The following is a 57671-nucleotide window of genomic DNA, read 5'->3' on the forward strand; positions in this document are numbered from 1 at the left end:
ACGAACGCCCGCTCTTCGGGCGGGGTCTGGGGACCTTCGTCCCCGAGCTCTACTTCTTCACCGACAACCAGTACATGCTGACCCTGGCGGAAACGGGCCTGCTGGGGCTGATCGCGCTCCTCGCCCTCTTCCTCACCGGCATCCACCACGGCGGCGCCATCCGCAGGCTGGCCCGCGACGAGTCCGACCGGGAGCTCGGGCAGGCGTTCTTCGCCTCGGCCCTCGTCGCCCTGGTCAGCAGCGCCACCTTCGACGCCCTCAGCTTCCCGATGTTCGCCGGGATGTTCTTCCTGACGATCGCCGCCGGGGGCAGTTACCTCGGCTTCATCCGCCGCGCGGCGCCGAAGCCCCGAACCGTGGAGTCCCCATGCCCTCCCGTGTCCCCGAGCCCCCCCGTCCCGCCGCGGGTTCCGGCGGCCCGGTAGCCGTCCTCGTCGTCACCTGGAACAGCGCCGCCGTGCTGCCCGGCTTCCTCTCCTCCCTGCCCGAGGGCATGGCCGGGCTCGACTGGCGGCTCGTCGTCGCCGACAACGACTCGGCAGACGGCACCGTCGACCTGGTCCGCTCCCTGGCCCCGGACGCGACGGTCGTCCAGACCGGACGCAACGCCGGCTACGCGGCCGGCGTCAACGCCGCCCTCGGGGCCGCCGCCCGGGAGGGCGGTTTCGGCGCGGCCCTGGTGTGCAATCCGGACGTCCGGATGCGACGGGGCTGCGCCAAGGTGCTCGTCGACGCGCTCGCGGCCCCCGCGCCGGGGGGCGGCCGGGTCGGGATCAGCGTCCCGCTGCTGTACGAGGAGGACGGGCGGACGCTGCTGCTGTCGCTGCGCCGGGAGTCGCGCGTGACCCGGGCCCTCGGCGAGGCGGTACTGGGCAACCGCCGGGCCGGGCGCTTCCCCCGCTGGAGCGAGATGGTCACCGACCCGGCCGCGTACGGGCGGGCGACGGTCGCGGACTGGGCGACGGGGGCGCTGATGGCCCTCTCCCGGGACTGCCTGGACGCGTGCGGGCCCTGGGACGAGTCGTTCTTCCTGTACTCGGAGGAGACCGAGTACTGCCTGCGGGCCCGGGACCGGGGCTTCGCCACCCGGCTGGAGCCGGCCGCCTCCGCGACCCACCTCGGCGGCGACTCGCAGGTGTCCCCGCGCCTGTGGACCCTGCTGACCCTGAACCGGGTACGGCTCTACGGGCGCCGTCACGGGGCCGCGGCGACCGCCGCCTTCCGCGGGGCGGTGCTGCTGCGGGAGGCCTCGCGGGCGGCGCTGGGCCGGCCGGCGAGCCTGGCGGCCGCCCGCGCCCTGGCGAGCCCGTCGGCGCTGCGCGCCACCCCGGGGCCCTGAGCGGAGCTCAGGCCGGGGCGTCCCAGGCCGTGTAGAAGCTGTCCGGGTTGACCAGGTAGCGGACGGTGGGGCGGGGCAGGTGGCGCACCTCGTGGCGGCGGCTGTAGCGGCGGACGAGTTCCCAGTCCTCGCGGGGCAGTACCTCGGGGGCGCGCCGCAGCCGGCTGAAGTACAGGGACCGGGTGCGGCGCGCCACGAAGGCGTTGGTGTCCAGGAAGGCCTCGTGGGCGGCCCGGCGGCGGTCGAAGGGCACCGACAGGACGTCGTGCTCGGTGCCGTCGGGCAGCACCCTGCGCAGCGCGGTGTAGACGGCGTCGGGTCCGCCTTCCGGCTCCAGGACGGCGAGGGCCTGCTCCAGGTGGTCGGGCTCCCAGAGGTTGTCGTCGTCCAGGAAGGCCACGTACCGCGAGCGGGTCAGCCGGATGCCCACGTTGCGCACGACCCCGGCTGTGGCGGTGTTGCGGGCCAGGGAGACGGCGAACAGCCGTGGGTCGGACGGTAGTTCCGGCAGTCCGGCGCCGTCGTCGACGACGACGACCACCTGGTCGGCGACGGTCTGGGCCAGGGCCGAGCGGACCGCCCGGCGCAGGGCCTCGGGGCGCCGGTGGGTGGCGATCACCGTGGCGACCAGGGCGGCCGGGGGCCGCGTCAGGAGCGCCGCGAGGCGGGCGGTCTCGGCGTCCTCGAAGCGTCGCAGCCGCACGGCGGTGGGCGCGAGCAGCAGCTTGTTCCTGGCCTCGAAGAGCACCAGCCAGCCGAAGGCCCGTTTCAGCAGTTCCCAGGGGGCGCGGGCGGTACGGCGCATGGAGTCCTCGCGGTCTCAGGGGGCGGGGTCGGGGACGACGGGCCTGCCGTCGCTGGTGCGGTTGCCCCTCCACACGTTCCCCGCGCCGCCCGCGTTCCAGGCGGTGACCGGCCCGTAGGCCCCGGCGGCGGGGTGGTACTGGGTGGAGAAGACGTTGTCGGTGACCTGGATGCCGGTGGCTCCGGGGCCGCCCCCGTAGAGGGTGTAGGCGCCGCCGGCCAGCCAGTTGCCGTCGACGACGACGGAGGAGACGACTCCGGTGTCGGCGAACAGGCCCACGGCGGCGGTGGCGCCCTGGTCCACCCGTACGGAGTTCAGCAGGGTGTTGTGCCGGACGGTCAGCCGGCCCTTGTTGCCGCCCCCGCTGATCACGGCGTCGGTGTGCTGCCACTCCCCGCCCTGGTTGCGGAAGGCGACGATGTCGTGGACGTAGTTGTCGTGCAGGTCGCCCTGGCCCATGGAGAGGGCGTTGCCGAACACCGAGACGTCGCACCAGCCGACCTCGATCGAGCTGCCGCCCATGTTGGAGACGGCGTAGTTCACCCCTCCGTTGTCGGGGCCCTCGCCCGGTACGGCGGTGATGGCGGTGTGCAGGACCCTCAGGCCGCTGAAGCCGGGGCGCAGGTTGATCCCCCACCAGTTGGCGGAGGTGATCCGGCTGTCGATCACGGTGACGTCGTTGGCGTAGACGTCGAGCGAGCCGCGGATGTCCCAGCCCCTGATGACCGTGCCGTCGGTCCTGACGGACAGGTTCCCGGTGTCGTGCCGCTCCAGGGCGGTCCGCGGGCCGGTGCTGCGCTCGTCGGGGAATCCGCAGGCGCCGGGCGAGGCGCAGGCGGTGGTCGCGGGTGGTGCCTCCCCCGCTCCCTTCGAGGGCGTCGCGGAGGGGGCGCCCGGTGTGGGGGGCGACGTGCTCTCCGTGCCGGACGCGGCCGGGCTCGCGGACGGGCCGGCGGTGGGACCGGCGCTGGGACCGGCGGTGCGCCGGCCGGACGCACCCGTGGTTCCCGGGCACTCCAGGGCGCTGTCCGGGCACGGCACGGCCGCGGGCTCGCCCGACCCTGTGCGGTCGGCGCGGAACAGGGCCATGGCGGCGGCCAGCAGCACGGCGGCGAGCAGCCACGACCCCAGGACCTTGCGGCGGTGTCTCACGGCCACGGCCCGCTACCCGCGGACCGGGTCGGCGGACGGGGTGGTACCGGACCCGGCACCGTCGGGGCCGGCGGTGCCGGAGCCCGCGGTGCCGGAGCCTGCGGCGGCGGGCTCCGTCGCGGCCGGCTCCTTGGTGCCCGCCCCCGGTCCCCGGCCGCGCAGGAACGCGCGGCTGGGCAGTACGCACAGGGCGTAGCAGAGGGTGCCGGCGGCTCCGGTCGCGAGGAGCGCGAGGACTCCGTCGCCGAGGAGCCGCTCCAGGCCGAGCACCACCGCGGCCATCACCGCGCCGCCGAGGAAGGGCCAGGCGCAGGCCCGGGCCACGGTCCCCAGGCCGATGCCGCCCCGGTGCAGCGCGAGGAGGAACACGGGGACCACCACGCCGCAGGCCACCAGGACGTGGCCCCGGGCCACCCCCACGATCCCGTCGGCCGCGGCGCCGGCCACGAGGACCGGGATCAGCAGGAGGAGCCACAGCCCCTGGACCGCGATGAGGGAGCGGCGCCTGCCGATGGCCACCAGGCAGTCGTAGGCGAGTTCGCAGCCGATGCGGACGAGGCCGAGCGCCATCAGCCAGGGCAGCGCGGCGGCGGCGGGCAGCCAGCGCTCGCCGTAGACGAGTCCCACGACCGGTGCGGCGAGGGCGGCCAGCAGGACGCAGAGCGGGACGGTTGCCGTGACCACGACGCCGAGCGCGCGGCCGAATCCCCCGGCCAGCGCCCGCGGCGAGTCGGCCAGCCGGGAGAATCCGGCGAAGGAGACGCGGCGGGCCGCCTCGGAGACGATCCGTACGGGCCATCCGGAGATGTTGAAGGCGAGCACGTAGAAGCCCAGGGCGAGCTGGTCGAGCGCCGAGCCCACGACCATGGTGTCGACGTTGACGACGCCGAGGGCCAGCATGCTGGCTCCGGCGAGCGGGAGGCCGAACCGGAGCAGGGCCCGGGCCTGCTCCCGGTCCCAGCCGAAGCGCAGGGTGCCGGGCGCGGCGAGGCAGCACCCGATGAGTGCGGCCGCGTTGCCCGCCACGGAGCCCCAGGCGAAGCTCATGGCGCCCCAGCCCTGGACGGCGAGGAACAGGGTCACCGCGGTGCTGAGGACGAAGTTGACGCCGTCGACGGCCATCCGCCTGCCCTGCGCGAACTCCCGGGTGAGGAAGCCGGCGGGGACCTGGGACAGGCCGTCGAGGATCACGCACACGCACATGACGCGCAGGACGCCGGAGGCCTCGGGCGAGCCGAGCACGCGGGCCACCGCGGGGGCCGCGGCGAACAGGCCGGCGTACAGCAGGCAGCTGGAGACGGCGCTGAGGGTGAGGACGGTCGGGGCGAAGCGGCGCGGGTCGCCCTCCCAGCGCACGATGGCGAGGGAGACGCCGAGTTCGTTGGCGGAGAGCAGCACCAGCAGGACCGTCTGGGCGATCCCGTACACGCCCCAGGCCTCGGGGCCGAGGAAGAAGCGGGCCAGGATGATGCCGGTCACGAAGTTGCCGAGGCGCATGACGACGGTGTTGACGAGGCTCCAGCGCGCCGCGGAGCCGACCTTGCGCCCCAGCGACGGCGGCTCCGGGGCGGTCCCGGTACCGGTCGTGGCGCCGGTGGCGGCGCCGGTCACGGCGATCCGGCGGGGGCGGCGGCGGTGACGACCGGGCCGGCGGACGCGGAGGCGGCCGGCGCGGAGGCAGCGGGTCCGGAGGCGGCCGGCGCGGAGGCGGGAGGCTCGGGGGCGGCCGGCGCGGGGGCCGCGGGTCCGGAGGCGGCCGGCGCGGAGGCGGGAGGCTCGGGGGCGGCCGGCGCGGGGGCCGCGGGGCGGTGCTCGCCGGGCCTGCGCCGGCGGGCCTCCGTGAAGAAGGTGGCCACCAGGCTGAGGACGAAGCCGAGGGCCCCCGCCATGACGAGGTACTGGATCCTGGTCTTGGTCTGCGCCTCGGGCTTCTGGGGCGGCACGATCGTCGCCATGCGGATCATGGCCTCCGGGGTCACCGACTGCTCCTTCTGGAAGTCCTGCAGCCGCTTCTCGGCGTAGACGGTGAAGAGCTCGTCGGACCTCAGCACGGCGGCCGGGTCCGTGCCGGTGACGCTCAGCCACATGAAGGGGCCCTGGGCGTTGTCGGCGATCTTCGCCTCGTGCTGTCCGGTGACGCCGAGGGCCTTGAGGTCGGCGACGGAGTCGTCCGAGTTCAGGTTGCGGGCGAGGCCGTCGGCCATGCCGGTGAGCGAGGCCTGGGTGCTGAGGAAGGGGTTGCCGTCGAAGGCCACCGTGGCCTTCTTCGAGTTCAGCAGCGTCACGGTGGCCTGCGACCGGTACTCGACCGGGACCAGCAGGTACACGCCGGCGGTCAGCACCGCGGTGAGCAGCAGTCCGGGCAGCAGCACGTACCAGCGCCGGCGCATCACCCGCCAGATCTCCGCGAGATCCATGGTCTTCCCCCTCGCGGCCGCGTCGTGGTCCCCCACGCGCGGCCGCACTGTCCCTTGCGTCGGTCACGGGTACGTCGGTGTCACGGGTGGTGCGGTGCGGCGCCCGCCCCGGGCGGGCCGAGGTCCGTGGGCCTGAGCCGGGCGTGCGCGTCCGGGCCGTCCAGCAGGACCTCGGCGATGCGTTCGCTCGCGCGGCCGTCCCACAGCGCGGGGCAGCGCGGGGCGGGCGGATCGTCGAGGACCCGGTTCACGGTGGCCAGGACGCGCTCCGGGTCCGTGCCCGCGAGCACGTTGGTGCCCTCGGAGACGGTGATGGGCCGCTCGGTGTTCTCCCGCAGGGTCACGCAGGGCACGCCCAGCGCGGTGGTCTCCTCCTGGACGCCCCCGGAGTCGGTCAGGACCAGGCGGGCGGAGTCCTGCAGGGCGATGAAGTCGAGGTACCCGGCGGGCGGCACCAGCCGGATGCCGGCGGGCACGCCCAGCTCGGCCAAGCGCTCGGCGGCCCGCGGGTGCACGGGCAGCAGCAGGGGGCAGCGGCCGGCGATCTCGCCCAGTGCCTTCAGCAGGCCGCGCAGGGAGTCGGGGTCGTCCACGTTGGCCGGCCGGTGCAGGGTGACCAGGCCGTACCCGCCGCGGGCCAGCCCGTAGCGGTCCAGGACGTCCGACTCCCTGGCCCGCTCCAGATTGGCGAGGAGGGTGTCGATCATGACGTTGCCGACGACGTGGATCTGGTCCTCGCGGTACCCCTCGGCCCGCAGGTTCGCGGCGGCGTCGGGAGAGGGGGCCAGCAGGTAGTCGCTGACCCGGTCCGTGGCGACCCGGTTGACCTCCTCGGGCATGCTCCAGTCGCGGCTGCGCAGGCCGGCCTCCACGTGGGCCAGCAGCGGTCCGGCCTTCGCGGTCACCAGGGCGCAGGCGAGGGTGGAGTTGATGTCGCCGACCACCACCACGGCGTCCGGAGCCAGTTCGTCGACCAGCGGCTCGAAGGCGGCCATCACCCGGCCGGTCTGCCCGGCGTGCGTGCCGGAGCCGGAGCCCAGGTACCGGTCGGGGCTGCGGATGCCGAGGTCGCGGAAGAAGACGTCGTTCATGGACGCGTCGTAGTGCTGGCCGGTGTGGACGAGGAACACCTCGGCGCCGCGGCGCTCCAGTGCGTCCATCACCGGTTTGATCTTCATGTAGTTGGGCCGGGCTCCGGCGACGCAGATGATCCTGGTCATGTCAGAGCACCTCCACCGTGGGCCCGGACACCCGGTTGCGGCAGTCGAGGACGAAGGTGGCGTGCTGGGTGACCATCTCGTAGTCGAAGGAGTCGTGGTCGGTGAGCAGGACGACCACGTCGGCGGCGGCCAGCTCCTTGCGGGTCGGCTCGACCCGGACGAGCCGGGCGTCGACCGTGATGCTCTCCACCACGTGGGGGTCGGCCGCGCGCACCCTGGCCCCCATGTCGAGGAGCAGTTGGGAGATGCGCACGGCGGGCGACTCCCGCGCGTCGCCGGTGTTCTTCTTGTACGCGAGGCCCAGCAGCAGGACCCGGGAGCCGTTGACCGAGCGGCGCTTGGCGTTGAGGGCGTCGATGACGCGGCGCGTCACGTACTCGGGCATGTGGCTGTTGATGTCGTTGGCGAGCTCGACGAAGCGGAAGCTCTGGCCGAGTTCGCGCTGCACGCGCCAGGACAGGTACGACGGGTCGATCGGCAGGCAGTGGCCGCCGACCCCGGGACCGGGGGTGAACTTCATGAATCCGAAGGGCTTGCTGGAGGCGGCTTCGATGGCCTGCCAGACGTCGATGTCGAGGTGGCGGGCGAACATGGCGATCTCGTTGACCAGCGCGATGTTCACGTGCCGGAAGGTGTTCTCCAGCAGTTTCGCCAGCTCGGCCTCCTTGGGGGAGCGCACCGGCACGGTGGTGTCGACGAGCTCGCCGTAGAAGGCCTCGACGGCCTTGAGCGAGCCGGCGTCGACGCCGGAGACGACCTTGGGGGTCTGCTGGAAGCCCCAGACGGTGTTTCCGGGGTCGATGCGCTCCGGGCTGTAGCCGAGGTGGAAGTCGACTCCGGCGGTGAGCCCCGAGCCGTTCTCCAGGATCGGCGCGAACAGCTCCTCGGTGGTGCCCGGGTAGGTGGTGGACTCCAGCACGACCGTCGCGCCGGGCCGCAGGAAGCGGGCCAGGGTGCGCGCCGACTCCTCGATGTGGCGCAGGTCGGGTGCGCCCTCCTGTAACGGGGTGGGGACGGTGACAACGGCGACGTCGAAGCCGCCGCAGTCGCGGGCGAGTTCGCTGGGGCGGTAGCTGCCGCGCTCCAGTGCGCGGGCGAGCCGCTCGGAGGAGACGTCCTCCACGAACGACTCACCGGCGGCGAGGCTCTTGACCCGCCGGGCGTCCACGTCGTAACCGATCACCTGGTGTCCGACCTCGGCGGCCCTGATGGCCAGGGGGAGGCCGACGTATCCCTGTCCCACGACGACGACGCGCATCAGTGACTCCTGTTCGCGGAGGGGGCGGACGGTGTGCGGCGGATGAGCTCCCGGACCGTCATGGCGAGGAAGGCGGCGTTGGTGGTGAGGTAGCGCCTGCCGAGGCGGCGAGGCTCCTGGAGGGTGCGGTAGAACCATTCGAGTCCCATCCGCTGCCAGATGAGGGGGGCGCGTCTGGTGACGCCGGCGAGGATGTCGAAGGAGCCGCCGACGCCGTGCACCACGTGGGCGCCGGTGCGCTTGCCGTGGGCGGCGGTGAAGATCTCCTTCTTGGGCGAGGTCATGCCGAGGAAGAGCAGCCGGGCCCCGCTGTCCCTGACGGCGTCGGCGATCGCCTCCTGGTCGCAGTCGTCGAAGTAGCCGTTGCGGCTGCCGGCCACCCGCAGCCCGGGGAAGCGCACGGAGATCTGGTGGAGCATCTTCTCCAGGACCGCCTGCTGCGCCCCGAGCAGGTAGACGGGGATCTGCTCCGTCTCCGCGGCGGCGAGCAGCCGCATGAACAGGTCGATTCCCGCGACCCGTTCGGGGAGCCGGACGCCCAGGACGCGGCCGGCCCAGACCACCGCCTGGCCGTCGGCCAGGACGAGGTCGCAGCCGGAGACCGCCTCGGCGAGGCGGGGGTCGCGCCGCATGGTGACGAGCTTGGCCGCGTTGACCATGCCGATCTCGATCTGCTCTGCGCGCCGCACCGCGTCCAGACAGCGCTGCACGGTCTCGTCCATGGTGAGGGCGTCGAGCGCCACTCCGAAGAGGGACTGCCGTCCGGTCATCTCGGGGGACCCCCGAGCCAGGCGAAGAGCATCCAGCCGAACTCGTACGGACGGCACTCGCGGTCCACCGCCGCGGGTGTGAACAGCCGGTCGAGCGGCGCCAGCCGGGTGTTCGGGGCGAGCCGGGTGGTGAGACCGCGCGCGGCGCGTACGGCCTTCACCGGATCGCCGCGGTGGACCTTGCGCCAGGTGACGCCGAGCTCCTCGCGGATCATCGGCTCCCGCGGGGTGCCGTCGGGTCCCGCGATCTCGGGCACGTCGGTCATCCAGCGCAGTCCGCGGCGGATCGCGGCGCCGAAGTCGGTGCCGCCGGCGTCCGCCAGGTCGAACAGGGCCGTCGGGGCCATCGCGTGCTGGTGCACGCTGTAGACGGGATAGCCCTCCACCACTCCTGCGCCGCGGACGTCGTAGTGCCACCACCACTGCCCGCCGTCCCCTTGCAGGGCGCAGATCCGGGCGGCGCAGGCGTCGGCGGCGGCGAGGGCCTGCGCGTCCGTGCCGCTCGCGTGCAGCCGGGCCAGTGCCTGGAGCGGATAGGTCTGGTCGGCGAAGCAGGCCACGTGGGAGCGGTATCCGGGGACCAGCCCCGGGCCGGTGGCGTGCGCGAAGAGCGGGCCCTCGGCGACCCGGGCCCCCAGCAGGCGGTCGCGGGCCGCCGCGAGGCGGTCCTCCACGTCCACCGCGGCGCGGGCGGCGGTGAGGGCGGAGAGCACCCAGGCCGCCTCGACCGTGTACCGCGGCCGGCCGGGCACGTCCAGGGCGGCCACCCGGGCGAGTGCGTCGGACAGTTTGGCGTGGCCGGTCTCGGCGGCGGCCCAGGCGATGAGCGCCGCGTCGCCGAGGTTGTCCACCGCGGGGAGCCGCTCCACCAGCCGCCCCGTGAACTCCTCGGCGGTGAGCCCGCCGAAGAGGGGCCGCTGCCGGTCCTCGGGCAGGAACCGGGCCCCCAGCGCGGTGATGGCGGCGTACCGGGTGCTGGTGCCCCGGCGCTCCAGGCCGCGGGTGCCGTCCGGCGCGATCCTTCCGGCCAAGGTGAAGACGACGTTCTCGGCGCCCGGCAGGTACATGGCGGGCAGTCCCGCCTCGGCCAGGGCGAGCAGGCGCTCCGCGAGCCCGTGCAGCGGCAGGTCCTCGCGGGCCAGCGCCGCTAATCGTCCGGCGGTCACCGGGCTCCCACCCCGACTCCCCCCGCGCCGCGTGCACCCCGTATGTCCGAGCTGTTCCGCTCCAACACGCCTACCCCCTCTGATCGCTCCTCGGACAGACCTGGCGGTCGTCGTTCCGCGGAAGGGGACTGCGCATGACGGCGCGCGTGCCGGCGGTCCTGTCCCCCCGATGGCACGAGCCGCCCGGGGCCGCCCACTGGATCCCCCCAGCGATGCCCCGGACCGGAGCGCGCGTGGCCGCAGCACCGGCAGGCGCGGGTTCCGCACCGGCCGGCATGCTGCTCGCGATGCCCCCGTCGTGTACAACCCCCCACTGGGCAGCGCCTGTTGGCTGCTCAGATCCCGTGTACAGGGACAAGGTATGCCCAAGGTTGTTCGTTGATTGTGGTTTTGAGGAAATGCCGACGCGCCAAATTGCCGACGTCCCGTCAGGCCCGTTCGGCGAGGGTTCCGCCGGCCTCCTCGTGCAGCGCGCCGGTGCGCGGGCACTCCCATACGCCGGGCTCACCGGCCCGCTCCACGAGGCGGACCCCGGCCCGGCCCACCCAGCCGATCCGGCGGGCCGGCACCCCGGCGACGAGCGCGAAGTCCGGTACGTCCCGGGAGACCACGGCGCCGGCCGCGACCAGCGCCCAGCGCCCGACGCGCACTCCGGCCACGCACACCGACCGGGCACCCAGAGAGGCCCCTTCCGCCACCACCACGCCGGCGGCCTCCCAGTCTCCGCCGCGCTTCTGCCGGCCGTCCGGGTCGACCGCGCGCGGATGGACGTCGTTGGTGAGGACCGCGGCCGGGCCGATGAACACCCCGTCGCCGAGGACGGCCGGCTCGTACACGAGGGCGTAGTTCTGCAGTTTGACGTGGTCCCCGATCTGCACGCCCGGCCCCACGTACGCCCCGCGCCCCACGATGCACCCGCGCCCCAGGCGGGCCTCCTCCCGTATCTGCGCCAGGTCCCAGACGGTGGTCCCGTCTCCGAGCTCGGCCGTCTCGTCGACCTGGGAGGTGGGTTGGATGCGGACACTCACGGGGCGGTCCCCTCACGGCTCGCGGACGTTCGGACGCACGGACGCACGCCGGCATGCGTTCGCACAGGCGTGCGGATGCGCGGACGTACCGGCATACAGGCGTACGGACGGAGCATAGGGTCCGGCGCCCCGGCCCGCCCCGCACATCAACCGACTTCCTGTCCACCGGACTTGGCGGCCGGAGCGGCGGACCCGCGCGGGGCCCGCGCCGCGGAGCGCCGCGGCCGCTCGCCGGCGCCTCCCCGTACGGGGTGAAACCCGATCCGGTGTCGGGCGTTAGACGGTCGGACCGCGCGCCCGCAGGGCGCCGACCAGCGGTGACGACGAGTACGAGGAGCGAGATGACGGACCTGACGCCGGCCGGACGCGGCCGGACGAAGCTGGCGGCCCGATGCCGGGCGGCCACGGAGGCACCGGCCTTCGGGATGGTCGTCTTCTGCGTGATCCTGCTGAACGCCGGGCTGATGGGGGCGGAGACCTACAGCGGGCTGGCCGAGGAGTACCGGCAGTTCCTGCGGGCGGCGGAGGACGGCTGCCTGGCCCTGTTCACCCTGGAGATGCTGCTGCGGCTGGGCGCCCACGCGGACCGGCCGAAAGCATTCTTCCGCGATCCCTGGAACCTCTTCGACCTCGCGATCGTCGCCTCGGCCTTCGTCCCCCTCGTCCGGGAGAACACCACCGTCCTGCGGCTGCTGCGCCTGGCCCGCGTCCTGCGCACCGCCCGGTTCCTGCCCCACCTGCGCATCCTGCTGGTCGCCGTCGGCCGCAGCCTGCCGGGTACCGCGAGCTTCCTGTTCGTCGGCGCGCTCGTGCTGTACGTGTACGCCATGGTCGGCTGGGTCTGCTTCGCCGACTCCGACCCGCAGCACTTCGGCTCCGTCGGCCGGGCCGGCCTGACCCTGTTCCTGCTCACCACCCTCGACGGCCTCACCGACGCCGTTCGCGCGGGGCTGGAGATCTCCCGGCTCAGCATCCTCTACTACGCCTCCTACGCCCTGCTCGCCTCCTTCGTCCTGGTGAACGTCCTCATCGGGGTCGTCCTGAACTCCCTCGACGAGGCCCGCGAGATGGAGGCCGAGGCGAGCCGGGACGCGAAGGCCGGGAGCCCGGGCGCGGCAGGTCCGGACGTACGGGAGCGGATCGCCACGGCCCGGCGCGCCCTGGACGAGATCGAGGCCGGTCTCGCCGCCCCCGGCGGCCACCCCGCGGCCCGGCGGCTCGAGCCCTCGCACACCGGCGGCTGAGGGCAGCCCGCGGGGCGGTCACCCCGGGTCCGCGAGCCGGATGTCCCACAGGTGGTCGGGGCGGTGCTCCCCGGTCCAGCGGCCCGGGAGCGCGAGGAGGCCGCCCGCGTCGGTGCCGGGCGGGAAGCGTACGCCGTCGAGCCGGACCCGGCCCCGGAAGGAGGCGTGGTCGAAGGTCACCGGACCCTCGAAGGCCGCGCCGGCGCAGACCAGTCCGCGCTCCCAGGAGGCGTACGAGAAGTCGGCCGGGCCGGCGAAGGTGGCTCCGCTGAGTCCGGCCAGCCCGCGGAAGACCGTACGGGAGAAGTCGGCCGGCCCGTCCGCCCGCATCCGGTTCAGGTCCGCCGAGGCCTCCAGCACCGCCCGCGCGAAGGAGACCCCGTCGAGGAAGGCGGTGTCCGTGAATCCGGCCGGGCCGCCGAACACCGCACGGCGGAAGGCGGTCCCGCGGGCGAACCGGCTCCGGTCGAAGAGGGCGCCGTTGCGGAACACGGCGCCGTCGAAGACGGCCCGCCCGTCGAAGGCGGCCTCCTCGAACTGCGCCCGTCCCGCGAACACGGCGCGGGTGAAGGAGGCACGGCCCGCGAACTCGGCTCCCCCCGCGCTCCAGTCGTCCACGAAGCGCGCGTGGTCGAAGGCGACCGGGCCGAATCCGGGCCGGCGCGAGCCCCGCAGCCGCACCGCCTCCAGCACCTGCCGCAGCAGACCTCCCTCGAAGGTGGTGCCCCGCAGGTCGACGGGCGATCCGGCGCGCAGCGCCGCGAGGTGGGCCTCCCGCTCCCGGTCCGGCGCATGGGCCAGGCACCGGCGCCCGCCCGGCAGCCGGATGCCGATGCACGGCCGCAGGTCGCCCTCGGCCGGCCGGAGCCCGCACTCGGGCCACTGCCCGCCCCCGTCGCGGATCTCGTCGGCCTCGGCCATGGCCTGCCCGAGCTCGCCGGCGTCGCCCGTCCAGAACCAGCCCTCCGGACCGTCCTCCCACCCCGGCGGGCGGCGCAGCGCGGCCGGCCCGAGCAGCCGGTCCAGCTCCTCCTGGAGCGGTGGGGACAGGGCCAGGAGGGGGCCGCTCCCCGGTCTCCGGGACGACCGGTCCCGCCCCAGCCGCCGGGCGGCCGCCGCGACCGCCGTGCCGCTGAAGCCGGCCTCCTCGAAGCCGGCCTCTCCCCCGCTGACCGCCACGGCCAGCGCGGCCCCCGGGGGGTGGGCGGCGTCGAACTCCCGGATCATCGCGGGGAGTCCGGCGAGCATCCGGCCGGCCTTGCCGAGGGCCCCGGGCGCGTCCACCACGACCAGCAGGTCCGTGCCGGAGGTCTCGATGACCTGGCCCGCCACCCCGGAGTGCCGCATGAGCTCGCGCAGGGACTCCGCGACCAGCGGCCCGACGGCGCGCCCGCCCCCCCGCCCGTCCGCGGAGCCCGGGGCCTCGACGCCCACCGCGAGGTGCAGCGGGCCGCCCGGGTCGCCGGCCGGCGGCATCCGAGTGTGGGTGTCCAGGACCGCTCGGAAGCCGGGCTGCTCCAGCAGGGCGTGGCCCGACAGGAAGACCATGCGGTCGGGCCAGACCCCGTGGACCACGCCGAGCAGGGCACCGTCACGGGAGACCGGGGCGCCCCGGTAGTGCGTCCAGCTCTCGGGCTCCGCCGAGAGCCGGACCAGCTCCCCGTTGCGCGAGCCCTCGTACGGGGCCACCTCGCCCGTCAGCGCGACCGGCTCCCCCTGGTCCGTGGAGCCGTGGACGCGGACCCGCCGTACGGGGCCGTCGTGGCGCCCCGCCCAGTACGGCGGCCCCGGCCAGGTCCGCGCGTCCACCAGGTCCCGCACGGCCAGCAGCAGGAAGACCCGGGGGAAGGCGTCGTCCCACCACACGGAGTGGCAGAGGACCTCGCGGTCGCCCGCGCGGACCCAGGCGACCGTGTTCGGGCCGGGCCGGGCGTCGCCGACGGTCAGGACCAGCCGGGGCGTCAGCAGGGTGCCGACCTCCTGGGCCTCGCCGCGCAGCGGCTCGTACCGGACCCGTACGAGCCGCTCGCGCAGCCCGGCGCCCAGCGCCGGGTCCGGCCCCGGCTCCTGCGGGGGTGCGGGCGCCGGCGGCCCCTGGGCGAAGGCAGTGGCGCCCTCGGGCACCGGGCGGCGGCCGTTCCCGCCGGGGGCGACCCGGGTCGCGGAGAAGTCCGGGCCGGCGCCCCGGTTGCGGGACATGAACTCCCAGACCCGGCGGCGCACCAGCTCACGGACGGCGGCCACGTCCCCGCGCAGCTGTGAGCCGAGCAGGGCCTCCCGCACGCCCGGCAGGAACTCGAACTCCACGTCCTCGGGGTCCCGTTCCCCGTCCCAGGGCGCGAAGAGGCCGCCGAGGGCGACCTCGGCGAGGTGCCCGTGCTCCGATTCGCGCAGCAGCGAGCGCCGCACCAGGGTCATCACGGGCAGGGTCAGCGGCACGGCGGCCAGGTGCGCGGCGAGCCGCTGCGCGGTCGGGGAGGCGCCGGACCGGAAGGCCTCCACGGCCTCCAGCGCGGTGGCCGCGCCGGCGGGGAGGGGCTCGTCCGGCGCGTCGGCGGGCCCGGGGTCCGCGTCCAGGCGCAGGCAGGCGAGGCGCCGCCACCGGCCGTCCCCGGACACCACGCGCACCAGGCGGCCCAGGCTGCCCGGGGCCGCGCCGACCACCGGGACGACGGCCGGGGCCGCGCGGGCGCGGCGGCCCGCGCGGGCGCGGCGGGCCGCGGGCACCTGCTGCCAGGACCGGGTGGCCGCGGCGGGCCGGTCGGCGCGGACCGCGAAGGGGACGGGCCGGACGGCGCCCCGCGTCCAGAGCCGTTCGGGAAGGACGTTCAGGACGGCCACGGCGTTGTGCGCGCACCAGTGCCGGAGCACGCCCTGCAGCGGGGCCTGGCGCCAGCCGGCCGCGACGGTGTCGGAGAGCACGAGGATCAGCCGGCGGCCCGCCGGGTCGGCGAGTTCGAGCGGGTTGCGGGGCGGGCCGCCCCGGCCTCGGCTGACCATGGGGGCGGCGCCGGGTCCGGTGCCCGTCAGCTGCCAGGTCCGTACGTCGCGGAAGACGCCGCTGCGGGTCAGGACCCGGCGCAGCTCGTCCACGAGGTCGGCCCAGAGCAGCATCGAGGGGTGGCCGTCGACGACCAGGGCCAGGTCCAGCCAGCGGCTCTCGGCGGGCCGCAGCACGGGGGTGGGGACCATCCGCTCGATGCTGCGCTCCACGGTGAGCTGCTCGTCGAGTTCCTCGCCGGGACCGCCGATGGAGCGCCGGCCGACGGGGCGCAGGGAGCGCATGAGGGCGAGCGGGTCGTCGAGGGAGCCGGTGCGGGGCAGCCGCAGGGGCGTGCCGCGGCGGCCCCCGCCCGCGTCGGCCGGCTTTCCCCCGGGGCCGCGGGCGGCGGCCGGGAAGAGCTCCACGGCCGGCTCGCCCGCGGCCGGCGGGGGCTGCGCCGGCGTGGCCGGGACGGGCGGAAGGTCCTCGGCCTCCTGACGGGCGGCGGGCGCCCCGGCGGGGCGGGCGGGGCCCGCGTCCACCCGGGCCGCGAGCCAGAGGATGTCGGCGATCTCCTCGACCCCGGCCCCGGGGCGCGGTCCGGTGTCCGCGGCTCCGTCGGCGAAGGCGGCGAGGAGCTTCTCGATCACGCCGTGGGCCCGGTCAGGTGCTGCATGACGGTGGCGAGGAAGCGGTCGCGGTCGGCGGGGGCCGACCAGGCTCCGGCCAGGCGCAGCTGGATGGCGTTCAGGAGCTGGTCGGTGGCGAGGTCACCGTCCTCGCCGCGGTCGAGGAAGCTGCGGACCAGGTCCCGGTACTCCCCGTCGGCCTCGATGTCGACGCCGAGGCGGCGGCGCACGATCCGGGCGAGCTTGTCCGGGCCCGGCGGCTCCAGGTGGAGGCGGACGCAGCGGCGCAGGAAGGCGGGCGGGAAGTCGCGTTCGCCGTTGCTGGTGAGGACCACGACGGGGAAGTACCGGCACTGGACGCGGCCTTGGGTGATGCGTACGGCGGCGTCCGGGTCGTCGTCGGTGCCGATGGCGACGGTCGGGTCCTCCTGCGCGAGTCGGGCCAGTTCGGGGATGGTGAAACCGCCGTCCTCGAAGACGGTGAGGAGGTCGCCGGGCAGGTCGATGTCGCTCTTGTCGATCTCGTCGACGAGGAGGACGCGCGGGCGGTCCTGCGGGAGCAGGGCGGTGCCGAGCGGGCCCAGGCGCAGGTACCGCGAGATCGAGGGGGCGGCCTGCGGTCCCGCCGCGGCCGCCGGGAGGCCGGCGGGGAGGACGCCGGGGAGGCCGGCGGGAAGGACGCCGGGGAGGCCCGAGGGGAGGCCCGAGGGGAGCGGCCCGGCCGGCGCCGTCCCGGACGGGCGCAGGTGTTCCAGCCCGGCCTCCTGGAGGCGGCCGATGGCGTCGTACAGGTACAGCCCGTCGCGCAGCACGGTCCGGCTGGTGATGGGCCAGTGCAGTACGGGGCCCAGGTCCAGGTCCGCGGCGATGCTGTGGGCGAGGGTGGACTTGCCCACGCCCGGCTTCCCGGTAACCAGCAGCGGCCTGCGCAGGTGCAGCGCGGTGTTGACCACGTCCTTCTCCGGTTCGTCGGGTACGTACCCCTCCCCGCGCCGCCGGGTGCGCTCCCAGGCGGGGCCCTCGCACCCGGGGGGCGCGTACCCCCGGTCGGGCTCGCCGGTGAAGTCCCGCCAGGGCGGCGGGGATCCGGCCTCCAGACGGGCGCGCCGGTCCGCGCCCGATCCCGTCCCGTGGTACAGCCACCAGTCCTTCACCACTGCCTCTGCCTCCATCGTCGGTACCGCCGTCGGTCGGTCGTCGGGGGTTCAGGCCAGGGAACGGAGGCCCGGCGTGTCGTCGGGATCGTCCCACAGCAGGACCAACCGGTCTCCCCCCGTGTCCGGTTGGCGGGCGTGCGGGGAGCCCGCGGCCGCGCGGGCGGCCGCCCGGCGCACCTCCCGCACCCGCGCCGGGAGGCCGAGCACGTCCAGTGCGCCGGGGTCCGGGCGGCCGTCCGGGCCGGCCGGTGCGAGGACGTCCAACAGCGGCGGCGCGGGCAGGCCGCCCCCGCGCCGCCACACCGCGACCGGGACGCCGCCTTCGAGCACGGCCTCCAACAGGCCCGCGTGCGGGGCGGCGGCGGTGTGCGAGAGCACGCAGGCGGGCGCCGTCTCCGCCGCGAGCTCCATCCCGAGCACGTCCGTGACCTCGGCCTCCTCCACCACCCGTACGGCGTCGGGGTGGCGGCCCGCGCGCACGCACAGCCAGCGCCACTTGGCGTGCCATTCGGCGCGGGTGTCGGACCGCTCCTCGGGGCAGCGCACCACCACCTGGTAGAGCAGTCCCAGGGCGCGGCGGCGGCCGACCGGGCCGCGCGGGACCGGCCACCGGTCGAAGTCGGCGTCCAGCAGCTCGTACGGGACGTGGAACTCGATGCGGTCCACGGCGCCGGGCGCGGCGGCCCCGGCGCCGCCCGGCGCCGGGGCTCCCCCGATCAGCGCGAGCCGGCGGACGAGCTCCTCGCGCACGGCGTCGAGCCGGACGGGGGCGCCCTCCGACTCCCATATGTGCTCGGCCCGTTCTCCGCGCAGCCACATCCGGGCGAGGTAGCCGTCCTCGCCGCCCGGCGGGGCCTCCAGGCGCACGTGCAGGGCCGATCGGCGCGGCGGCGGCGGGGGCGGGGGGAGCGCGGGCAGGGCGAGGCGCTCCCGGGTGGCGCGCACCCACTCCCGCAGCCGGGCCGCCCACGCCGGGTCGGCCGCCGCGGCCCGGTCGGCGAGGAAGCGTACGAAGGGCACGGCCAGGGGCATCGCGGTCCGGCCGCCCTGGCGTTCGTCGAGGTCCTGGACCACCTCCAGCAGGCTCTCCCCCGGCAGCCCGGCGTGGACCGGCGGTGCGCAGCCGACAGCCTTGAACGCCCAGGCGTAGGCCTCGTGGGCGAAGCGCGGCGGGTCGTGGCCCTCGAAGAGGTCGCCGAGGCCGTCCCAGGCGTGTTGGTCGAGCCGCGGCGCCCGGGGGGCGGGGGGCCCGGGCAGGCCGTCGTCGAGGAAGGAGCAGGCTTCCCAGTCCCGGTCGACGATGAACTGCGGGAGCTGCCAGCCCTCGCCGCGCTCGCGCAGCTCCTGGAAGGTGCGGTGGATGGAACGGGCGGCGCCGGCGAGACCGGTGACGCCCTCCTGGACGGACCGCTGTCCGAGCTCGCCGAGGAGAGCGTCGGTGAAGCGTCCGGCGCCGCGCTCGGCGTCGTTCTGCGCGGCCTCGCCCTCGCGCGAGGCGTAGAGCCGGAACTGGCGCCGTCCCGGGACCGAACTCCCGCCGCCGTAGTCGGCGCTGCCGAAGTTCCACCGGGTGTCGCGGGGCGCGTCGACCCGGCAGGAGTCCACGAGGGCCGCCTGGAGCGGGAAACGGCGCTGCTTGACCATGTCGGTGTGCCACCAGCGCAGCGCCGAGTCGAGGTTCAGGTGCCGGATCTGGCTGGGGCGGGCGTCGGCGCAGGGCAGGATCAGCTCGCGGCGCGGTCCGAGGTAGCCGTGTCCCGCCCAGAAGATCCACAGCAGGTCGCCGTCGCACTGCGGGAGTTCGTCCAGCAGCGCGGACTTCGCGTTCTCCTCGGTCGCCGGGCGGTGCGAGGCCCGGAGGGCGGCCATGGCCGGGGTGCCCGACCAGTCGAGCGCGTCCGGTCCGTCGAGCGGGGAGAGCAGCAGCCGTACGTTGCCGGGCGGCACCTGGGCGGGGCCGGTCAGCCAGCGGGCGAACCGCAGGGCGTCGCGGGCCGGGCCGCGCAGGTTCCACCGGTGGCTGATCTCGTAGCGCTCGATCCCGGCGACGAGGGCGAAGGTGCGCCGGGGCCCGAGTCCGGGGGGCAGCAGGCCGGCGGGCAGCAGGCCGGGGGGCAGCAGGCCGGTAGGCAGCAGGCCGGTGGGCGGAGGGCCGTCGGCCCGGTTCCCGTGGGGGCCCGCGGCATCCGCGCCTCCCGGCCCGGCGCCCGCGGCGGCGGCGCCCGCGGTGTCGAGGCCCCCGGTGCCGGGTCGTCCCGGTCCGGCGCCCCCGGGGTCGGCGCCCGCGGCCTCGGGGCGGACGGCGTCGGGATGCTCGGTCTCCGGACGCGCGGGCTCCGGCGCGGTCACGCCGGCTCCGCCTCGGCCACCGCCTGTTCGATGCGCTCGTAGAGGGAGTCCTGCTTCCAGTAGGCGCTGTGGCAGGCGGGGAACGGCTGGCGGCTGGTGATCTCGTGGTCGGTGACCCGGGTGTCGCCCGGGAAGACCGGCCCGGCCAGGTACGAGAGGACGTCCTGGCGGTCGTAGACGTTGAGCCAGCGGGGGAATCCGTGCGGGAGCTTCGAGCCGGGCGGGAGCGCGGTGAGCGCGCCGAGTTCGTGGAGGAAGGGGGCCTGCGACCCGACGGTGACCAGCAGTTCGGCGCCGGGCACCGGCTCGCCCGCGGCGGCCGCCAGCGCGAGCAGGTCCACGAGTGCGATGCCGCCGAGGCTGTGGCCGATGAGGACGACCGGTCCGGGGCGGCCGGTGATCTCCGCGCGCAGGAACTCCCGCAGGTCGTGGCCGCGGGCCTGGTAGCGCAGGATGTCGCCGAGCGCGGGGGTGGCACCCACCGTCAGGGACCCGCGCCAGGCGTTGAGCAGCGGCTGCGTCGTCACCCGCATCGCGAGCCGGCCGAGCACGGCGGCGGCGCGGGCTCCGGGCACCCGGGCGTCACCGCCGAGGCGGGTGGTGAGCAGTTCGACCAGGCGGTCGCGTTCGGCGCCGGTGCAGTCGGCCTCGGCGCCGGCCGGCGCGAGGGCGGCCGCCGTGACGGCCCGGGCGAGGGCGGTGGCCAGCTCGCGGGCCTGGGTCTCCTCGACGGCGCGGTCCCCGGCCCGGACGGCCTCGGCGGAACGGGCGGTGGCCTCCAGGGCGTCGGGGAAGGCCGCCGCCAGGCCGGTACCGCGCAGCAGGGCCCCGAGCTCGTCGTCCTCGGGCGGGTCGGCGGGTAAGGAGGCCAGCAGGGCCAGCACGCGGGCGCCGGGCGCCCGTACGCCCGGCATCGCGAAACCGTCGTCGCCGTCGCCCGGCTCGGTGTCCCGGCCCAGACCGGTCTCCCAGCCCGTCTCGGCCAGGACGCGCAGCTCGCACAGCGGGTCGGCCAGCAGCAGCGCCCACTCGGCGGTCTCCGCGTCCACCGGGTCGGGCGGGGCGTCCGGGCCGGCGCCGGGGCGCGGACGCAGTCCGGGTACGGACCCTCCGCCGGCGCCGAGTGTGGCTCCGAAGCGGTCGCCCCAGTAGCAGGAGTCGACGGCCGCGTCGGGGAACCGGCCGGTCAGCCGCTCCCGGACCAGCGCGAACAGCCTGTCGTGCCGCTCGCGCCGCACCCCCGTGCCGTGGACGAACACAAAACGCATCCTCGGACCGCCCCCTCGTACAGTCGCCCCCGCCCGGCACCCTAGCGCCGCGGCGGGTGCGGGGGACGGGGAACGGCCGGTTCGACGCCCGCGGGCGGGGTCCGGGCGCGGAGGACCACCCTCGCGGACCCCGCGCCCCGCCCGGGCCGCCCGGCCACGGCGAGGCTGCCGGGCCCGCCCGGCCCGCGCGGCCGTACCTCGGCCCGCCCGGGTGTCTCAGCCGCGGGGTACGACCGTGCCGAGGGCCTGGAGCAGCGGGTACCAGTCGGACGAGACGATCGAGCCGTTGTGAGAACGGACACGTCCCCGGCGGGCAACCCCGGCCGCCGCCCCCGCATCGAACGGGGCGGACAAGACGTCGGGCCGGCCGGCGGGGCGGAGGGGCCACACATGTCGATCAGGATTCGGGGGCGCGCCGTACGGGCCGCCCTGGTCACCGCCGCCCTCGGCTCGGTGGTCCTCGCGGGGACCTGGTACGTGTGGGAACTGCGCGGCATCGCCGCCCACCGGGCGGACGGGAACGAGGCGCGGGGCGCCTACCGGCAGGATCCCGAACGCGCCGACCGGACGGCGTTCGCCGTGCTGGAGTCGGTGACCCAGGGGGACCCTGAGCCGGTCCCGGCCGGCGAGGGCTTCGGCGCCGCCGCGACCGCGCCGGCGCGGGCCCCCGACTGGCGGCCCTCCGACCCGCTGGAGGCCCGGCCGGCGCCGGCCGAGCCCGCGATCGGGGCGCTGTTCTCCCCGGGGAACGACGCCGACCCCGACCACCACTGCACGGCCTCCGTGGTGCACTCCCCCGCCGGCGACCTGATCGCCACCGCCGCCCACTGCGTGTACGGCGGGGGCTTCCGCACCAACCTGGCCTTCGCCCCCGGCTATCGGGACGGCGCAGCCCCGTACGGGATATGGGTCCCCACCCGGATCGACGTGGACCCGCGGTGGATCGAGGACCAGGACCCGGACCACGACATCGCCTTCGTCCGGCTGCGCAGGCCGGGCAACCCGGGTCAGCGGCTGGAGGACGTCACGGGTGCCCAGACGATCCGCTTCCGGCCCGAACTGCCCGTCCGGGCACGGCTCGTCGGCTATCCGAACGACTCCGAGGAGCCGCTGGAGTGCCGCAACACCGCCGTCGCCGACGGCCCGGCGCAACTGCGGCTGGACTGTGCGGACGTGCCGAACGGCAGCAGCGGCGGACCCGTGCTGACGGACGGACACACCCTGATCGGGATCATCGGGGGCCGCGACGGCGGCGGCGACGAGGAGACCTCGTACAGCAGCTACCTCGGCGACGCGGCACGCGCGCTGTACGAACGCGCCACGAACGCGTAGCCCGCTGACGTCGCGCCGGCGCCGCGCGGATCACGCTGGACGGCCGGACTCTCCGTCCGGTGCACGGCGCTGCCGTGCGGCGGGATCGCCGCCTCCCGGCGCCCGTGATCGAGGTCCGGCGCTCCCTGCGCCCCGACCGGGACGGGCCGGGCGGCGGGCCGCGCCGGGGGGCGCGGGCCCGTGGGTGGTTGTCCGTAGCGTCGTCGTCCATGCCGCCGAGTGTCCGGCGGGGCGGGGCGCCCCGGTCAGGGCCCGGCCGGGGCGCTCGGAGGCGCCCCGGGGGCGGACGGACTCACACGGGGCGCCGGCCCGGACCGGACGCGGGCCCGGCACGGGCGGGGCGTTGCGGATGGGGCGTTGCGGAGGGACGCCGGGGCTTCCGGCTCCGCCGCCGTCAGCGCGGCAGCGACGCGTACGAGACCCCTGTGAGCCTCTCGGAGGCCGCCCAGAGCCGTTCGCCGGACGCGTCGTCCAGGGTCCACTTCGCCCGCCGGGACGGCGCGGGCGCACCGCGCCAGCCGTAGCGGGGGCCGATGAACGCGTCGGGGAGGACCCCGGGCGCGGTGGCCGCGTAGAGGGTGGGCAGCGCACCCGAGGCGGCGGGCTGGGCGACGACGTCGTTGGCCAGGGCTGCCACGCGTGAGGTGAGGGTGCGGCGGCCCTCCCCCTCCGCCGCCCCGGCGTGCAGGTTGGTGGAGGCGTAGCCGGGGTGCGCGGCAGCCGCGACGATGCCCTCGCCGGCCGCGGCGAAGCGCCGGGACAGCTCGTGCGTGAAGAGCAGGTTGGCGGTCTTGGAGCGGCCGTACGCCACCCAGCGGCGGTACCCGCGCTCGCTGCCCAGGTCCTCGTGGTCGATGTCGCCGAGCACGTGGAGGCCGCTGGAGACGGTGATGACGCGGGCACCGGGGGCGGCCGCCCGCAGCCTCGACAGCAGCAGTCCGGTCAGCGCGAAGTGGCCCAGGTGGTTGACCCCGAACTGCGTCTCGAAGCCGTCGGCGGTGCGCCCGAACGGCAGGGCCATCACGCCGGCGTTGTTCACGAGCAGGTCCAGGGAGGAGCGGCGCTGCCGGTACCCCTCGGCGAACTGCCGTACGGAGGACAGGTCGGCGAGGTCCAGCTCGGCGAACTCCACCTCCGCGGAGGGCACTTCAGCGCGCAACCGGATCACGGCGGCCCGCCCGCGGGCGGCGCTGCGGCAGGCGAGCACCACCACCGCGCCCCGCCGGGCGAGCTCGCGCGCGGTGGTGTAGCCGATCCCGCTGTTGGCTCCGGTCACCACGGCGGTGCGGCCGCTCTGGTCCGGGATGTCCGCGGCGTTCCAGCGGGCCATGGCGACTCCCTCACGACACTGGTCCTTGCCCCTGGTCACTCCACTGGCCACCCTACGCGGGGCCGGCCGCCGCCGACACCGGCACGTCTGCCGCCGCGGCCGGCCGCAGGCCCCCGCCGCGGCCGGCCGCAGACCCCGGCCGCGACAGGCCGTAGAGCACGGTGCTCTTCGGCCGTAGCGCACCCGCCGCCACCGGCCGTAGCGCACGGCGGCGTCCGCCCGCCGGCGCGGGCGCCGCTCCGGCGCCGCGCGGCCCCGGCGTCGGCCGCGGTCCCGGTCACCCTGGCACCGGAGCCGCGCCCGCGCCCCAGTAGGCTGCGGGTCCGCCCCTCGCATTCCCCGTCTCCCGTTCCCCGAGGTACCGCGCCGTGAGCTCCGCACCGCCCCCCGCACCCGTGACGGTCGTCGGCCTCGGCGCCGACGGCTGGGCCGGGCTCGCCGCCGCCGCCCGGACCGCGCTCGGCTCCGCCGAGGTGCTGATCGGCGGCCCCCGGCAGCTGGACCTGCTGCCCGCCGCCGCGTGCACGGGCGAGCGGGTGGCGTGGCCCAACCCGCTGCGGCCTGCCGTGCCGAAGCTGATGGCCGAGCACGCGGGCCGCCGGATCGCGGTGCTCGCCAGCGGCGACCCGATGTTCTACGGCATCGGCCGCGCCCTCGCGCAGGAACTGGGCCCCGACGCCCTGCGGGTGCTGCCGCACCCCTCGTCGGTGTCGTACGCCTGCGCCCGCCTGGGCTGGCCGGTCGAGGAGACCGAGGTGGTCACGGTGGTCGGCCGCCCGGTGGCCCGGCTCGCGGCCGCGCTGTTCGAGGGCCGGCGGGTGCTGGTGTTGAGCGCCGGGGCGGGCACCCCGGGCGAGATCGCCGCCCTCCTGCGCGAGCAGGGCTTCGGTCCGAGCCGGATGCGGGTGCTGGAGCAGCTCGGCTCCGAGTCCGAGGACGCGTACGAGGGCCTCGCCGACGGCTGGGAGCACCCGCCGGGCGACCCCCTCAACGTGGTGGCCGTGGAGTGCCGCCGGGATTCCGCGCACGCGGGTCCGCGGCTCGGCGCGACCCCCGGCCTGCCGGACACCGCGTACGAGCACGACGGGCAGCTCACCAAGCGGCACGTCCGCGCGGCGACCCTGTGCGCGCTGGCCCCGGCCCCCGGCGAGCTGCTGTGGGACGTCGGCGGCGGCTCCGGCTCCATCGGCATCGAGTGGATGCGCACGCACCCCTCCTGCCGGGCGGTGACGGTGGAGCGGGTCCCGGAGCGGGCCACGCGCATCGCCCGCAACGCGGCGGCCCTCGGCGTACCGGGCCTGCGCGTGGTGGTCGGCGCCGCGCCGGACGCGCTCACGGGACTCCCGGCCCCCGACGCGGTGTTCATCGGCGGCGGCCTGACCGCACCGGGCCTGCTCGACACGGCCTGGGCCGCGCTGGCCCCCGGCGGCCGGCTCGTGGTCAACACCGTCACCCTGGAGTCGGAGGCGGTCCTCGCCGACTGCCACCGGCGCCACGGCGGCGAACTGGTGAAGCTGGCCGTCGCGCACGCCGTGCCGGTCGGCGGTTTCACGGGCTGGCGGCAGGCGATGCCGGTCACCCAGTGGTCAGTGACGAAGGAGAAGGAACCCTCATGACCGTGTACTTCATCGGAGCGGGCCCCGGCGCCGCCGACCTGATCACGGTGCGCGGTGCCCGGACGCTGGCCGCCGCCCCGGTCTGCCTGTACGCGGGCAGCCTCGTCCCGCGCGAACTGCTGGCCGAGTGCCCGGCGGACGCCCGGCTGGTCGACACCGCGCAGCTGAACCTGGACGAGATCACCGCCGAATGCGTACGGGCGCACGCGGCGGGCCTGGACGTGGCGCGGCTGCACTCCGGCGACCCGTCGATCTTCAGCGCGGTCGCGGAGCAGATGCGCCGGCTGGACGCGGCCGGCATCCCCTACGAAGTCGTCCCGGGCGTACCGGCCTTCGCCGCGGCGGCGGCCGCGCTCGGGCGGGAGCTGACCGTCCCCACCGTCGGACAGACCGTGATCCTGACCCGGATCGCCCAGCAGGCCACCCCCATGCCGCCGGGCGAGGACCTGGCCACGCTGGGCCGCAGCGGCGCCCTGCTGGTGCTGCACCTGGCCACCCGCTACGTGGACCGGGTCGTGGACGAACTGCTGCCGCACTACGGGGCCGAGTGCCCGGCGGCGGTGGTGGCGATGGCCAGCCGCCCCGACGAGCTGGTCCTGCGCGGCACCCTGGCGGACATCGCCGCCCAGGTGAAGGAGGCGGGCCTGGTGCGCACCGCGGTCATCCTGGTGGGCCGCACCCTGGGGGCCGGGCAGTTCCCCGACAGCCACCTGTACTCCCCCGAGCGCGACCGGCATGTCTGCTGACCCACGTCGCCACGTACTGGTCCTGGGCGGCACGACGGAGGCCAGAGCGCTCGCGGAGGCGCTGGCCGGCGACCCCTCGTACCGGGTGACCACCTCGCTCGCGGGCCGGGTCTCGGCGCCCGTGCTGCCGCCGGGCGGGACCCGGATCGGGGGCTTCGGCGGGGTCGCGGGGCTCGCGGCCTGGATCGTCGGCCACGACGTGACGCACGTGGTCGACGCCACCCACCCGTTCGCGGAGCGGATGAGCTTCCACGCCTCCGGGGCCGAGGCGCTCACCGGCGTCCCGCTGCTGGCGCTGCGGCGCCCCGGGTGGGCCCCCGGTCCCGGCGACGCCTGGACCTTCGCGGACTCCCTCGCCGGGGCGGCCGCGCTGCTGCCCGGGCTCGGCAGCCGGGCGTTCCTGACCACCGGGCGGATGGGGCTGTACGCCTTCGCGCACCTCACCGACACCTGGTTCCTGGTCCGTTCGGTGGACGCGCCCGCCCCGCCGATGCCGCCGCGGCTCGAAGTGCTCCTGGACCGGGGCCCGTTCGGTCTCGACGGCGAGCGGGAGCTGCTGGCCCGCCACCGGATCGACGTCCTGGTGACCAAGGACAGCGGGGGCGCGGCCACCGCGCCGAAGCTCGCCGCCGCCCGCGAGGCGGGCATCCCGGTCCTCGTCGTACGCCGTCCCCCGGCCCCCGAGGGCGTGGCGGAGGCGCATTCGGTGGCCGCGGCACTGCGCTGGCTCGCGGAGGACCAGGCCGGGGAGCCGGGGGCCCGGGCGGACGCGCCGCCCCGGGACCCCGGGCCTTCCCGCACCACCGCGTCAGGTCACGGGTAGCGGCGCGGGGTCCACGTGATCCGGGAGCCGTCGGCCCGCTCGGATACCCGGGTCTGCGAGGAGCCGATCAGCAGGATCGTCCGCATGTCGACCTCGGCGGGCTCCAGTTCGGCGAGCGTCACGATCCGCACCGACTGCTCCGGCCCGCCCACGTCCCGGGCGACGACCACCGGGGTCTGGGGCGAGCGCAGCTCCAGCAGCAGCTCGCGGGCCTGCGCCACCTGCCAGGTGCGGCTGCGCGAGCCGGGGTTGTACAGGGCGAGCACCAGATCGGCCGCGGCGGCGGCGCGCAGCCGCTCCGCGATGACCTCCCACGGCTTGAGCCGGTCCGAGAGCGAGATCGTGGCGTAGTCGTGGCCGAGGGGGGCACCGGCCGCGGCGGCGGCCGCGTTCGCGGCGGTGACCCCCGGCAGGACCCGTACGGGCACGTCCTTGTACTGCTCCTGCCCGGCGACCTCCAGGACGGCGGTGGCCATGGCGAAGACGCCCGGGTCGCCGCCGGAGACCACCGCGACGCGCTTGCCGCGCCGGGCCAGGTCGAGGGCGAACTCGGCGCGCTCGGACTCCACCTTGTTGTCGGAGCCGTGCCGGATCTGGCCCGGCCTGGCCGGCACCCGGTCCAGGTAGGTGGTGTATCCGACCAGCACCTCGGCGTCGGCCAGCGCCCTGCGGGTCTGCGGGGTCAGCCACAGGGGGCCGGCGGGTCCGGTGCCGACGACCACGACCTCGCCGGGGCCCGGCGGGACGCTGCCCGGGTTGCCGATCCGGCTGGGCAGGACGGCGACGGCGAAGTACGGGACCGATCCCGGGTCGACGTCGGCGAGCGGGCCGGTGCGCTCGCCGGCCATGGTGGCGCGCTCGACGTAGCGGGCCTCGGCGAGGCGGCCGCTGGCCTCCATCGCGCCGCGCACGGCGGGGAAGGTGCGGCCGAGCTTCATGACGACCGCCGAGTCGGTGGCGGCGAGGCGGGCGGTGAGCTCTTCCTCGGGCAGGGTGCCGGGGAGGATGGTCAGCACCTCCTCGCCCTCCACGAGCGGGGTGCCGAGCCGGGCGGCGGCCGCGCTGACCGAGGTGACACCGGGGACGACCTCGGTGTCGTACCGGTGCGCGAGGCGCTTGTGCATGTGCATGTACGAGCCGTAGAAGAACGGGTCGCCCTCCGCGAGGACGGCGACGCTCCGGCCCGCGTCCAGGTGGGCGGCGAGGCGCGCGGCGGCGGACTCGTAGAACTCCTCCATCGCACCCTGGTAGCCGCCGGGGTGGTCGGTGGCCTCGGTGGTGACCGGGTAGACCAGCGGCTCCTCGACGTGGTCGGCGCGCAGGTGCCCCGCGGCGATCGACCGGGCGATGGACCGGCCGTGGCGGGCGCTGTGGTAGGCGACGACATCAGCCCCGGCGATCACCTCGACGGCGCGCAGGGTCATCAGCGACGGGTCTCCGGGACCGAGCCCGACCCCGTACAGGCGCCCCTTGGCCTCGGCGGCGCTCATTCGGCCACACTCGCGATGGCGTTGACGGCCGCGGCGGCGATGGCGCTGCCGCCGCGACGGCCCCGCACGATGAGGTGGTCGAGCCCGGAGGGGTGCGCGGCGAGCGCGTCCTTGGACTCGGCGGCGCCGATGAAGCCGACGGGCACGCCGATGACGGCGGCCGGGCGCGGGGCGCCCTCCTCGATCATCTCCAGGAGCCGGAACAGCGCGGTCGGCGCGTTCCCGACGGCGATCACCGACCCCTCCAACAGGCCGCGGTCGCGCCAGACTTCGAGGGCGGCGGCGCTGCGCGTGGTGCCCATCCGGGCGGCGAGGTCCGGCACGGCCGGGTCGGAGAGGGTGCAGATCACCTCGTTGCCCGCGGGCAGCCGCTTGCGGGTGACCCCGCTGGCGACCATCTGCACGTCGCACAGGACCGGTGCGCCCGCCTCCAGGGCGGCGCGCGCCCGCAGCACCACCTCGGGCGTGTAGCCGAGGTCCTGCGGGAGGTCGGTCATCCCGCAGGCGTGAATCATGCGCACCGCGACCTGGGCGACCGAGGCCGGCAGCCCGGAGAGGTCCGCCTCGGCACGGATCGTGGCAAAGGACTGGCGGTAGATCGCGGCGCCGTCCTTCTCGTACTCGAACACTGTGTACTCGCTCATTTCTTCACTGCGGCTTCGGAGGTGTGGCGGGCGGCCGTGAGGGCGGCGCCCAGGTCGGTCGGGTGCGGGTGCGGCAGGGGCTCTCCGTGCACGGAGAGCCGGTACCCGTCGGCGGTCGCGAGGGCGTCGACCCAGGCGGTTCCCCGGGGGTGCCCGCAGCGGCGTTCGCAGCCCGACCAGTGGACGGGCAGGGGGGTCCCCCCGCCCGGGGGGCCCGGGGAGGGCGCGCGGGACGCGTGGACGACGGCTCGCGCGTCGGCGCGTACGTCCGCCAGGGACTTGCCGCAACCGGGCCGCCCCGTACAGGCGGTGACGGACCGCCAGGGATCGTCGGGGCCGGTGATCAGGCCGGCGTCGGCGAGCCGGGCGAGGGCCGCGGCGGCCCGGTCGGCGGGCAGGTCCGGCACGACGATCCCGCGCCAGGGGGTCAGGCGCATCCGGCCGGTGAGGCCGGCCAGGAGGAGCCACTGCGCGGCGGTCAGCCGGCCGAGGGGCGCGAGGACGCACAGCGCGGCGCCGCCGCCGGGGCCGGCCACCGGCCCCGGTTCGGGCGCGGCCGGCGGGCCCGGCGGGCGGACGGGCCCGGGAGCCGCGGCGATCCCGGCGGCGGTCAGCCGGGCGGTCAACCGGTCTGGGGACAGCGCGTGTTCGGTCGGCAGCTCGCTCACGCGCCAGGCCCGGGTGCCGGCTTCGCGGGCCGCGTCGAGGAAGTACTCGGCGGCCACCAGGGCGGCCCGGGGCGCGTCCGGCGTGCGGACGACGGCGCCGCCGCGGGCGCCGGCCGTCCACACCAGGGCGCGGGCGCCGTCCAGCGCGGTGAGGTTCACGTCGGCGTCGAGGGAGGCCGCGTCGCCGCGGCCGTCGTCGAGGGCGAAGAGGAAGCGCCCGGACAGTCCGGCCGCCGCCTCGCTCGCGCACAGCAGCCGGTCCAGCTCCGCGACCCACGGCGCCGCGTCGGGCAGGCCGCGCCGGTCGAGGCCGGTCAGCGGCGAGAGCACGATGTTGCGGACCCGCTCGTGGGCGGGGGCGGGGAGCAGGCCGGCCCGGGCCAGCAGCTCCGCGAGCTCGCCGCCGCAGCCCGCGCCGAGGCCGCGCAGTTGCACGTTGCCGCGCGAGGTGAGGTCGAGGTGGCCGTCGCCGAGCCGGGTCGCCGCGCCGGCCAGCAGCCGGGCGGCCGCCCCGTCGAGCAGGCCGCCCGGGACGCGCACCCGCGCGAGGAACCCGTCGTCGGCCGCGTGCAGCCGCAGCGCGCCGGGACAGGCGTCACCGCGGTCCCGTATGACGGGTTCGTCCCGCGACACGGAATCGTCCCGCATCGCGGCGGAAGGGGGCTGGGGCATGGCGGCGAGCATACCCACGATTCCCCGCCGCCGACCTGTGTCCGTCACCACCCCACCCCCTGCGACCAGCCCCCGCCCGAACCCGAGCCCCGTCCGGGACGCCACCCCCGGGACGGCCCCGAGCCGCGTACGGCAGGGCTCCCGCGGAACCCCCGGCTTCCCCGCCCGAGCCGCCCCGGCTTCCCCGCCCGAGCCGCCCCGGCTTCCCCGCCCGAGCCGCGCCGCCTTCCCCGCCCGAGCCGCGCCGCCTTCCCCGCCCCGGCCGCCCCGGCTTCCCCGCCCGAGCCGCCCTGCGCACCGCAGGACACCCCCGCTCCCGGTCGGGGAACCCGCCGCCTAGGATGACCACCGGCAGGCCGCACGGCCCGCCGTCGCCGAGGACGGCGACAAGGGAGGAAGCCCGGTGTGATTCCGGCGCGGTCCCGCCACTGTGAACCCGGCGCAGCCACCGGCCGGGTGAGTCAGGAACTCCCGCCGTCCTCACTGCCCGGGGCGCGGAAACCCCGAGGAAGGCCTGCCGCCGCATGATCCTGCTGCTGTCGACGTCCGACACCGATCTGCTCAGCGCCCGCGCCGCGAACACGGCGGACGGCCCCGTGCCGTACCGGTTCGCGAACCCCTCCCGCCTTCCCCTCGACGACCTGCCCGGCCTCCTCGACGGCGTCGACCTGGTCGTCGTACGCCTCCTCGGCGGCCTCCGCGCCTGGCAGGAGGGCCTGGACCTGCTGCTGGCCCCCGGCCAGACCCGCCCGGTCGTGGTCCTGACCGGCGAACAGGCCCCGGACGCCCAGCTGATGGAGGCCTCCACGGTGCCGATCGGCATCGCGGCCGAGGCCCACGGCTACCTGGCGCACGGCGGCCCCGCCAACCTCGGCCAGCTCGCCCGCTTCCTCTCCGACACGGTCCTGCTGACCGGCCACGGCTTCGAGCCGCCCGCCGCCTCCCCCACCTGGGGCCCGCTGGAGCGGACGCCCGCCCGGACCGACGGCCCCAGGGTCGCCGTGCTCTACTACCGCGCCCACCAGATGAGCGGCAACACCGCCTTCGTCCACGCCCTGTGCGAGGCCGTCGAGGCACACGACGCGCAGGTCGTCCCGCTGTACGTGTCCTCCCTGCGCACCCCCGAGCCGGAGCTGCTGGCCGCGCTCTGCGGGGTCGACGCCGTGGTCACCACCGTCCTCGCGGCCGGCGGCACCAAGCCCGCCACCGCCTCGGCGGGCGGCGACGACGAGTCCTGGGACGCGGGCGCCCTCGCCTCGCTCGGCGTGCCGATCCTGCAGGCCCTGTGCCTGACCGGTTCACGCGCCGGCTGGGAGGAGAACGACGAGGGCCTGTCCCCCCTCGACGCCGCCACCCAGGTCGCCGTGCCCGAGTTCGACGGCCGGCTGATCACCGTCCCGTTCTCCTTCAAGGAGTTCGACGAGGACGGCCTGCCCGCCTACGTGGCCGACCCCGAGCGGGCCGCCCGGGTCGCCGGGATCGCCGTGCGCCACGCCCGGCTGCGCCACATCGAGCGCCGCGACAAGAAGGTGGCGCTGGTCCTCTCCGCGTACCCCACCAAGCACTCCCGCATCGGCAACGCGGTAGGCCTCGACACCCCGGCCAGCGCCGTCGAGCTGCTGCGCACCCTGATCGCGGGCGGCTACGACTTCGGCCCCGTCGAGGACATCCCGGGCCTGGTGTCCGGCGACGGCGACGAGCTGATCCGGGCCCTGATCGAGGCCGGCGGCCACGACCAGGACTGGCTGACCGAGGAGCAGCTGGCCCGCAACCCGGTGCGCATCCCGGCCGCCGACTACAGGCGCTGGTTCGCCACGCTCCCCGCGGAGCTGCGCGAGCGCGTCAACGAGCACTGGGGCGAGGCCCCGGGCGCCATGTTCGTCGACCGCTCGTCCAATCCCGAGGGCGACATCGTGCTGGCGGCCCTGCGCCGCGGGAACCTCCTCATCCTCATCCAGCCGCCGCGCGGCTTCGGCGAGAACCCGATCGCGATCTACCACGACCCGGACCTGCCGCCCTCGCACCACTACCTGGCCGCGTACCGCTGGATCCAGGCCCGTGCGGAGGACGGCGGCTTCGGCGCCGACGCGATGATCCACCTGGGCAAGCACGGCAACCTGGAGTGGCTGCCGGGCAAGAACGCGGGCCTGTCCGCCGCCTGCGCCCCGGACGCCGCGCTCGGCGACCTCCCCCTGATCTACCCGTTCCTGGTCAACGACCCGGGCGAGGGCACCCAGGCCAAGCGCCGTGTGCACGCGACCCTGATCGACCATCTGGTGCCGCCGATGGCCCGCGCGGAGTCGTACGGCGACATCGCGCGCCTGGAGCAGCACCTGGACGAGTACGCGCAGATCTCCGCGATGGACCCGGCGAAGCTGCCGGCGATCCGCGCGCAGATCTGGACCCTGATCCAGGCGGCGAGGCTCGACCACGACCTGGGTCTGGAGGAGCGCCCCGACGACGACGGCTTCGACGACTTCCTGCTGCACGTCGACGGCTGGCTGTGCGAGGTCAAGGACGCGCAGATCCGCGACGGCCTGCACGTGCTGGGCGGCGCCCCGACCGGCCCGGCCCGGGTCAACCTGGTCCTGGCCATCCTGCGCGCCCGCCAGATCTGGGGCGGTACGACGGCTCTCCCGGGCCTGCGCGAGGCACTGGGCCTGGACGAGTCCGCGGCCACCCGCACCTCCGCGGACGCCGTCGAGGAGCAGGCGCGCGCCCTGGTCCAGGCGATGGAGGACGCGGACTGGTCCGCGGACGCCGTCGCGGCGGTCGCGGAGGGCCACTCGGCCGACGTGGCCGCGGTCCTCGCCTTCGCGGCGAACGAGGTGGTCCCCCGGCTGGCGGGCACGGTGGACGAGATCGCCCACGTGGTGGCCGCCCTGGACGGCCGCTTCATCCCGGCCGGACCCTCGGGCTCCCCGCTCCGCGGCCTGGTCAACGTCCTGCCGACCGGCCGCAACTTCTACTCCGTCGACCCCAAGGCCGTCCCCTCCCGCCTCGCGTGGGAGACGGGCCAGGCCCTGGCGGAGTCCCTGCTGACCCGCTACCGCACGGACAACGGCGACTGGCCCGCGTCCGTCGGCCTGTCCCTGTGGGGCACGAGCGCGATGCGCACCTCGGGCGACGACGTGGCGGAGGCGCTCTCCCTGCTCGGCGTCCGCCCGGTCTGGGACGAGGCCTCGCGCCGCGTCACCGGCATCGAGCCGATCCCGCTCGCGGAGCTGGGCCGTCCCCGCATCGATGTCACGCTGCGCATCTCGGGCTTCTTCCGTGACGCGTTCCCGCACGTCATCGGCCTGTTGGACGACGCGGTGCGGCTCGCCGCCTCCCTGGACGAGCCGGCCGAGCAGAACTTCGTCCGGGCCCACGCCCAGGCGGACCTGGCCGAGCACGGCGACGAACGGCGCGCGACGACCCGGATCTTCGGCTCGCGCCCGGGCACGTACGGGGCCGGCATCCTCCAGCTGATCGACTCCCGCGACTGGCGTACGGACGCCGACCTCGCGGAGGTCTACACGGTGTGGGGCGGGTACGCGTACGGCCGCGGCCTGGAGGGGCGGCCGGCGCGCGCGGAGATGGAGACCGCCTACAAGCGGATCACCGTCGCCGCGAAGAACACGGACACGCGCGAGCACGACATCGCGGACTCGGACGACTACTTCCAGTACCACGGCGGCATGGTGGCCACGGTCCGCGCCCTGCGCGGCACGGCCCCGGAGGCGTACATCGGCGACTCCACCCGCCCGGAGACGGTCAAGACCCGCACCCTGGTCGAGGAGACGTCCCGCGTCTTCCGCGCCCGCGTGGTCAACCCGAAGTGGATCGAGGCGATGCGCCGCCACGGCTACAAGGGCGCCTTCGAGCTGGCGGCGACGGTGGACTACCTCTTCGGCTACGACGCCACGACGGGCGTGGTCGCGGACTGGATGTACGACAAGCTAACCGAGGCGTACGTCCTGGACCCGGAGAACCGCGCCTTCCTGGAGGAGGCCAACCCCTGGGCGCTGCACGGCATCGCGGAGCGCCTCCTGGAGGCCGAGTCCCGCGGCATGTGGGGGAAGCCGGACCCGCAGGTCCTAGAAGCCCTGCGCCAGGTGTACCTGGACACGGAGGGCAACCTGGAGGGCGAGGCCGAGTAGCACCGCGAGAACCCGACCGAACGCGAGTGCCCTCCCCCGCAACCCCGGGGGAGGGCACTCGCGTTCGGCTCGTCCTAGCGATCAGCCGATGGTGAGGAAGGTGCTCCAGCCGTCTTCGTCGCGTCCGGAGGGGCCGCCGCCGAGGGTGGCGGTTCCGCCCGGGTAGAGCCACTGGTTCTCGTTGGTGCCCACGGCCCAGATGTCGGGGATCCCGTCGCCGGTCGCGTCGGGGGTGCCCAGCAGCTTGGGATAGGCGGCCCGGCCCCAACCGGAGGTGGCGTAGGTCAGATCCAGGCCGCCTTCAGACGCGGCCTGGGAGGCCAGCGAGTCGATGTCGGCCCCGCCGTTGGCGCCCGGCTTGCCCTTGCGCAGGGCGAGGGTGCGGTTGGCGTTGGAGTTGTCCCGGAAGAGGAGGTCGGGGACCTTGTCGCCGGAGACGTCGCGGACACCGACGAGGTCACGGGCCGCCCACCCGGTGGCCAGCTTCTTGTAGGAGGCGAAACTTGAACCGGTGTATCCGGAGAACGCCCAGAAGCCGTCCGCGTCCAGCGCGAACAGGTCGCCCAAGCCGTCACCGTTCATGTCCTCGGTGACCACGATCTGGCGGAACGTCGCCGGGTCGGGCGCGCTGAGGGGCAGTTGCATCTCCATCCGGCGCCCGACGTCGAACTGGCCGGTACCGGTGCCGGGGTAGATGTACAGCTTCCCGTCGGGCATCCGGGCTATGAGGTCGGTGATGCCGTCGCCGGGGTGCCAGTCGGTGGCGTGTGCGATGAGTGCCGATGTGCCGGTGGTCGGGTCCTTCCAGTAGCCGGGGGCGACGGGCTTGCCGTTCTCCACGGCGCCGGGGAGCCAGGCGTCGGTGTCGCCCTGGGCGTCGCCGGCGTAGGTCCTCAGGTTTCCGGCGGCGTCGACGGCCAGAATGTCGGGAGCGCCGTCACCGGTGACATCGCCGGGCTTGTCGATGCCGGGGCGGGGCCGGACGTAGAAGAGGTATTCGGTGGGGGTGGAGATGTTGCCGGACTTGGAGACGGTCCGGACGTAGAGGACGTTCGGGCCGGCGAGGTCGGCTTGGAGTTTGATGGACGCCAGGTCGTTCTGCCAGGGCCACGTCTTCTGGTCGTAGAGCGGGTGGTTGAGGGACCACTGGTATTCGCGTATGTCGGCGCCGGCGGTTCCGTTGCCGAGGATCTCGATCCACTGGTCGGGGGTACCGGCCGGGTTGACGCTCCACTCGGCGGCGTCGGGGCCCGGCGCGGGGAAGTGCGTGGAGCGGACGGCCGGGTTGGCGGGGGCGACGTGGTCGACGGTGAACGTGCACCAGCCGCCGCCACCGGAATCTGCGGGACCGCTGCCCTGGGACCACCAGCCGTCCCAGTCCTGGGTGCGGGAGAGCCAGTGGTACTTGCGGCCCGAGGTGAACTTGTCCAAGGTGACGGTGTGTTCGCCGACGCCGTCGCTGTCGGGCCACAGCCACTCGTCGGCGATCTTCGTGCCCGAGACCGCGTCCCAGACCTCGATCTGGACCTGCTTCAGGTTCCCGTCGCGGTCGATGCCCTTGGACCGGAAGGAGATGTTGGTCTTGCCGATGCTGGTGCCGACGGCGCTCGTCAGACACGGGCCGCCGGGCGAGGTGTTCATGTTCGAGGCAACCGGAATGTCGGGCGGCGTGTTGTAGACGACCTCGATGTACGGGGCGCTCTCGCCGTTGGCGAGGAACTTCTTCCAGTAGTACGAGTCCGACTCGCTCGGCGCCTTGAACCCGAGCGACAGGGCACCCCAGCGGGCGGCGGCGGCCTCGGCGACCAAGCCCTTGATGTCGGGGGCGATCCAGTTGTCGGGGCAGGCACTCTTGTGGCCGTAGCCGGCGTTCTCGGTGGCGACCTTCTTGCCCCACCAGCCCGTCGTGTTGTTCCAGTTCGACGACGACGTCACGAACGGCGTGGAGTAGATGTCCATCGCCTTCTGCGTACACGACCACGAGTACGTCTGCAAAGCACGGACCTGGGCCGACTGGATACCCGCACCGTGGAGCTGGCCCCCGAACTCAAAATTGAACACCGAGCGGGACGTGCCGCCGGAATCCGATTCATAGCCGACACGGGCCTCGTTCGTCCCGGACGCGTTGTAATTCTGCCCGTTGTAGAAACTCGTCCCGCCGGCCGTCTTGTAGAGCAGCGACCACGCGTGTTTGCGGCCCTTGAACGAGGGGTCGACGAAGACCGGATACACCGTGTCAGCGGCACTCAACAGAGCAGCGTCCGCCTTTAGGTTGAGGATGCCGTCTTTGAACGAGGCAGCCGCCTTCGACAAGTGCGCGCGCTCCGCACCCGCCAAGCCGGGCAGGGCCAGGGTGGGATGGTCCTTGGCCGCGGCCGGGGGCTGCCACGCAGGAACGTCATCGGTGGTCTTCACCTTGCCGGAAGAATCCCACATGAGAGGTGACGGGGAGCCCGCCACTTCCTCGCCCTTGCCGTCCCGCGCGGAGACGGCACCCGACTCGCCGTCGACCTGGAATGCCAGATCCGGTGAAGCGAGACGGTAGTTCAGGTCGGAGAGGAGAGGATCGGTGGCGGCCTGCCTGTCCTTCACGACCAGGATGTGCGAATACCCGCCGTCCTGCGCCGTCATCAACAGATCGATACCCGGCCGGACATTCTCATAGAGCGCCCGCGGCCCATCGATCACCGGCTGGGGCAGCACACCGGGCCAACTCACCACCATCTCATGGCCGTCTGTGTTCAGACGCACCAACTCGGACCATATCTGCCCAGGCTCCCGGACGTTCAGCCCGGAGCGCGCCACACCACGAGACGCCCGCCCGATCGGAGCACTGCCGCCGGCACTGAACACGACAGCGCCGTTCACGGCCTTGGCCGCATAACCGCCCTCCACCCGCTGCAGATCCGTATCAATGGGCTTCCACTGACCACCGACCTGCGCACGCACCGTCGAGCTGGAGATGTTCGTCTTGAACAGTCCATCCGGCTGCGCGAACGTCGTCGTGTTCGCCGTCCGGTCCGCCGTCACCTCGACGTCCTTGCCCGACTCCGCCGCCAGCTTCCGCGCATCCGCCGCGGAAACCGGTCCGGCGGCCGCCCCCTTCGCAGCTGACTCTTTCTCCCGCGCTTCCTGACCCCGCCCCAGCTGGACACCCACAGGCACGGCGACGACCATCGCAAGCAGTGCAGCAACACCGCCCATGGTCCGACGACGCCGGAACCAGCGACGCGCCGGGACGGCAACCGCCTCTGCTGAATGGGTAGTCGACGGTGGACCCTCGTCCCCGGATTCACGTACGGACATGCTTCTACTTCTCCCCCCTCGGGCGCACACTGCAGCAGCCCTCGGTACTCACAGGCGAATCGATCGGCGGCCTTGAACGCGTCAGCGGCGGGCTCTGCCCGCTCCACCACGACGCAGAGCCACGCGAGCAGAGCATGAAGCATCAGTCACTTCACGTCACCCCTCACACCCACCCCGAGGGGGCTGCTTTGCAGCGCCTTTGGGTTGAATGTCGCGAGTAAGTGACTGATGAAGTGACAAACCCCACACCTTCTCGACGAGCCATGGTTATTCAGGCTCCACGCCCCCACAATCGGCTGGCTACTTGTCAAATTCCTGTCGGTCGCGTGCCGTTGCCGCGGCGGCAGTACGTGGGGGGTCCACATGTCGCCGTTCTCGGCGAGCAGTTTCCACCTGCCCGGAAGCAGAAAGGCACGCGCACGCCGTGCGCGCCTTGCCGGGCGCACCGGCATCACGCTGTCCGTGGTGCTGGTCGTATCGCTCATACCCGCTCAAGCCTGGGCCGCGCCGCCGGGCGACCGCACCGGCGTCCAGTTGCCGGGGCTCCAACAGGACCTGAAGGCGAAACTCGACAAGGTTGAGGCCGCCAAGCTCGAGGGGTGGACCGGCGCTCCCGTACAGCCGCCACCCGAGTACGAGCCGGCAAACGTGACGCCGCCGACCGGCGGCTCCGTGAGCGTCGCCCTCAGCGGCGACCAGCTGGTGCAGGCCGGCACGCTCCCCGTCAGCATCGGTAAAGCCTCGCCGACCGAAACGAATCCGGCGCCTCCTGCCCCGTCCGGCACATGGGCAGTGGCGGTCGAAACGCGCACCGCGACCGAAGCGGCCAACGTGGACGGCGCCCTGATCAAGGTCACGCCTCCCACCGGTGGCTCGACCCCGGTCGACGTACAGCTGGACTACAAGCAGTTCAAGGACCTCTACGGCACGGAGTGGGCCACCCGGCTCCAGCTCAAGCAGCTCCCGGAGTGCTTCCTCACCACGCCGGAGCAGCCCGAGTGCTCCGTCTCCAAGGACGTCCCGAGCACCAACGACCCGGCCGCCGGCACAGTCCGCGCGACCGTGGACCCGGCCACCGCACCCGGACAGGGCATGCGGACCATGGCCGTGGGGGGCGGCGGCCCCATGGTCCTCGCCGCCTCTGACGGCGCCTCCGGCGCCGGCGGCAGCTACAAGGCCACCTCCCTGTCCCCCACCGGTTCGTGGAGTGCGGGCGGCAGCGGGGGTGGCTTCTCCTGGAGCTACCCGCTCGACGTACCGGACGCTCCCGCGGGCCCGACGCCCAACGTTGCCCTCTCCTATTCCTCCCAGGCCTTGGACGGCAAGACGTCCGTGGCGAACGGGCAGGCCTCCTGGGTCGGTGACGGCTGGGACTACGAGCCTGGATACATCGAACGCCGGTACCGCGGTTGTGACGACGACCTCAAGCCCACACCGAGCAAGCCGAACAACGACAACGGTACGGACAAGAAGAAGGACGACCTGTGCTGGGCCGGCGACAACGTGGTCATGTCGCTCGGCGGCAGCACCACCGAACTCGTCCGCGACGCTACCAGCGGCCAGTGGGCCGTGGCGAACGACGACGGCTCCAGGGTCGAGCGCAGGACCGACACGAGCGTCCCCAACGGCGCCAAGGAGGGTGAGTACTGGGTCATCACCGCCAGAGACGGCAACCGGTACTTCTTCGGCCGTCATGACGTGGACGGCGCCGGCACCCGCGCCGTCACCAACTCGGTCCTCACGGTTCCCGTCTTCGGCAACCACCCCGGCGAGCCCTGCTACCAGACCGCCTACGCCAACTCCTCCTGCACCCAGGGCTGGCGCTGGAACCTCGACTACGTCGAGGACGTCCATGGCAATGCCATGATCATCGACTGGGCCAAGGAGACCAACCGCTACGCCAAGAATGACAAGTTCAAGGAGCCAGTCGAATACGCCCGCGCCGGCTACCCCACTCAGATCACCTACGGCCTGCGCAACACCAACCTGTCCGGCCCGCCGGCGGCAAGGGTGGAGTTCACCGTCGAAGAGCGGTGCATCAAGGAGGGCTCCGCCAAGTGCACGGACACCGAGTTCGAGTCCAAGAACTACGGTGACAAGCAGCCCTGGTGGGACACCCCCTCCACGCTCCACTGCAAGGCCGGGAAGGACTGCTACACCGGATCACCCACCTTCTGGACGCGCAAGCGCCTGACGGCGGTGACCACCTACGGCCAGCGTACGTCCGGATCCACAGCGCTCTCGCTCGTCGACCGCTGGTCTCTCACCCAGTCGTTCCCCAAGCAGCGTACGGACACCCACCCGCCGCTGTGGCTCGAGTCCATCACCCGCACCGGCTATGGCACGGCCAAGGACGAGAACGGCAACCAGCTCAGCGCAGCACTCCCGCCGGTCTCCTTCCTCGCCAACGTCCAGGACATGCCCAACCGCGTGGCCAAGAGCGCCAACGACGCCACCCCCGACTTCGACCGCCTCCGCGTGGAAACCATCCGCAACGAGACCGGCGGCGAAACGTACGTCGACTACTCCGATCCCTGTCCCGTCGGCACCACGCACCCCAAGCCGGAAGAGAACACGACCCGCTGCTACCCCAATCACTGGTCACCGGACAGCGAGCTCGAAACGCCTCCGCTCCAGTGGTTCAACAAGTACGTCGTCGACAAGGTCGTGGAGAAGGACCGCGTCGCCCGTCAACCGGACGTCACCACGAGTTACGCCTACGAAGGGAACGCCGCCTGGGCCAAGGACACGGACGAGTTCGCCAAGCCCGAGCTGCGCACCTACAGCCAGTGGCGCGGGTACGCCTCGATCGTTGTGACCAAGGGCGTCACCGCGAACACGGGCCGGCCCGACGCCACCGAGCAGTCACAGAGCCGAATCCGGTACTTCCGCGGCATGTCCGGTGACGCCGGGCGCCCCGTGATCAGTGTCAAGGACTCCACCCAAACCGAGACGCTGGGCGAGGACCTGCCCCAGTACCAAGGCATGACCGCCGAATCCATCACCTACACCAAGGCCGGCGGCAGCATCGTAAGCCGTAACCTGAACTGGCCCTGGAGCCAGAAGACGGCCTCCCGTCCCCGCGACGGAACAACGCCTCTGAACGCCTATCGGACCGGCACGTCACGCACGGACAAGATCCAGGCGGTCAGCGCTGGCATGACGCGTGTCGTCCGCACCCAGACCGGCTTCGAGAACACCTACGGCCTCGCCGTGTCCCTTCAGGTTGCCGCTCTCGTACAGAACGGCGCGGCTGGGTGGACCACCACCGACCAGAGTTGCACCAGTACGACGTACGTCCACAACACCGACAAGAACCTGATCGGTCTCGCACAGCGGGTTCGGACCACTGCGGGTGACTGCACCCAGGCTGCCACCGGGGCACTCGTCTCCGATACCCGCACCTCGTATGACGCGCTGAATGCCTTCGGCAGTGCTCCGTCCAGGGGTCTTCCCTATCAGGTCGACACCCACGACGCCGCCGGTACCGGATGGATCACGACGAGCCGGGCGGAATACGATGCCCTGGGCCGCGCCACCAAGTCGTACGACGCCGCCGGAAACGCCACAGCCGTCACGTTCAGCCCGGCTACGGGCCCCGCGTTCAGTACCACCACGACCAACGCCCTCGCCCACTCCAGCACCGAGAAGGTCGACCCCGGTCGCGGGTCCGTCCTGGAGACCACCGACGCGAACGGCCGAAAGGTCACCACGGGCTACGACAGCCTCGGCAGGTCCATTGCCGTGTGGACGCCGTCGCAGAAACCGGCGACGGACAAGGCTGCTGTCACCTTCAGCTACCAGACCAGCGAGCACGAGCCGCCCGTCGTGACGACCAGCACCCTGCGCGACAACGGTACGTACGGGCGCTCGACAATGATCTACGACGGTCTGCTGCGTCCCCGCCAGAACCAGACAGACGGAGTCGGCGGAGGCCGGGTGGTCACCGACACCCTGTACAACGCGAACGGCACCGTCCGGCGAACCGACAACGGCTACTACGCCGAGGGTGCGCCGTCCGCGGACATCTTCGTGCCGGAAACGGTTTTCCACATCCCGAACTCGGTCGCAAACGCCTACGACGGCCTCGACCGTCCGGTCCGTACCACGACGCTCTACGCAGACGTGGCGCAGCACTCCACGACGACCCAGTACGGAGGGGACTACACCCTCACTCGTACCACGATGTCCCCCGACGGCACGACGCCGCTCGGTGGCAGCCGTGCCGCGAAGACCTGGACGGACGCGCTCGGTCGCACTTCTCTCGTCCAGCACTACACCGCGAGCGACCTGACCGCCTGGAAGAACACGACGTACACGTACGACGCGCGAGGCAAGCTCTCGCGGGTCACGGACCCGGCGGCGAACACGTGGACCTACACCCATGACGCCCGAGGTCGCCTGATCTCCACCTCGGACCCGGACATGGGACAAGCCGAGTTCACCTACAACAATCTCGACCAGCAGGTCTCCGCCACGAACTCCGCCGGCCGCATCCAGTACAGCACCTACGACGTGCTGGGACGCAAGACGGAGCTCCGCGACGATTCGGCGACCGGTCCTCTGGTCAGCACCTGGACGTTCGACTCCCTCCCCGGAGGAAAGGGCAAGCCCGTCGCATCGACCGCGTACAACAACGGGAACGCGTTCAAGAGCGAGGTCACCGGATACGACGCCGAGTACCGGCCGACCGGCTCCAAGATCACGATCCCGGATGTGCCCGCGGCGAAGGGCTTGTCCGGCACCTACGCCTACAGCACCACCTACACGCCGACCGGCAAGGTCCAGTCGACCACGGTCCCCGCCACGCCCGGCGGCCTGGCCGCTGAAAAGCTCATCACCCGCTACAACGCCGACGGCATGCCCCAGACCATGTCGGGCCTGTCCTGGTACACCGCCGAGATCTCGTACAACCCCTTCGGAGAGGTGCTCCGGACGGCATCGGGCAACGCACCGAACCGGGTATGGACGACCAACCTGTACAACGCGAACACCGGTCGCATCTCCCAGTCCATAGGCGACCGCGAAACCGGCCCGCACCGCATCAGTGATGTCTCCTACGCCTATGACCCCGCGGGCAACATCACCTCGATCACAGACAGCCAGCCCGGTGATCGGACCGACCGCCAGTGCTTCGCCTACGATCCGATGGGTCAGCTCACCAAGGCCTGGACCGGCAAGACGGCCGCCTGCACCGGGCCGTCCCTGAATGACGTCACCCCGGGTCCGGACGGTGATGGATTCTGGCAGGAGTACCAGTTCGACTCGATCGGCAACCGCACCAAGCTGATCAACCGTGACCTCACCAACGGCGCGCTGGACGATGAGACCACCTACACGTACGGCGTGACCGTCGCAGGAAACGGCACCCAGCCACCCGCCAAGACCCAGCCCCACGCCCTGGCCAAGGCCGAGATGACCACCCGCAACCCGGGCTCCACGGTCAACTCTCTCTCCACCTACGAGTACGACGCCTCCGGCAACACCAAGACGCGGAGGATCGACGGCGACACGCAGACCCTGAACTGGGATCGCCGCAACAAGCTCAGCTCGGCTTCCAGCCCGGGCATCGGCGCGGTGTCGGTGGGCGGCATGGCGGGTAAGTGCCTGGACGTCCAAAATGGCGGTACCGCCGACGGCACGCCTGTCCAGCTCTATCCGTGCAACGAGACCAAGGCGCAGCAGTGGAAACTGACCGGTGATACCGTCCGGGCGCTGGGCAAGTGCCTCACCGCCCAGGGCGGCGATGCGGTCCTGGCTACCTGTGACGGCAGCGGCAGGCAGAAATTCGTCTACCGCGCCACCGACAAAACGCTCTACAACGCGGTGGCCAACGCCTGCGTGACCGTCCCGAACGACAACCCCGCTGACGGCAACGATCTCGACATCCACACCTGCGTTGCGAACGCCGCCGCCCAGCAGTGGACGTTTAACGACACCACCACCTACATCTACGACGCGGGGGGTAACCGTCTCATCGAGGAGAGCGGCAGCAGCCGCACCCTGCACCTCGGTGACACCCAGATCACCGTGAACAAGGCCGGCCAGGCTCTCGACGCCCAGCGCTACTACAGCAGCCCGGGCGCCCCGACCACCGTCCGTCGTACATCCGGCAAGGACTCCGACCACGCCCTGACCGTCCTGCTGGCCGACCACCACAACACCGCCACCGCGGCGGTGGACCTCACGACGGGCCAGGCGGTCACCCGGCGGAAGTCCGATCCCTACGGCAATCCCCGCGGCACACAACCCAGCGGTTGGCCCGGCACTCGCACCTTCCTCGGCACCGGAGTCGACGACAGCAACACCGGACTCACCCATATCGGCGCCCGCGAATACGAGGCCGCCACGGGCCGCTTCATCTCCGTCGACCCGATCATCGACATCACCGATCCGCTCCAGATGAACGGATACAGCTACGCCAACGGCAACCCGATCGGGAACTGGGACCCGACGGGCCTGGCACTCGAGGAATGCGCCAGCGGCATGTACGTGTGTGGCAACCGGGGCACGACGATCATCAGCGAAGGCAAGAATTACGCGAAGATCGTCAGGGAGAACAAGAAGACCGAACAGTGGCACGGCCGCAACAGGAAGCGGGCAGCCGAGAATCGCACCGCCGTCTACCTGCTGGGCATCAAGCTGGCGGCAGCCCACAAGAAGACCACGCTATGGCCCTATAAATGGAACGCAAAGGGAATTCATCCCGGTGATGGCGTCAATCGGGACGAGCTGAAAAACAGCCCGCCGGTCGTCGGGTCTTGGCTCAACAAGACCGAATCGGCAAGCGAAGCAGAATTGACAGTCTGCATGAACCAGCCTTCAGACTGCCTGAAGGCGCGGGAGATCGCCGAATGGGCAGAGACCACAGCCAACGCCGAACGCGCGAAAGACGGCAGCATCGATCTCAACGCGATGCGGCACACCATCTGGCAGGCCCGGTTGGACATGGAGTTCGGCGAAGAAATCGCCGACGTATGGACTGACGCACACGAGGCATATCACCCCAAGAGTGAGGAAGGCGACCACATAGCCGATTTGGTCAACAATCTACGAGGCCGGGCCATGGGCAAGGAAGTCCAGCAGGAGACGGCGGCCCGGGTCGGGAAGTCACGCGTGGCCAGCGAACTCAAGAAGACGAACTACGAACCGCTTCTATCCCGCGCCCGGGCCTACTCCAAGTCGAGTGACGCAGCTACCCAGTCCGATTTCGAGGAGTTCGCCGAGTGAAGCCCTCGCGTCAGTACCTCTGGATCACCCTTGTTCTCCTGGGCGGCATCGCAGCATTCTTCACCGTGGTAAATGTGTTGCCGAAACCAGAACCGAGCGGGTTTTTCGAGACCCACCGCAAGGAGGATGTCGCGGCAGTGTGGAGCAGTGATGCGGGCGGCCGGCTGGAGTTCACCCGGGCGGGAGAGTTCACCGCGAGCAACATCCGTCTGGATCCCACCTGCACGGACGCCTATGACGCGGGCCGCCGCAACGAAAGGTTTTCCGGTACCGGAAAGTGGAAGTTCGGATCCTTTCCCGATGAGCCCAGCGGCGTGACGCTGGAGTTCACTCCGACCAGTACGGCTCCCGATCTCCATCCATGCACGGTCTACTCCATGTTCACGGGCACGCCCGAGCGACCGGCGCTCCAGCTCCAGCAGGACAGGAGAACTCCCGAGGAGTACACACGAGGTGAACCACTCGGTCGCTGATCGAGTCGTACACCGCTCGACCACCGAAGGCCCCCGCGCATCACGCGGGGGCCTTCGGCCGTCCCGCCCGGACCTGCCGTCCCTCTTACTCCTCCCCCCGGCCCCGCGCCGCGGAACGGCGGGCCCGTCACCTGATGCGGTGAACTACCCCTTAGGCCGGTCGCATCAGGGGTAGGGCACTGCTGATCTCGTGCGGGGGCCGGGCCCAACCGGCCCCGCACCCGTGGACGAAGGGCCGACCCTGCCGTGACGCAGCCGTTTCAACTGCCGGATTTCTACGTGCCGTATCCGGCGCGACTGAACCCCCACCTGGAGGACGCGAGGGTCCACACCAAGACGTGGGCGCGCGACCTCGGAATGCTGGAGGGCTCCGGCGTCTGGGAGGAGAGCAACCTCGACTCCCACGACTACGCGCTGCTCTGCTCGTACACCCACCCCGACTGCGGCAGTGAGGCGCTGTCGCTGGTCACCGACTGGTACGTGTGGGTGTTCTTCTTCGACGACCACTTCCTGGAGATGTACAAGCGCTCCCAGGACCGCGACGGCGCCAAGGCATACCTCGACCGGCTCGCGGCCTTCATGCCGATGGACCTCGCCGACGGCTTCCCCGAGCCGACCAACCCGGTCGAGGCCGGGCTCGCCGACCTGTGGGCGCGCACCGTCCCCGCGCTGTCGATGGACTGGCGGGAACGGTTCTCCGAGTCCACGAAGAACCTCCTGAACGAGTCCATGTGGGAGCTCGCCAACATCAACATCGGGCGCGTGGCGAACCCGCTCGAGTACATCGAGATGCGCCGCAAGGTGGGCGGCGCCCCCTGGTCGGCCGGGCTGATCGAGTACGTCTCCGCCGAGGTACCGGCGCGCGTGGCGCACTCGCGGCCCCTCGGCGTGCTGCGCGACGCCTTCTCCGATGCCGTGCACATCAGGAACGACATCTTCTCCTACGAGCGGGAGGTCGCCGACGAGGGCGAACTCTCCAACGCCATCCTGGTGTTGGAGACCTTCCTCGGCTGCTCCACCCAGGAGGCCGCCGAGGCCGCCAACGACCTGCTCACCTCCCGCCTCCAGCAGTTCGAGCAGACCGCCCTGGCCGAGCTGCCGCAGCTCTTCGCCGACCACGCGATGGACCCGGCGGAGATCGCCGCCGTCCTCGCCTACGCCAAGGGACTCCAGGACTGGCAGTCCGGGGGCCACGAGTGGCACATGGTCTCCAGCCGCTACATGAACAAGGAGGCCAGGGCCACGGCTCCGCTCACCCTGCCCTTCCTCCCGTCCGGGCTCGGCACCACCGCGCTCGACCTCCGCTCGGTCTTCACGCGGCGCTCGCTGGAGCTGCGGCGGCGCTCCTTCACGCACGTCCCGTTCGAGAAGACCGGGCCGTCCGTCATCCCCGACATCTACATGCCCCACCCGCTGACCCTCAGCCCGCACCTGGCACACGCGCGCGAGGAGTCGGTGGCCTGGTGCCGGCGGATGGGCATGCTGGACCCCCAACCCGGCGACCCCGGTTCGGCGATCTGGCACGAACGCAAGCTGCGCGGCTACGACTTCGCGGTCTGCTCGGCGGGGATCGACCCGGACGCCACCCCCGAGTCGCTCGCCCTCAACGCGTGCTGGCTGAGCTGGGGCACCTACGGGGACGACTACTACCCGGTGGTCTTCGCCCAGGCCAAGAACCTGCCCGCCGCCAAGGCCGCCACCGCCCGCCTGATCGCGATGGTCCCCGTCGACCACGCCGAGCAGGCCGCCGCGGCGACGGCGATGGAGCGCGGGCTCGGCGACCTGTGGGTGCGCACCACCGCCGGGATGTCGACGCGGCAGCGCACCGAGTTCCGGGCCACCCTGGTGGACATGCTGGAGAGCTGGCTCTGGGAGGTGGACAACCAGGTCCAGAACCGCATTCCCGATCCCGTGGACTACGCCGAGATGCGGCGCAGCACCTTCGGCAGCCGCCTGACCATGTACCTGTGCCGGCTCGGCCACGAGGGCCGCGGCATCCCGGAGGAGATCTACGCGTCGGGCACCATCCGGTCGCTGGAGAACGCCGTCTCGGACGCCGCCTGCCTGATCAACGACATCTTCTCCTACCAGAAGGAGGTGGAGGTCGAGGGCGAGGTGCACAACTACGTGCTCGTCACGCGGAACTTCTTCGACATCGGCTACCCGGAGGCCCTGCACATCTGCCACGCGCTGATGACGCAGCGCACCGAGGAGTTCGAGCACATCGTGGCGCATCAGATGCCGCTGCTCTACGACGACTGGAAGCTGGGCACCGAGGCGCGCGCCGCGCTCGACGCGTACGTCGGCGAGCTCCGGGACTGGCACGCCGGCATCCTCAACTGGCACCGTAAGATCGCGCGTTACCGTCCGGAGGACCTGCACGATCTGCCCGACGGGCTGTCCACGGGCGTCTGGGGCGCGGACTTCGGCATGGCCGCGGCCCGCATCTCGCTGCCCGCCTGATCCCGGCGGCGGGGGCGGTCCGCTCGCCCGCCCCCGCCGTCGCCCCCCGCCGGGACCCCGGGTCCGCCTCAGAACTCGTCGGCGGTGTGCGGCAGCAGCCCGGTCCACAGGGCAGCGTCCAGCGCCGCCGCCGCGCCCGGCGCGTGCTCGGCCACCAGCCCCGCGGCCACGAGTTCGACGGCCCGGGTCCCGCCCAGGTAGCAGGCGGCCAGCTCCCGTACGTCCAGCGCCAGGTCGGGGGCGCCCCGGGCCGGCTCGTACGCCACTCCGTGCGGGCCCGCCTTGAGCCGGTACCGGCCCGCGTTCGCGGGCAGCCGCACGTCGGTGAGCTCCAGCACCAGCTCCACCGGGGCCGCCCACGACCGGGCCGTCAGCGCCGCCCGTACGTCGACCAGGCGCAGCCACAGCGCGGGGAACTGGGCGGTGACCCGTACCTGGTCCCGGTCGGCCGCGAAGTGCAGCAGCGGGTCGTCGGCCGGGCGGCCCCACGCCCGGACCCGGCCGGTGAGGTCGAGGGCGGACACGTACTGCCACAGGGCCGCGGCGACCGCCGGGGTGTCGGCCTCCAGTTCGTCGACGCGGACGAGGCCCGGGGTGCGCCCCGCCCCGCCGTCGTCCTCGGCCTTCGTCCGGTAGAGCACGTACCCGGCGACGGGCTCCCCGGGTTCCCCCAGGACGATGGTCCGGGGCGGCCCCAACTCCTCGTCCTCCTCGTCTTTCTCGGACAGCCACTCCTCGCGCCAGCGGTCCGGGCTGCGGGTGGGGCGGCCGGCCCGCAGGGAGCGGGCGGCCTCGTGGTGGGACCCGATCACGCCCAGTGCCTCCTGCGGGCCGAGGAGGCGCAGCGGGCGCCCGTCCGGGGTGATGCGCAGGGCGAGGGGGCGGGTGGAGTCGATCTCGATGGTGGCTCCGGCGGTCGCGCCGCCGAAGCCGAAGCGTCCGTAGATGGCGGACTCGGAGGCCCAGAGCGCGGCGAGGGGCCGGCGCGCGGCCGCGGTGCGCCGCAGCTGCTCGGCCATCATCGCGCTGAGCACGCCGCGCCGGCGGTGGGTGGGGGCGACGGAGACGAAGGTGAGCCCGGGGCAGGGCAGGTCCGCCCCGGGCACGGAGAGCCGGAAGTCGTGCGCGGCCATGAACCCGACGAGGGCGTCGTCCTCGTAGGCGCCGATCCGCTCGCAACGGGCCAGCAGGGCCCGGTGCTTGTCGCGGCGCTCCCCCTCGGGCCGGTCGTGGAAGACGAGGTACGCGAGCTCCACCGCGCGCTCGATGTCGGCCTCGGGTACCTCGCGGATGTCCACCATGATCGGCAGACTAATCGGTCATCGCGGACCGGTCACCCCAAAATGGCCGGATGGGCGCGGTATGACCGGTTCCGGTGCCCGCACACGGATCAGCGTGCCGCGGGGCCGGTCCATCCGGCCGGGACGTGCCCGATCCGAATCCGCTGGGGGTGGTCCCCGACGGGGACGGAGACCCGCTTGAGGCCGGTGGCGAAGTCGATGGCGGTGACCCGGTCGGAGCCGCTCTCGGAGATCACGCAGGCCGTGCCGTCGCCGTCGACGGTGGCCCAGTACGGCTTGTCGGCGGGCACCAGCGGACCTTCGGCGAGGGTGGCGCGGTCCACGACGGTCGCGTAGTCGTCCATGGTGCCCGCGATGCAGAGCTTGGCGCCGTCCGGGCTCATGGACATGCCGTGGTGCCGCGAGTCGTTGACCCAGGTGGTGCGGTCGGTGCTGGTGGCCGGATTGGCGGGGAGGGTCTTGAGGCGGGTGATCCGGTCGCCGGCCACGTCGTACTCCAGGAAGCCGTTGAAGAAGGACACCTGGAAGTACAGCTTCGACTCGTCGGGGCTGAAGGACACGGGCCGCACAGCGTCGGACAGGTCCCGGCGGCCGAAGGCGTCGAGACGCTCGCGCATGTCGACGACCCGCACCGTGCGGAAGGTCTGCGCGTCGACGACGGTGATCTTCCGCTCTCCCTTCGTCCAGTCCAGCCAGGGGGCGTCGAGGGCGGTGTTCACCTCACCGATCGAGCTGTTCCAGAGGAACCGGCCGTCGCGCGTGAAGGTGTTCTCGTGCGGCTTGTCGCCGGTGGGGAAGGAGCCGAGGCCGCGGCCGGTCGCGATGTCGAGGACGTGGACGGTGTTGGCGGTGGACGCGGAGACGGCCACGCGGGTGCCGTCGGGGGAGACCGCCATGTGGTCCGAGCGGTAACCGGCCACCGGGAAGCGCCAGTTGATCCTGCCCGACCGCACGTCGATGGAGACGACGTCGGCGAAGCTGGGCCGCGAGACCACGACGGCCGTGCCGTCGGGGGTGGTGTACATGTCGTCCACGAACTGGTCGTGCCCCTCGCCGGCGGTTTCCCGGACGCCGAGGAAGAAGGCCAGTTTGACGGGGTTGAGGTAGATCTCGCGGAGCCGCTCCGCCTTGTCGGGGATCACGTCGATCCGGCCGATCCTGGCGAGGGTGCCGGTGGAGGCGAGGACGTCGGCGGTCCCCTCCCAGTTGTTGCCGACGAAGAGCACCTCCCGCAGCCCGTCGGCGGGGGCGGCGGCGGCCGGGCCCGCGGCGGGGGCGGCCGTCGCAGGCCCCACGGCGGCCAGCAGGGTGGCCGCGGCGAGCAGGCCCAGGGTGCGCAGGGTGCGTGACATCCGTTCGACTCCGATACGGGGAAGGGATGGAGAGGGTGCCTCCTGTTACCGGCCGGTAAGGTAGGGGAAACGCCGAAAGGGCGCAACCCCTGCGGGCGGCGCCCTTTTCTCACGTTCGCCCTTCGACCGCCGCGATCAGCGGGTTCCGCCCTTCAGGCGACGGAGCCTATCCGCCGCGCCACCGTGGTCGAGGGGTCCGGGTGGATCGGGATGTGCGCCCCGGTGAGCGCCGCGCCGGTGCCGCCGCGGCGGTTGGCGACGATCTCGGCGGCGATGGACAGCGCGGTCTCCTCCGGGGAGCGGGCGCCGAGGTCCAGGCCGATCGGGGAGCGCAGCCTGGCCAGTTCGAGCTCGGTGACGCCGACCTCGCGGAGCCGCTTGTTGCGGTCCTCGTGGGTGCGGCGGGAGCCCATGGCGCCGACGTAGGCCACGGGGAGCCGGAGCGCCAGTTCGAGGAGCGGGACGTCGAACTTGGCGTCGTGGGTGAGCACGCACAGGACGGTCCGGCCGTCGACCTCGGCGCTCTCCAGGTAGCGGTGCGGCCAGTCGACGACGATCTCGTCCGCCTCGGGGAAGCGGGCCCTCGTCGCGAAGACCGGCCGCGCGTCGCAGACGGTGACCCGGTAGCCGAGGAACTTGCCGATCCGCACCAGGGCCGAGGCGAAGTCGATGGCGCCGAAGACGATCATGCGCGGGGGCGGGACGCTCGACTCGACCAGCACCTCGAGCGGCTCTCCGCAGAGCCTGCCGTCGGCGCCGATCTCCAGCACGCCGGTCCGGCCCGCGTCGAGCATGGCGCGCGCCTCCTCGGCGATGGTGCGGTCCAGCTCGGGGTGTCCGCCGAAGCCGCCCTGGGGGGCGCCTTCGGTACGGACGAGTACGGCGCGGCCCATCAGTTCGGCCGGGCCCTGCGCCATCCGGGCCACCGCGGCGGCCTCGCCGCGGGCGGCGGCGGCCAGGGCGGCCGCGAACACCTCCCGTGCGGCGGAGCCCACGGGCACCGGGGTGACGAGGATGTCGATGATTCCGCCGCAGGTCAGGCCCACTGCGAAGGCGTCGTCGTCGCTGTATCCGAAGCGCTCCCGGACGGTCTCGCCGTCTTCGAGGGCCTGTCGGCACAGCTCGTACACCGCGCCCTCCACGCATCCGCCGGACACCGAGCCGATCGCCGTGCCGTCGCCGTCGACGGCGAGGGCGGCCCCGGGCTGCCGGGGCGCGCTCCCGCCGACCGCCACGACGGTGGCGACGGCGAAGTCACGTCCCTGCTCGACCCACCGGTTCAGCTCTTCGGCGATGTCCAGCATGAGGGCCTCCTCGGAGGGGTTCGGTTCCAGTATCGGATGCGTGGAGGGTCAGGTACGGGTCACGGCGGCGCCTAGCCGACGCCCAGCCATCCCTCGATGGGGTGCAGCGCGAAGAAGACCAGGAAGATTCCGGTCAGCGCCCACATGAAGGCGCCGATCTCGCGCGCCTTGCCCTGCGCCACCTTGATGGCGACGTAGGAGATGACGCCGGCGGCGACGCCGGCCGTGATCGAGTAGGTGAAGGGCATGATCACGACGGTCAGGAAGACCGGGATGGCGGTCGCGCTGTCGGCCCAGTCCACGTGGCGGGCGTTCTGCATCATCATCGCGCCGATGACGACCAGGGCCGCGGAGGCGACCTCGCCCGGGACGATCTGCGTGATGGGGGTGAAGAAGAGGCACGCGGCGAAGAACAGGCCGGTGACGACCGAGGCGAGACCGGTACGGGCTCCCTCGCCGACGCCGGTGGCCGACTCGACGAACACGGTCTGGCCGGAGCCGCCCGCGACGCCGCCGATGGCGCCGCCGGCGCCGTCGATGAACAGCGCCTTCGACAGGCCCGGCATGCGGCCCTTGTCGTCGGCCAGCTTGGCCTCGGTGCCGACGCCGATGATGGTGGCCATCGCGTCGAAGAAGCCGGCCAGCACCAGGGTGAAGACGATCATGCCGACCGTCATGTAGCCGACGTCGCCCCAGCCGCCGAAGCTGACGTCGCCGAAGAGCGAGAAGTCCGGCATGGAGATGGCGGAGCCCTCGAGCTCCGGCGAGCCGTTCTTCCAGGCCTTCGGGTCGATGTCGACGATGAGGTTGAGGATCGCGGCGAGGACCGTGCCGCCGACGATGCCGATCAGGATCGCGCCGGGGACCTTGCGGGCCTGGAGCATGAAGATGGCGATCAGGGTGAGGGCGAAGAGCAGCACGGGCCAGCCGGAGAGCTCACCGGTCGCGCCGAGCTGGACGGGGGGCATGAACTCCCCGCCGTTGCCGACGAAGCCGGCCTTCACGAAACCGATCAGGGCGACGAAGAGGCCGATGCCCATGGTGATGGCGTGCTTGAGCGCGAGGGGGATCGCGTTCATGATCATCTCTCGGAGGCCGGTGACGACCAGGAGGCAGATCACGACGCCGTAGACCACGCACATGCCCATGGCCTGCGGCCAGGTCATCTGCGGGGCCACCTGCGAGGCCAGCACGCCGGAGACCGAGAGGCCGGCGGCGAGGGCCAGCGGCACCTTGCCGACGAAGCCCATCAGCAGCGTGGTGACGGCGGCGGCGAAGGCGGTGGCGGTGATGATCGCCGATCCCTCCAGCGTCGCACCGGTGACGTCCTTGCCCGAGAGGAGCAGGGGGTTGAGCAGGAGGATGTACGCCATGGCCATGAAGGTCGTGATACCGCCACGGACCTCGTTGCCGACGTTGGATCCTCTGTGCGTGATGTGGAAGTACCGATCGAGCCAAGAACGCCCGGCGGGGTTGCGAGAGCCGTCGCCGGCCTCTTCCGCACTGGTCTTGGGCTCCACAGACGATTGGGTCATGGTGCCTAACTCCCAAGGTTCAAAGGGGCACCCGCATGAAGATTGGAGACGCGGGATTTGGGAAACTCCGTTGGCTGCACGACCCGGGGTGACGGCCCGAGGCGACGCGAAAGTTCACTGCGTGTACTGCGGGTAGTGCGGGGGTGACCGCTGGTACTACGTGGGGGTTGGCGCAGGGGTACTGCAGGGTGGAGCGGACCGCGAGCGGTGCGGTACGTGGTGTACTCCGGGCGGTGCGGGTGGAAGTGTGACGTTCCCGTGTCCACACCGCCCGGAGAGTCTGGGGGGTCCGGGGGCCGCGGGGCCCCCGGACCGCGCCGTCCTAGAGGGTGCCGGTGAGGGCTTCCGGACGGATCGGCGTCTTGTTGAGCTCCAGGCCCGTCGCCTGCCGGATCGCCGCGAGGACGGCCGGGGTGGACGAGAGGGTCGGGGCCTCGCCCATGCCGCGCAGGCCGTACGGGGCCTTCGGGTCGGCGAGCTCCAGGACGTCGACCGGGATGGTCGGGGTGTCGAGGATGGTGGGGATCAGGTAGTCCGTGAAGGAGGGGTTGCGCACCTTCGCGGTCTTCGGGTCCACGATGATCTCTTCCATGATCGCCACGCCGAGGCCCTGGGTGGTGCCGCCCTGGATCTGGCCGACCACGGAGAGCATGTTCAGCGCCTTGCCGACGTCCTGGGCGGTCGCCAGCTCGACGACCTTGACGAGGCCGAGCTCGGTGTCCACCTCGACGACCGCGCGGTGCGCGGCGAAGGTGTACTGGACGTGCCCGTTGCCCTGGCCGGTGACCAGGTCGAAGGGGACGGTCGGGTGGTGGCGGTATTCGAGTTCGAGGTCGATCGCCTCGTCGCCGAGGATCTCGGCGATGTCCGCGAGGACCTCGCCTCCGTCGGTGACGATCTTGCCGCCTTCGAGCAGCAGCTCGGCGGTCGCCCACGCGGGGTGGTAGGAGCCGTTCTTGCGGCGGCCGATCTCCAGCAGCGCCTCGCGGACCGCCTCACAGGTGTTCTTCACGGCGCCACCGGTCATGTACGTCTGCCGCGACGCGGACGTGGAACCGGCGGAGCCGACCTGGGTGTCGGCCGGGTGGATGGTCACCTGCGTGACGCCCAGCTCGGTCCGGGCGATCTGCGCGTGGACGGTGATGCCGCCCTGGCCGACCTCCGCCATGGCCGTGTGGACCATCGCGACGGGCTCGCCGTTGATGACCTCCAGGCGCACGCGGGCGGTCGAGTAGTCGTCGAAGCCCTCGGAGAAGCCGACGTTCTTGATGCCGACCGCGTAGCCCACGCCGCGGACGACGCCCTCGCCGTGGGTGGTGTTGGAGAGGCCGCCGGGCAGCGCGCGGACGTCCGCGCCCTCGCCGGCCGACTCCCACTGGCGCTCCGGCGGCAGCGGGCGGGACTTGACCCGGCGCAGCAGCTCGGCGACGGGCGCCGGGGCGTCCACGACCTGGCCGGTGGGCATGACCGTGCCCATCTCCATGGCGTTCAGCTGGCGGAACTCGACCGGGTCCATACCCAGCTTCGCCGCGAGCTTGTCCATCTGCGCCTCGTACGCGAAGCAGGCCTGGACGGCGCCGAAGCCGCGCATCGCACCGCAGGGCGGGTTGTTCGTGTAGAGCGCGATCGCCTCGATGTCCACGTCCTCCAGGACGTACGGACCGACCGAGAGGGAGGAGGCGTTGCCCACGACCGCCGGGGAGGCCGACGCGTAGGCGCCGCCGTCCAGGACGATCTTGCACTTCATGTGCGTGAGCTTGCCGTCCTTGGTGGCGCCGTGCTCGTAGTACAGCTTCGCCGGGTGGCGGTGCACGTGGCCGAAGAAGGACTCGAACCGGTTGTAGACGATCTTGACCGGCTTGTTCGTGGCGAGCGCCAGGAGGCAGGCGTGGATCTGCATCGAGATGTCCTCGCGACCGCCGAAGGCACCGCCGACGCCGGAGAGCGTCATGCGCACCTTCTCCTCGGGGAGGCCGAGGACGGGGGCGATCTGCTTGAGGTCCGAGTGCAGCCACTGGGTGGCCACGTACAGCTCGACGCCACCGTCCTCGGACGGCACGGCGAGGCCGGACTCCGGGCCGAGGAAGGCCTGGTCCTGCATGCCGAAGGTGTACTCGCCCTCGACGATGACGTCGGCGCGCTTGCGGGCCTCCTCCACGTTGCCGCGGATGATCGGCTGGCGGTGCACGATGTTCGGGTGCGGGACGTGGCCGATGTGGTGGTCGTCGCGGCCCTCGTGGATCAGCGGCGCGCCCTCGGCGAGGGCGGAGGCCTCGTCCGTGACGAGCGGCAGCTCCCGGTAGTCGATCTTGATCTTGGCGGCCGCGCGGCGGGCGGTCTCCGGGTGGTCGGCGGCCACCAGGGCCACCGGCTCGCCGTGGTGGCGCACCCGGCCGTTGGCCAGCACCGGGGTGTCCTGGATCTCCAGGCCGTAGTTCTTCATCTCGGCCGGCAGGTCGTCGTACGTCAGCACCGAGTAGACGCCGGGCATGGCGAGCGCCTCGGAGATGTCGATGGAGACGATCTCGGCGTGGGCGACGGTGCTGCGGAGGGTCTGGCCCCACAGCATGTCCTCGTGCCACATGTCCGAGGAGTAGGCGAACTCGCCGGTCACCTTGAGGGTGCCGTCCGGGCGCAGCGTGGACTCGCCGATGCCGCCCTTGGTGTGCTTCTGGCTGACGTTCGTCGGCGCGCCCGCGGGCACGGTGCGGGTGTTCTGAGCCATGGTCAGACCGCCTCTGACTGACGGGCGGCCGCGAGGCGGACCGCGTCGAGGATCTTCTCGTAGCCCGTGCAGCGGCAGAGGTTGCCGGACAGGGCCTCACGGATGTCCTGGTCGGACGGGGAGGAGTTCTCCTCCAGCAGCGCGTCCGCCTGGACCAGGAGGCCCGGGGTGCAGAAACCGCACTGGACGGCGCCGGCGTCGATGAACGCCTGCTGGATCGTGGAGAGGGGGGCGCCCTCGCCGGTCTGCGAGTCGCCCGCGGGCTTGGCCTGCCACTGCTTGGCCGCGTCCAGGGTGACGCCGCCCTTGCCGCCGCAGCCGCCGCCGGTGCCGCAGGCGCCACCGTGGCCGTGCTCCTCGCGCTGCCTGGCGTAGTCCGCCAGGCCCTCGACGGTCACGACGTCGCGGCCCTCCACCTGGCCGGCCGCGACCAGACAGGAACAGACCGGCACGCCGTCGAGGCGCACCGTGCAGGAGCCGCACTCACCCTGCTCGCAGGCGTTCTTCGAGCCGGGCAGGCCCATGCGCTCGCGCAGGACGTAGAGGAGGGACTCGCCCTCCCAGACGTCGTCGGCTTCCTGCGGACGGCCGTTGACAGTGAAATTGACGCGCATGATTACGCAGCCCCTTCGAGCGAGCGGCCGTTGCCGGTTCCGCGGTACTGCTCCCACGTCCAGACGAGCTGGCGGCGAGCCATGATGCCGACGGCGTGGCGGCGGTACTTCGCCGTGCCGCGGACGTCGTCGATCGGGTTGGCCGCGCCGGAGGCGAGGTCACCGAACTGCTTGGCGATCGACGGGGTGACGACCTTCCCGGACTCCCAGAACCCGCCCTCCTCGAGCGCGGCGTTCAGGAACTCCTCGGCGGCCTTCGCGCGGATCGGGGTCGGCGCGGCCGACCCGATCCCGGTGCGGACCGTGCGGGTCTGCGGGTGCAGCGCCAGGCCGAACGCGCAGACCGCGATGACCATCGCGTTGCGGGAGCCGACCTTCGAGTACTGCTGGGGGCCGTCCGCCTTCTTGATGTGGACGGTCTTGATGAGCTCGTCGGCGGCGAGCGCGTTGCGCTTCACGCCGGTGTAGAACTCGTCGATCGGGATCAGGCGCGAGCCGCGTACGGACTCCACCTCGACCTCGGCGCCCGCCGCGAGGAGCGCGGGGTGGGAGTCGCCGGCCGGGGAGGCGCAACCGAGGTTGCCGCCGACACCGCCGCGGTTGCGGATCTGCGGGGACGCGACCGTGTGCGAGGCGAGCGCGAGACCCGGCAGCTCCGTCCGGAGGTTCTCCATGATCTGCGTGTACGGGACGGAGGCGCCCAGACGAACCACGTCCTCGCCGACCTCCCACTCCCGCAGGAGGCCGATGCGGTTCAGGTCCAGGAGGTACTCCGGCCGACGGTGGTCGAAGTTGATCTCGACCATCACGTCGGTGCCACCCGCAATCGGCACAGCTGAGGGGAACTCGGCCTTAGCGGCGAGCGCCTCCTCCCAGCTGGCGGGGCGAAGGAAGTCCATGAGCGGCTCTCTTCTTCTTCATCGTGTCGTTCACTTCAAGCCAGGAGGCCCCATGGCCCTCGACTGGTCGTTCACGTGCTGTTAACGCGGTGTGGAGTCAGTACACAAGCCGCGCGTCCCCCGGGTGCAGTCACCGAAACCATGAAGGAGTTGGCTGGGGGCCTCCGTCGTCTTGTAGATTCGTATGAAAGGCAGGATGCGACGACCTGCCCGATTTCCAA

The 57671-nt window shown here is 73.1% G+C and carries 36 protein-coding genes and 1 riboswitch (1 of these 37 only partly in view); of the genes, 11 read left to right on the top strand and 25 right to left on the bottom strand.

Translation table 11 applies throughout. The features are described from left to right. Both ACFWU6_RS10365 and ACFWU6_RS10370 read left to right on the top strand, forming a co-directional pair. Nucleotides 1–425 carry the end of an O-antigen ligase family protein gene (locus ACFWU6_RS10365; RefSeq protein WP_383980286.1) on the top strand. The gene continues 1627 nt to the left of window position 1, outside the view, so the window shows 425 of its 2052 coding nt (coding positions 1628–2052); its start codon lies beyond the left edge, outside the window; its stop codon occupies nucleotides 423–425. Further along, on the top strand, nucleotides 368–1339 hold the full coding sequence (locus tag ACFWU6_RS10370) for a glycosyltransferase (RefSeq protein ID WP_383804291.1): 972 nt from the start codon (nucleotides 368–370) through the stop codon (nucleotides 1337–1339). Before ACFWU6_RS10365 ends, ACFWU6_RS10370 begins: the two co-directional genes overlap by 58 nt. Before the next feature lie 7 nt (nucleotides 1340–1346). Here ACFWU6_RS10370 and ACFWU6_RS10375 read toward each other — a convergent pair whose 3' ends face one another. The 9 genes from ACFWU6_RS10375 to ACFWU6_RS10415 all read right to left on the bottom strand — a co-directional run bounded on the left by ACFWU6_RS10375 (nucleotide 1347) and on the right by ACFWU6_RS10415 (nucleotide 11155). Next, entirely contained in the window at nucleotides 1347–2144 is a 798-nt protein-coding gene (locus ACFWU6_RS10375; protein ID WP_383804292.1) for a glycosyltransferase family 2 protein, read from the bottom strand. A 15-nt stretch (nucleotides 2145–2159) separates the two neighbouring features. Then, on the bottom strand, nucleotides 2160–3302 hold the full coding sequence (locus tag ACFWU6_RS10380) for a hypothetical protein (protein ID WP_383980288.1): 1143 nt from the start codon (nucleotides 3300–3302) through the stop codon (nucleotides 2160–2162). Between the two features lie 6 nt (nucleotides 3303–3308). Then, nucleotides 3309–4907 carry an oligosaccharide flippase family protein gene (locus ACFWU6_RS10385; protein WP_383980289.1) on the bottom strand — a complete coding sequence of 533 codons (1599 nt, stop codon included), beginning with the start codon at nucleotides 4905–4907 and terminating at the stop codon, nucleotides 3309–3311. After that, nucleotides 4904–5713, bottom strand: a complete 810-nt coding sequence (locus ACFWU6_RS10390) for a chain length determinant protein (protein ID WP_383980291.1) — start codon at nucleotides 5711–5713, stop codon at nucleotides 4904–4906. Before ACFWU6_RS10390 ends, ACFWU6_RS10385 begins: the two co-directional genes overlap by 4 nt. Before the next feature lie 80 nt (nucleotides 5714–5793). Continuing rightward, the gene (gene wecB, locus ACFWU6_RS10395) at nucleotides 5794–6933 is read right to left on the bottom strand and encodes a non-hydrolyzing UDP-N-acetylglucosamine 2-epimerase (protein WP_383980295.1); all 1140 of its coding nucleotides are present in this window, start codon (nucleotides 6931–6933) and stop codon (nucleotides 5794–5796) included. Nucleotide 6934: 1 nt separating this feature from the next. Continuing rightward, nucleotides 6935–8191 (bottom strand): nucleotide sugar dehydrogenase, encoded by a 1257-nt coding sequence (locus ACFWU6_RS10400; RefSeq protein WP_383980298.1) that lies wholly within the window; start codon nucleotides 8189–8191, stop codon nucleotides 6935–6937. Next, nucleotides 8191–8961, bottom strand: a complete 771-nt coding sequence (locus tag ACFWU6_RS10405) for a WecB/TagA/CpsF family glycosyltransferase (RefSeq protein ID WP_383980301.1) — start codon at nucleotides 8959–8961, stop codon at nucleotides 8191–8193. Before ACFWU6_RS10405 ends, ACFWU6_RS10400 begins: the two co-directional genes overlap by 1 nt. Then, the gene (locus tag ACFWU6_RS10410; RefSeq protein WP_383804305.1) at nucleotides 8958–10127 is read right to left on the bottom strand and encodes a hypothetical protein; all 1170 of its coding nucleotides are present in this window, start codon (nucleotides 10125–10127) and stop codon (nucleotides 8958–8960) included. Before ACFWU6_RS10410 ends, ACFWU6_RS10405 begins: the two co-directional genes overlap by 4 nt. A gap of 428 nt (nucleotides 10128–10555) precedes the next feature. Next, on the bottom strand, nucleotides 10556–11155 hold the full coding sequence (locus ACFWU6_RS10415; protein WP_383980304.1) for an acyltransferase: 600 nt from the start codon (nucleotides 11153–11155) through the stop codon (nucleotides 10556–10558). A gap of 341 nt (nucleotides 11156–11496) precedes the next feature. Between ACFWU6_RS10415 and ACFWU6_RS10420 the strand changes: the two genes are divergently transcribed. Beyond that, a complete protein-coding gene (locus ACFWU6_RS10420; RefSeq protein WP_383980307.1) occupies nucleotides 11497–12399 on the top strand; it encodes an ion transporter in 903 nt (300 codons plus the stop codon). Nucleotides 12400–12417: 18 nt separating this feature from the next. Here ACFWU6_RS10420 and ACFWU6_RS10425 read toward each other — a convergent pair whose 3' ends face one another. The 4 genes from ACFWU6_RS10425 to ACFWU6_RS10440 are packed head-to-tail and all read right to left on the bottom strand — an operon-like array spanning nucleotide 12418 to nucleotide 20785. Then, nucleotides 12418–16032 (bottom strand): SAV_2336 N-terminal domain-related protein, encoded by a 3615-nt coding sequence (locus ACFWU6_RS10425; RefSeq protein ID WP_383980309.1) that lies wholly within the window; start codon nucleotides 16030–16032, stop codon nucleotides 12418–12420. Beyond that, nucleotides 16029–17183 (bottom strand): AAA family ATPase, encoded by a 1155-nt coding sequence (locus ACFWU6_RS10430; protein ID WP_383804799.1) that lies wholly within the window; start codon nucleotides 17181–17183, stop codon nucleotides 16029–16031. Before ACFWU6_RS10430 ends, ACFWU6_RS10425 begins: the two co-directional genes overlap by 4 nt. 33 nt (nucleotides 17184–17216) lie before the next feature. Continuing rightward, nucleotides 17217–19517 (bottom strand): hypothetical protein, encoded by a 2301-nt coding sequence (locus tag ACFWU6_RS10435; protein ID WP_383980311.1) that lies wholly within the window; start codon nucleotides 19515–19517, stop codon nucleotides 17217–17219. Continuing rightward, nucleotides 19514–20785, bottom strand: coding sequence for an alpha/beta fold hydrolase (locus ACFWU6_RS10440; protein ID WP_383804803.1), 1272 nt, complete (start codon nucleotides 20783–20785; stop codon nucleotides 19514–19516). The genes ACFWU6_RS10435 and ACFWU6_RS10440 overlap by 4 nt, the downstream gene beginning before the upstream one ends. A gap of 390 nt (nucleotides 20786–21175) precedes the next feature. On the opposite strand from ACFWU6_RS10440, the gene ACFWU6_RS10445 reads away from it, so the two are divergent. Continuing rightward, nucleotides 21176–22117, top strand: a complete 942-nt coding sequence (locus tag ACFWU6_RS10445; protein ID WP_383804805.1) for a trypsin-like serine peptidase — start codon at nucleotides 21176–21178, stop codon at nucleotides 22115–22117. A 394-nt stretch (nucleotides 22118–22511) separates the two neighbouring features. Here the strand turns inward: ACFWU6_RS10445 and ACFWU6_RS10450 are convergent, their stop codons facing one another. After that, entirely contained in the window at nucleotides 22512–23447 is a 936-nt protein-coding gene (locus tag ACFWU6_RS10450; protein ID WP_383804806.1) for an oxidoreductase, read from the bottom strand. A 368-nt stretch (nucleotides 23448–23815) separates the two neighbouring features. Between ACFWU6_RS10450 and cbiE the strand changes: the two genes are divergently transcribed. From cbiE to ACFWU6_RS10465, 3 genes are read left to right on the top strand one after another with little or no spacing between them, the layout of a single operon-like run. Continuing rightward, complete coding sequence (gene cbiE / locus ACFWU6_RS10455) at nucleotides 23816–25063, top strand: precorrin-6y C5,15-methyltransferase (decarboxylating) subunit CbiE (protein WP_383980313.1); 1248 nt, start codon at nucleotides 23816–23818, stop codon at nucleotides 25061–25063. Beyond that, nucleotides 25060–25809, top strand: coding sequence for a precorrin-4 C(11)-methyltransferase (cobM, locus tag ACFWU6_RS10460; protein ID WP_383804810.1), 750 nt, complete (start codon nucleotides 25060–25062; stop codon nucleotides 25807–25809). The genes cbiE and cobM overlap by 4 nt, the downstream gene beginning before the upstream one ends. After that, nucleotides 25799–26632, top strand: a complete 834-nt coding sequence (locus ACFWU6_RS10465; RefSeq protein WP_383980315.1) for a cobalt-precorrin-6A reductase — start codon at nucleotides 25799–25801, stop codon at nucleotides 26630–26632. Before cobM ends, ACFWU6_RS10465 begins: the two co-directional genes overlap by 11 nt. Here ACFWU6_RS10465 and ACFWU6_RS10470 read toward each other — a convergent pair. The 3 genes from ACFWU6_RS10470 to cobG are packed head-to-tail and all read right to left on the bottom strand — an operon-like array spanning nucleotide 26623 to nucleotide 30106. Next, nucleotides 26623–28122 (bottom strand): precorrin-2 C(20)-methyltransferase, encoded by a 1500-nt coding sequence (locus ACFWU6_RS10470; protein ID WP_383804812.1) that lies wholly within the window; start codon nucleotides 28120–28122, stop codon nucleotides 26623–26625. The two genes, ACFWU6_RS10465 and ACFWU6_RS10470, sit on opposite strands and share 10 nt — an antisense overlap. After that, complete coding sequence (locus tag ACFWU6_RS10475) at nucleotides 28119–28766, bottom strand: precorrin-8X methylmutase (protein WP_383804814.1); 648 nt, start codon at nucleotides 28764–28766, stop codon at nucleotides 28119–28121. Before ACFWU6_RS10475 ends, ACFWU6_RS10470 begins: the two co-directional genes overlap by 4 nt. Next, nucleotides 28763–30106, bottom strand: a complete 1344-nt coding sequence (gene cobG / locus ACFWU6_RS10480) for a precorrin-3B synthase (RefSeq protein WP_383804816.1) — start codon at nucleotides 30104–30106, stop codon at nucleotides 28763–28765. The genes ACFWU6_RS10475 and cobG overlap by 4 nt, the downstream gene beginning before the upstream one ends. 370 nt (nucleotides 30107–30476) lie before the next feature. After that, nucleotides 30477–30577, top strand: a riboswitch (cobalamin riboswitch). A 53-nt stretch (nucleotides 30578–30630) separates the two neighbouring features. On the opposite strand from cobG, the gene cobN reads away from it, so the two are divergent. Further along, nucleotides 30631–34248 carry a cobaltochelatase subunit CobN gene (gene cobN, locus ACFWU6_RS10485; RefSeq protein ID WP_383980317.1) on the top strand — a complete coding sequence of 1206 codons (3618 nt, stop codon included), beginning with the start codon at nucleotides 30631–30633 and terminating at the stop codon, nucleotides 34246–34248. A gap of 81 nt (nucleotides 34249–34329) precedes the next feature. Here the strand turns inward: cobN and ACFWU6_RS10490 are convergent, their stop codons facing one another. After that, nucleotides 34330–36879 (bottom strand): DNRLRE domain-containing protein, encoded by a 2550-nt coding sequence (locus tag ACFWU6_RS10490; protein ID WP_383980323.1) that lies wholly within the window; start codon nucleotides 36877–36879, stop codon nucleotides 34330–34332. Nucleotides 36880–38019: 1140 nt separating this feature from the next. Between ACFWU6_RS10490 and ACFWU6_RS10495 the strand changes: the two genes are divergently transcribed. The 3 genes from ACFWU6_RS10495 to ACFWU6_RS10505 all read left to right on the top strand — a co-directional run bounded on the left by ACFWU6_RS10495 (nucleotide 38020) and on the right by ACFWU6_RS10505 (nucleotide 47720). Then, entirely contained in the window at nucleotides 38020–44784 is a 6765-nt protein-coding gene (locus ACFWU6_RS10495; protein ID WP_383980328.1) for a ricin-type beta-trefoil lectin domain protein, read from the top strand. Then, complete coding sequence (locus ACFWU6_RS10500; protein WP_383980333.1) at nucleotides 44781–45257, top strand: hypothetical protein; 477 nt, start codon at nucleotides 44781–44783, stop codon at nucleotides 45255–45257. The genes ACFWU6_RS10495 and ACFWU6_RS10500 overlap by 4 nt, the downstream gene beginning before the upstream one ends. A gap of 246 nt (nucleotides 45258–45503) precedes the next feature. Then, a complete protein-coding gene (locus tag ACFWU6_RS10505; RefSeq protein WP_383980338.1) occupies nucleotides 45504–47720 on the top strand; it encodes a germacradienol/geosmin synthase in 2217 nt (738 codons plus the stop codon). A 68-nt stretch (nucleotides 47721–47788) separates the two neighbouring features. On the opposite strand, the gene ACFWU6_RS10510 is transcribed toward ACFWU6_RS10505, so the two are convergent. The 7 genes from ACFWU6_RS10510 to ACFWU6_RS10540 all read right to left on the bottom strand — a co-directional run bounded on the left by ACFWU6_RS10510 (nucleotide 47789) and on the right by ACFWU6_RS10540 (nucleotide 57450). Continuing rightward, a complete protein-coding gene (locus ACFWU6_RS10510; protein ID WP_383804824.1) occupies nucleotides 47789–49021 on the bottom strand; it encodes a GNAT family N-acetyltransferase in 1233 nt (410 codons plus the stop codon). A gap of 89 nt (nucleotides 49022–49110) precedes the next feature. Beyond that, the gene (locus tag ACFWU6_RS10515) at nucleotides 49111–50373 is read right to left on the bottom strand and encodes a YncE family protein (protein ID WP_383980341.1); all 1263 of its coding nucleotides are present in this window, start codon (nucleotides 50371–50373) and stop codon (nucleotides 49111–49113) included. Between the two features lie 152 nt (nucleotides 50374–50525). Beyond that, nucleotides 50526–51677: an XdhC family protein gene (locus ACFWU6_RS10520; protein WP_383804828.1), complete on the bottom strand. Its 1152-nt coding sequence runs from the start codon at nucleotides 51675–51677 to the stop codon at nucleotides 50526–50528. A 71-nt stretch (nucleotides 51678–51748) separates the two neighbouring features. Continuing rightward, on the bottom strand, nucleotides 51749–53212 hold the full coding sequence (locus ACFWU6_RS10525; protein WP_383804830.1) for an NCS2 family permease: 1464 nt from the start codon (nucleotides 53210–53212) through the stop codon (nucleotides 51749–51751). 322 nt (nucleotides 53213–53534) lie between these two features. Beyond that, entirely contained in the window at nucleotides 53535–55937 is a 2403-nt protein-coding gene (pucD, locus tag ACFWU6_RS10530) for a xanthine dehydrogenase subunit D (protein ID WP_383804832.1), read from the bottom strand. A gap of 2 nt (nucleotides 55938–55939) precedes the next feature. Next, nucleotides 55940–56551, bottom strand: a complete 612-nt coding sequence (locus ACFWU6_RS10535) for a (2Fe-2S)-binding protein (RefSeq protein WP_383804834.1) — start codon at nucleotides 56549–56551, stop codon at nucleotides 55940–55942. Nucleotides 56552–56553: 2 nt separating this feature from the next. Beyond that, complete coding sequence (locus ACFWU6_RS10540) at nucleotides 56554–57450, bottom strand: FAD binding domain-containing protein (RefSeq protein WP_383804836.1); 897 nt, start codon at nucleotides 57448–57450, stop codon at nucleotides 56554–56556. Nucleotides 57451–57671 lie beyond the last annotated feature (221 nt).

Source organism: Streptomyces sp. NPDC058674, assembly GCF_042716505.1.
Taxonomy (GTDB): domain Bacteria; phylum Actinomycetota; class Actinomycetes; order Streptomycetales; family Streptomycetaceae; genus Streptomyces.

Excerpts from the sequence above, each read along its gene's own strand:
- ACFWU6_RS10370 (WP_383804291.1), top strand. The coding sequence starts at position 368 with ATGCCCTCCCGTGTCCCCGAGCCCCCCCGTCCCGCCGCGGGTTCCGGC.
- ACFWU6_RS10375 (WP_383804292.1), bottom strand. The coding sequence starts at position 2,144 with ATGCGCCGTACCGCCCGCGCCCCCTGGGAACTGCTGAAACGGGCCTTC.
- ACFWU6_RS10390 (WP_383980291.1), bottom strand. The coding sequence starts at position 5,713 with ATGGATCTCGCGGAGATCTGGCGGGTGATGCGCCGGCGCTGGTACGTG.
- wecB (WP_383980295.1), bottom strand. The coding sequence starts at position 6,933 with ATGACCAGGATCATCTGCGTCGCCGGAGCCCGGCCCAACTACATGAAG.
- ACFWU6_RS10400 (WP_383980298.1), bottom strand. The coding sequence starts at position 8,191 with ATGCGCGTCGTCGTCGTGGGACAGGGATACGTCGGCCTCCCCCTGGCC.
- ACFWU6_RS10405 (WP_383980301.1), bottom strand. The coding sequence starts at position 8,961 with ATGACCGGACGGCAGTCCCTCTTCGGAGTGGCGCTCGACGCCCTCACC.
- ACFWU6_RS10420 (WP_383980307.1), top strand. The coding sequence starts at position 11,497 with ATGACGGACCTGACGCCGGCCGGACGCGGCCGGACGAAGCTGGCGGCC.
- ACFWU6_RS10430 (WP_383804799.1), bottom strand. The coding sequence starts at position 17,183 with ATGGAGGCAGAGGCAGTGGTGAAGGACTGGTGGCTGTACCACGGGACG.
- ACFWU6_RS10440 (WP_383804803.1), bottom strand. The coding sequence starts at position 20,785 with ATGCGTTTTGTGTTCGTCCACGGCACGGGGGTGCGGCGCGAGCGGCAC.
- ACFWU6_RS10445 (WP_383804805.1), top strand. The coding sequence starts at position 21,176 with ATGTCGATCAGGATTCGGGGGCGCGCCGTACGGGCCGCCCTGGTCACC.
- ACFWU6_RS10450 (WP_383804806.1), bottom strand. The coding sequence starts at position 23,447 with ATGGCCCGCTGGAACGCCGCGGACATCCCGGACCAGAGCGGCCGCACC.
- cobM (WP_383804810.1), top strand. The coding sequence starts at position 25,060 with ATGACCGTGTACTTCATCGGAGCGGGCCCCGGCGCCGCCGACCTGATC.
- ACFWU6_RS10465 (WP_383980315.1), top strand. The coding sequence starts at position 25,799 with ATGTCTGCTGACCCACGTCGCCACGTACTGGTCCTGGGCGGCACGACG.
- ACFWU6_RS10470 (WP_383804812.1), bottom strand. The coding sequence starts at position 28,122 with ATGAGCGCCGCCGAGGCCAAGGGGCGCCTGTACGGGGTCGGGCTCGGT.
- ACFWU6_RS10475 (WP_383804814.1), bottom strand. The coding sequence starts at position 28,766 with ATGAGCGAGTACACAGTGTTCGAGTACGAGAAGGACGGCGCCGCGATC.
- cobG (WP_383804816.1), bottom strand. The coding sequence starts at position 30,106 with ATGCCCCAGCCCCCTTCCGCCGCGATGCGGGACGATTCCGTGTCGCGG.
- cobN (WP_383980317.1), top strand. The coding sequence starts at position 30,631 with ATGATCCTGCTGCTGTCGACGTCCGACACCGATCTGCTCAGCGCCCGC.
- ACFWU6_RS10490 (WP_383980323.1), bottom strand. The coding sequence starts at position 36,879 with ATGACGGCGCAGGACGGCGGGTATTCGCACATCCTGGTCGTGAAGGAC.
- ACFWU6_RS10510 (WP_383804824.1), bottom strand. The coding sequence starts at position 49,021 with ATGGTGGACATCCGCGAGGTACCCGAGGCCGACATCGAGCGCGCGGTG.
- ACFWU6_RS10515 (WP_383980341.1), bottom strand. The coding sequence starts at position 50,373 with ATGTCACGCACCCTGCGCACCCTGGGCCTGCTCGCCGCGGCCACCCTG.
- ACFWU6_RS10520 (WP_383804828.1), bottom strand. The coding sequence starts at position 51,677 with ATGCTGGACATCGCCGAAGAGCTGAACCGGTGGGTCGAGCAGGGACGT.
- ACFWU6_RS10525 (WP_383804830.1), bottom strand. The coding sequence starts at position 53,212 with ATGACCCAATCGTCTGTGGAGCCCAAGACCAGTGCGGAAGAGGCCGGC.
- pucD (WP_383804832.1), bottom strand. The coding sequence starts at position 55,937 with ATGGCTCAGAACACCCGCACCGTGCCCGCGGGCGCGCCGACGAACGTC.
- ACFWU6_RS10535 (WP_383804834.1), bottom strand. The coding sequence starts at position 56,551 with ATGCGCGTCAATTTCACTGTCAACGGCCGTCCGCAGGAAGCCGACGAC.
- ACFWU6_RS10540 (WP_383804836.1), bottom strand. The coding sequence starts at position 57,450 with ATGGACTTCCTTCGCCCCGCCAGCTGGGAGGAGGCGCTCGCCGCTAAG.